Raw genomic sequence first — 57,260 nt, 5'->3', positions numbered from 1 at the left:
CGGGCCGCCGGGCACCGCGCCGTGGACACCGGGCAGAGCCGGTACGGCGCGAACAGGGCGCCGGTCGAGCCGAGCCATCCCGTCTCCCCCACCCCGCGGCAGCCGGCCGGTCTCGTCGGCGGCGTCTCCTGGGGGCCGGTGTCCTGGACGACCGTGACACATGACTGACAAGAAGCTGTCACACGTGGACCGGAATGCGGCCTCGTCGGCCCCTGTTCTGACTGGCACGGCTGTTGCAGGGCCTGGCACGACGAAAGAGGACGCATGACGACTGAGGCCACCACGACGGATCTCCAGGCCTTCACCGAGAGCTGGCGGGACTGGCACCGTGCCCGGGAGGCCCGGCTCTCCGCCCCGCACGGGTTCCTGGCCGTCACCGGGCTGCACTGGCTCGACGACCGCCCGCAGCGCTTCCCCGACGCCCCCGGCAGCTGGCGCACCGGCCCGGACGGGGTCGTCGTCGCGCTGGACGACACCGAGGAACTGGTCGTCGGCGGGACGCCGGTGCGGGGCGAGCACCGTTTCGGCGTGCTGCCCGAGCGCGGCAGTGTCGAGGCGGTCTGGGGCGACGCGGTCATCGAGGTCGCCAGGCGCGGCGGGCACGACATCGTGCGGCCCCGGCACCCGGACGCCCCGCTGCGCACCGCCTTCACCGGAACACCTGCCTACGACCCCGACCCACGCTGGGCCGTGCCGGGCCGGTACGTTCCCTTCGACGAGCCGCGGCCGACCACGGTGGGCGCCGCGGTGGAGGGCCTGGAGCACGTCTACGACGCCCCGGGCCGGATCGAGTTCGAGCTCGCGGGGCGGCACCTGTCCCTGACCGCGTTCCCCGGGCACGGTCCCGGCGGCCTGATGGTGTTGTTCACCGACGCCACCTCAGGGGTCACCACCTATGCCGCCAACCGGTCCCTGGCCGTCGGACCGCCCGCCGCCGACGGCACGGTGGTCCTGGACTTCAACCGCGCCGTGAACCTGCCCTGCGCCTACACGGACCTGGCCACCTGCCCGCTGCCGCCGGCCGGGAACCGGCTGCCGGTGGCGGTCGAGGCCGGGGAGAGGATCCCGCGCGAGCGCGGCGGATCCTGACCCGGGCGGGCATGCTCCCCTACCTGGAGGCGCTGATCCGGCGGGCCCAGGACAGCGGGCAGCTGCGGGCGGAGGTGACCGCCTCAGACATCCCCGTCATGCAGCAGATGCTCGTCGCCGCCCAGTCCACCCAGGGCCGGCGCCCCGACATCTGGCGCCGCTGCATCGAGATCCTCCTGAACGGCCTGCGGCGGCGCCCCGACGACCTTCCGCTGACGACGCCCGGCCTGAGCGACGAACTGGTGGAACAGGTGATGGGCCTGGTGCGGCCCGCGCCGGCGCGGGACTAGCTCCGGCCGGCCTGCCACAGGTCGCGGAGCAGGGCGATCTCGGCCATGTGGTGGATGAGTTCGAGGTTGGTGCCCCACAGGACGTCGACGAAGGGGTCGTCGGGATCGGAGCCGTACGGGTACTGGGAGAAGCCGACGGTGTCGAGCTGTTCGTCGGTGACCCCGGCGACGCTGTCGCGCCAGCGGTCCACGTCCGCCCAGAACCGGTCGAGGGCCAGGGCGGCGCTGGGGGTGAAGTCGACCATCTCCTTCGGATCCCGGCGGCGTTCGCCGAAGGTCCACTCCCATCCGCCCGCGAACTGCGAGTGCAAATGCCCCAGCCGCCACGCGATCGTCGTCACAGCGGTCCGGTCGGGCTCCGGCGGGGCGGTGCGGTCGAGGATCTGCTGGACCCGTTCGACACTCACGCTCCAGTCGGCGGCGATCTTGGCGACGGTCATGCCCGCGGCGACCTGCCGGGCCACCTCGGCGTACTCGCCGGCCGGGATGTCCGGTGCGCCCAGGTCGAGCACCCAGTCACCGGGACCGTACGCCCTGGGTGTGGTCGCCTCCGCCCGGCGCCGGATCGACCAGGAGCCGGGGGCCGGCTCCCACAGGTACTCCTCGTCGCCGAGTCCGGTCAGCCGCACCTGGGCCCGCTCTCTGGCGATGTCGAACTGGTCCAGCAGCAGGCCCAGTCGTCCGGTCCCCATGCCTGGCTCCCTTCGCGGGCAGCCGTCCGGCCGCGCCCAGGCGGAGGCTAGCGGCCCGCCCGCGCGGGGCGCGACGGATTTCCGTCCCCTCGCGGCCGGGGCGCCGGGACCGGTCAGCTGTCGTAGTCGACCGTCAACGACTCGGAGACGGGGTAGGACTGGCAGGTCAGCACGTAGCCGGCATCCACCTCGGCGGGTTCCAGGGCGTAGTTGCGGCGCATGTCCGCCTCGCCGTCCGTGATGCGGGCGCGGCAGGTCCCGCAGACGCCTCCCTTGCAGGCGAAGGGGAGGTCCGGGCGGATGCGGGCGGCGGAGTCGAGGATGGTCCGCCCGCGCGGGAGGCGCGCGGTGGTGGAGCGGCCGTCCAGGGTGACGGTGACCTCGCTGGCCGGGCCCGTCGCCGCCGCCTCCTCGTGGCGGACGGGCTCGATCGGCTCGTCGGCGAAGAAGAGTTCCTGGTGGATCCGCCCGGCGGGCACGCCGAGTCCGGCGAGCACCTTCTGCGCGTCGAGGACCATGCCGTGCGGGCCGCACAGCCACCAGTGGTCGGCGCCCTCGACGTCGACCAGGCCGTCGACGAGCGCGCCGAGGCGGTCGCCGTCCAGGCGGCCGGAGAGGAGTTCGGCCTCGCGGGGTTCCCGGGAGAGGACGTGGGCGAGGTGGAAGCGGGTGCGGTACTCGTCCTTCAGGTCGGCGAGTTCGTCGGCGAACATCACGGTGTCGGTGCGGCGGTTGCCGTAGAACAGCGTGACCTTCGAGCGGTCGTCGGCGGCGAGGACGGACTCGGCGATCGACATCATGGGGGTGATGCCCGAGCCGGCCGCGATGAGCACGTGGTGGCCGGGGACCGAGAGGTCGGGGGTGAAGGCTCCGGTGGGGGCCATCACCTCGACGGTGTCGCCCGGGCGCACCTCGTGGACCAGCCAGGAGGAGAAGAGGCCGCCGGGCACCTCGCGGACGCCGATGCGGGGCGCGGCGCCGGCCGGCGAGCAGATCGAGTAGGAGCGCCGCTCGTCGCGCCCGTCGACCTCGCGGCGGAGGGTGAGCGACTGGCCGGGGCCGAAGGCGAACTCCGCCGCCAGGGCGGCGGGGATGTCGAAGGTGACCGCCACCGCGTCCTCGCACAGGGACTGGACGGCGGCCACGCGCAGGGTATGGAAGGCAGGGCGGCGCCGGCGTGCTGTCGTCGCGGGGGCACCGGCGGTCGGTGCCGTCAGCTCTGCCATCAGATCTCCTTGACGTACTCGAACGGCTCCCGGCAGCTGAGGCAGCGCCACAGTGCCTTGCAGGAGGTGGCCGCGAACCGGGAGGTCTCCTCGGTGGCGGCCGATCCGCAGCGGGGACACACGACCGTGCGCCGGGTCGGCGACAGGTCCAGCGGGACGGGGCCCGCGGGGCGCCGCGGTGCCCTGTGGGGCGGTGCGATGCCGTGGTCGGCGAGTTTGCGGCGGCCCTCGGGGGTGATCCAGTCGCTGGTCCACGGCGGGTCGAGGACCGTGCGGATCTCCACGCGGCCGAAGCCGGCGTCGCGCAGGCGGGCGGCGACCCCGGCGCGCATCTCGGCCATGGCGGGGCAGCCCGAGTAGGTCGGGGTGAGGTCGGCGACCACCGTGCCGTCCGGTTCGACGGTGACGTCCCGCAGCACGCCGAGGTCGGCGAGGGTGAGCATGGGAAGTTCCGGGTCGGGGACCTGTTCGGCGATGTGCCGGGCCCGCCGGGCGTCGGCCAGGACGGTCACCATGTCGCCTCCGGGTGGGCGCGGGCCACGCTCTGCAGCTCGGCGAGGAGCGGGGCCAGGTGGCCGGTGTGCCCGCCGTCGCGGCCCTGGCCGGACAACGGCGGGACGGCCGGCACGGGGAGGCCGGCCGCGTCGAGGACCTGGTGGAGGTCGGCCAGCACCGCGTCGCGCACGTCGTGTGCGGCGAACAGCTCCTCCCAGTACGGGGCCTGCTCCCGCAGGGCCGTCAGCATCCGCGCGTGCGACTCCTCCGTGCCGTCTCCCAGGCGTACGACCCACTCGGCGGCGTACTGCCGGTGGTAGGCGAGTTCCTTGACGCCCTTGGCGGCGATCGCCGCGAGCACCGGGTCGGGCGCGGCGGCCAGTTCGGTGAAGTGGGCGAGCCGCCAGCTGGCGAACACCAGGAGCCGCAGCACGGAGAAGGCGAAGTCGCCGTTGGGGAGTTCGACGAGGCGTACGTTGCGGAAGTCGGCGGCGTCCCGGAAGTAGGCGTAGGCGTCCTCCGTGCGGCCGGTGCCGTCGGTCTGGCCGGCCCGGGAGTAGAGCAGGCGGGCCTGGCCGAGCAGGTCGAGCCCGATGTTGGCCAGCGCCACCTCCTCCTCCAGTTCGGGGGCGCGGGTGACCCATTCGGCGAGCCGCTGGGCCAGCACCAGGGCGTCGTCGCCGAGTGCCAGACAGCCGGCGGCCAGTGCGGCGGCGTCGACGCCCTCGGGGACGGCGGTGTCGACGCCGTGCAGCGGGTCCTCGAAGCCGGTGCCGAACGCCCAGCGCGCGTCGCTGTCGTCGTGGCCCTCGGCCAGGCTCAGGTAGACGTGGTCGTCGCTCATCACCGGCTCCTAGATGTGCGGGACATCGTCGGGGATGTCGTAGAAGGTCGGGTGGCGGTAGACCTTGTCGGCGCTCGGGTCGAAGAAGGGGTCCTTCTCGTCCCGGGTGGAGGCGGCGATGTGCTCGGAGCGCACGGCCCAGATGCTGACGCCCTCGTTGCGCCGGGTGTACAGGTCGCGGGCGTGGGTGAGGGCCATCTGGTCGTCCGCCGCGTGCAGCGAGCCGACGTGGACGTGGTTGAGGCCGCGCTTGCCGCGGATGAAGATCTCGTACAGGGGCCAGTTCCCGGCGTCGCTCATGCCGCCGCCTCCTCGCGGGCTCGGGCGGCCTGCTTTGCGGCGTGGGCGCCGGCGGCCGCACGCACCCAGGCACCTTCCTCGTGGGCGGCCCGGCGTCGCTCGACGCGCTCCGCGTTGCACGGGCCGTTGCCGCTGATGACCGCCTTCAGCTCGGACCAGTCGGGGGTGCCGAAGTCGTGCCGGCCGCGCTCCTCGTCGAAGCGCAGCTCGGGGTCGGGCAGGGTCACGCCGAGCCTGGCCGCCTGGGGGACGGTCATGTCGACGAACCGCCGGCGGAGTTCGTCGTTGCTGTGCCGCTTGATCTTCCAGGCCATCGACTGGGCGGAGTTGGGCGAGTCGTCGTCGGGCGGGCCGAACATCATCAGGGAGGGCCACCACCAGCGGTCCACGGCGTCCTGCACCATCTCCCGCTGGGCGTCGGTGCCGCGCATCATGGTCATCAGCAGTTCGTAGCCCTGCCGCTGGTGGAAGGACTCCTCCTTGCAGATCCGCACCATCGCGCGGGCGTAGGGGCCGTAGGAACTGCGGCACAGCGGCACCTGGTTGCAGATGGCCGCGCCGTCCACGAACCAGCCGATGACGCCGACGTCCGCGTAGCTGAGCGTCGGGTAGTTGAAGATCGACGAGTACTTCTGCCGGCCCTCGATCAGTCGCTCGGTGAGGTCCGCGCGGTCGGCGCCCAGGGTCTCGGCGGCGGAGTACAGGTACAGGCCGTGTCCGGCCTCGTCCTGGACCTTGGCGAACAGGATCGCCTTGCGGCGCAGCGAGGGCGCCCTGGTGATCCACTCGCCTTCCGGCTGCATGCCGATGATCTCCGAGTGCGCGTGCTGGGCGATCTGCCGGATCAGCGTCCTGCGGTAGCCCTCCGGCATCCAGTCACGCGGCTCGATCCGCTGGTCACGCGAGATCGTCGCCTCGAAGTGGGACTCCAGATCGGGCCCGGCGTCCCTTCCGGCCGCTTCAGTCATCTCCACCATCTCCCAACCGACCATTCGTTCGGTTCATGATAAGGTGCGCCCTCCCCGGTCTGGCAAGGGTCTACGCCGATCAGTGCGGTGAGCAACGCGGCTGCAGCAGGCAATGCGGCCGCGGTGCGCAATGCGGCGGACGTGCGTCCGGGAGCGGTACCGCGGCCCGTCACGGTCACCACGTGTAGAAGCCCTGACCCGTCTTGTGCCCGAGTTCGCCGCGGGCCACCTTGTCGCGCAGCAGCCGGGGCGGGGCGAAGCGGTCGCCGAGGGTCGCGTGCAGGTACTCGGCGATGGCGAGCCGTACGTCGAGCCCGACCAGGTCGGTCAGGCGCAGCGGGCCCATGGGGTGCTTGTAGCCGAGCCGCATGGCGTCGTCGATGGCCTCGGGCGCGGCGACCCCCTCCTCGACCATCCGGATCGCCTCCAGCCCCAGGGCCAGCCCGAGCCGGCTGCTGGCGAAGCCGGGCGAGTCCCTGACGACCACGTCCTGCTTGCCCAGCGCCCTGGTCCATTCCAGGGCGGCCTCGACGGTGCCCGGGGCGGTCTCGGGGGCGACGACGATCTCGACGAGCGCGGAGGCGGGCACCGGGTTGAAGAAGTGCATGCCGAGGAAGCGGTCCGGGCGCCGGAGCACCGCGGCGAGGTCGGTCACCGACAGGGAGCTGGTGTTGGTGGCGAGGACGGCGGTGTCGGCCACGGCCTCCTCCGCGGCCTTCAGGAGGCGGGCCTTGAGCGCCGCGTCCTCGGGTACGGCCTCCACGACCAGCTCGGCCTCCGCCGGCAGCGCGGCCGGCGTGGGCACGGCGGTCACCCGTCCGGCCACCTGTTCCGGGTCCTGCGTGAGGTGACCGCGCTCCGCGGCCCGCCGCAGGCTGCCGGCGATCCGCTCCAGCGCCGCGTCCGCGGCCTCCGAACCGCTCTCCACCACGGTGACGGCCGAGCCGGCGGTGGCGAAGGACTGGGCGATCCCCGCGCCCATGCGGCCGCCGCCGATGACCGCGACGGTCTTGGGTGCCGATGTCATGCGCGGCTCCTCTTCTCCAGGAAACGTGTCATGCGGTCCTTCTTGTCCTGCCCCTCGAAGAGCACGGCCTGCGCGAGGTCGTCGGCGACCGGGTGGGCGCCGGGCGAGTCGACGACGAGCTTCGTCAGCCGCAGGGCGGCGGCCGAGGACCGTGCCATCCGGTCGAGCAGCGCGTGGGCCGCCGTCAGGAGTTCCCCGGCGGGGACGACGTCGATGACCAGGCCCGCGGCGAGCGCGGCCGGCGCGTCCAGGTTGCGGCCGGCGAGGAGGATCTGCTTGGCGACCGACTCGCCGACCAGTTCGGGCAGCCGCCAGCAGGCGCCGGCCGCCGCGAGGATGCCGAGGCCGGGCTCGGGGTTGCCGAAGACGGCGCCGGGACCCGCGATCCGCAGGTCGCAGGCGTAGGCCAGCTCGGCGCCGCCGCCCAGGGCCCAGCCCTCGACGGCGGCCAGAGTGGGCATGGGCAGCCGCCGGACCCGCTCGAAGAGGCGGCTGTTGATGCCCTGGAGCGCCTCGTCACGGCCGCGCTTGAGGAGTTCGGCGATGTCGGCGCCGCCCGCGAAGACCCCGCCGTGGCCGGTCAGGAGCAGCAGCCGGGGATCCCGCTCCAGCTGTTCGCAGACCTGGTGCAGTTCGCCGATCATGCGGCCGCTGATGGCGTTGCGGGCTTCGGGCCGGTGCAGGGTGACGACGACCCGGTCGGCGCGCTCCTCGACGAGGAGGGTGTCGTACCGCACGGACGTGGTCACACCCGCTCCACGAGGAGTGCGACGCCCTGGCCGACTCCTACGCAGAGCGTGGCCAGGCCGCGGCGGCCGTTCTCCCGTTCCAGGCGGCCGAGCAGGGTGAGCAGGATGCGGGCGCCGGAGCAGCCGAGCGGATGGCCGAGGGCGATGGCCCCGCCGTCGGCGTTGACCTTGTCCCCGTCGAGCTTGAGGCGGCGGGTCACCGCCAGCGCCTGGGCGGCGAACGCCTCGTTGAGCTCCACCGCGTCCAGGTCGCCGGTCTGCCAGCCGGCGCGGGCCAGGGCCTTCTCGGTGGCGGGGACCGGGCCCAGACCCATCAGGTCGGGCTGCACACCCGCGGAGGCCGAGGCGACGATCCGGGCCCGCGGGGTGAGGCCGTACCGCTCGACGGCCGCTGCGCTCGCGACCACCAGGGCGGCCGCGCCGTCGGACAGCGGTGAGGAGGAGCCGGCCGTGACGATGCCGTCCGCGCGGAAGACGGTGCGCAGGGAGCCCAGCTTCTCCAGGGTGGTCGAGGGGCGGGGGCCCTCGTCCCGGGTGACCTCGCCGTCGCGCACCGGTACGGGCACGATCTCGCGGTCGAAGCGGCCCGCCTGCTGGGCGGCCACGGCCCGCTGGTGGCTGCGCAGCGCGAAGGCGTCGGAGTCGGCGCGGGTGATGCCGTCCAGGGCGGCGACCTCTTCCGCGGTCTCCCCCATGGAGAGCGTGATCCTGACCGCCTCGGGTCCGGCGCCCGCGGGCACCTCGCGGTCGGCGGCGGTGAAGCGCGGGTTGGTGAACCGCCAGCCCAGCGCGGTGTCGTGGACCTGCCCGGGCTTGGCCCACGGGGTGCCGGGCTTCTCCATCACCCAGGGCGCCCGGGTCATGGACTCCACTCCCCCGGCGACCACGAGGTCCGCCTCGCCGGCACGGATCGTCTGGGCTGCCGAGGCGACGGCCGTGAGGCCCGAGGCGCACAGTCGGTTGACGGTGTAGCCGGGCACGGTGTGCGGCAGGCCGGCGAGCAGCACCGCCATCCGGGCCACGTCCCGGTTGTCCTCGCCCGCCTGGTTGGCGGCTCCCAGGACGACCTCGTCCACGGCTTCGCCGGGGGCGCCGGAGCGCCGTACGGCCTCGCCGACGACGAGGGCGGCGAGGTCGTCGGGCCGTACGGCGGCCAGGGCGCCGCCGTAGCGGCCCTGCGGGGTGCGGGCCCCGTCGATCAGGTAGACGTCGGGCATCGGGCGGTCTCCTCGGCTTCGGGGTGCGCGGTCCGCCGCGGCCGCGGGACGGCGCTGCGACCGCCGGCGAAGGGGTGCCGGACAGGGTGGCGCGGGCACTTCCGCGGCCCGCGTTCCACCTCTTGACATGCAGGTGTGTTGCTGGATTACTTGACCACGCCGCACGCTAACCGAATGTTCGGTCGGTTCACAAGGTGGTGGAAATGACGACCCAGGTACCCGGGACGACACCTGGCCCCGTCGAGACGATGTTCGCCGCGGACGAGGCGTCCAGGCGGCTCGGGATCGAGTTGCTGGAGCACGGCGAGGGGACCGCCGTGCTGCGGATGACCGTGACCGCATCGCAGGTCAACGGACACCGGATCGCCCACGGCGGCCATGTCTTCCTGCTCGCCGACACGGCGTTCGCCTGCGCCTGCAACAGCCACGGGCCGGTGACCGTCGCCGCCGGAGCCGACATCGACTTCGTCGCGCCCGCCTACGAGGGCGACGTGCTGGTCGCCACCGCGCGGGAGCGCGTCCGGTTCGGCCGCAGCGGTGTCTACGACGTGAGCGTCGTGCGCGGCGACAAGGTGATCGCGGAGTTCCGCGGCCGCAGTCGCATCCTGCGCACGCAGAATGAGGAGCCGCAATGAGCAGCGAAGTGACCGCGCCCGGATCCAGGGGCACCCGCCGGGGGGAGCCGCTTCCCGAGGCACTCCTCGACGAGGCCGAGCGGATGTCCCGCGAGGAGGTCCGGGCGCTCCAGCTCACCAGGCTGCGCACGACGCTGCGGCACGCGTACGACAACGTGGAGCTGTACCGCAAGAAGTTCGACGCGGCCGGCGTCGGCCCCGACGACTGCCGCACCCTCGCGGACCTCGCCCGCTTCCCCTTCACGACCAAGGCGGACCTGCGGGACACCTACCCCTTCGGGATGTTCGCCGTACCGATGTCCGAGGTGCGGCGCGTGCACGCCTCCAGCGGTACCACCGGCCGGCCCACCGTGGTCGGTTACACGGAGAACGACCTGTCCATGTGGGCGGACGTCGTCGCCCGTTCCATCCGGGCCGCCGGCGGCCGCCCGGGGCACAAGGTCCATGTCTCCTACGGCTACGGCCTGTTCACCGGCGGCCTGGGCGCCCACTACGGCGCCGAACGCGCCGGCTGCACGGTGATCCCCGCCTCCGGCGGCATGACCGCGCGCCAGGTGCAGATCATCCAGGACTTCCGGCCCGAGATCATCATGGTCACGCCCTCCTACATGCTGACCCTGCTCGACGAGTTCGAGCGCCAGGGCGTCGACCCGCGCTCCACCTCCCTCAAGGTCGGCATCTTCGGCGCGGAGCCGTGGACGGAGGAGATGCGCCGCGAGATCGAGGAGCGGCTGGACATCCACGCGGTCGACATATACGGCCTGTCCGAGGTCATCGGCCCCGGGGTCGCGCAGGAGTGCGTGGAGACCAAGGACGGGCTGCACGTCTGGGAGGACCACTTCTACCCGGAGGTCGTGGACCCGCTGGGCGACGAGGTGCAGGCCGACGGCGAGAGCGGCGAACTCGTCTTCACCTCGCTGACGAAGGAGGCGCTGCCGATCATCCGGTACCGCACCAGGGACCTGACCCGGCTGCTGCCGGGCACGGCGCGTCCCGGGTTCCGCCGGATCGAGAAGATCACCGGCCGGTCCGACGACATGATCATCCTTCGGGGGGTCAACGTCTTCCCCAGCCAGGTGGAGGAGATCGTGCTGCGGACGCCGGGGGTGGCCCCGCACTTCCAGATCCAGATCAGCCGGCGCGGACGGATGGACCACATGACGGTCCGGGTCGAGGCCCGTCCCGACGCCGGCCCCGCCGACCGCGAGGCCGCCGTGCGGACCATCGCCCAGGGCATCAAGGACGGCGTCGGCGTCACCGTGGAGGTCGCGGTCGTCGAGCCCGAGACGCTGGAGCGCTCGCTCGGCAAACTCCGCCGAGTGAAGGACCTGCGCAAGCCGTAATCCGCTGGCGGGCCTGCAGTGGGGGTGCCTACCGTCCCCCCATGCCCGAACTCCAGTTGCTCCGCCCGGACCACGCCCCGGCAGTGCTCGCCTTCGAGTTGGAGAACCGCGCCTATTTCGCGGCGGCCATCCCCGACCGGGGCGACGAGTACTTCGCCCGGTTCGACGAGCGGCACCGGGATCTGCTGGCCGAGCAGGAGGCCGGGATCTGCTACTTCCATGTGCTGGTCGACGCGGCGGGCGAGGTGCTGGGGCGGGTCAACCTGATCGACGTCGGGGACGGCGGCGCCGACCTGGGGTACCGGATCGCGGAGCGGGCCGCCGGGCGGGGGCTGGCCACCTGGGGTGTCGGGGAGGTGTGCCGACGGGCCCTCGACACCTACGGACTGACGACCCTGCGGGCCGCCGCCGCCCTCCGCAACGCGGCGTCGCGGGCGGTCCTGGCCCGGACCGGGTTCACGGTGACCGGTGAGACACGGCTGAACGGTCTGCCGGCGGTGACGTACGTGCGGCGTCTTCAGCCGGAGGCGTGCGCACGGGAGCGTTGAGCGATTCACCTTCCTTGCCCCCGAAGCGCCGACTCTCGACTGCGGCGCCGTCGTGGCTGGTCGCGCAGTTCCTCCCCCAGCCTTCGGCCGGGGGTACCCCCAGCGCCCCTTTCGGGGCGCGGGAGCCCCCACGTCGGTCAGCCGTTGACCGGCCTGCCGCGGCCCCAGGCCCAGGCGAGGCGGTCGGCGCCGGACTGGTTGGTGGTGGCCAGCCAGGGGCGGGACGCGTCGCCGATCAGCTTCTGGACGGAGTACGTGTCGTCGGTGCGCAGGCCCGGCCAGTACACCGAGCCCATGCCGAGCTTGCGGAACGTGTCGGTGTCGGCCTGGATGAAGTTGACGGAGTTGTCGTCGGGAGCGGGTTTGTCGTAGTCGAGGCCTGTCGTCATGGGGGCACCGAACTCGTCGGCGACCGTGCGGTTCGCGCAGTCGCCGAGGCGCTCCTTCAGGTCGGCCACCCACTGGTCGTAGGTGGCGTAGCTCTTCCAGAAGCCGTAGTGGTGGAGGGAGAGGTAGGTGCCCTTCAGGCGCGGGTCGGCGCAGACGGTGGTGACGTGGTCGTTGTAGCCGGCGCCGCTGACGAAGACGCGGTCGTGCGGGACGGACGGGTAGGTCGCCAGCCACTTCGCCGCCAGGTCGGCCCACTCGGCGTCGGTGTAGCCGTGCGGCTCGTTCATCGGCTCGAAGTAGACGTGCGGGTCGTGCCGGTAGGCCTTCACGACGGTGTCCCACATGGGCCAGTAGGTGGCCTCGTCGTCGATGAAGCCGTCCTTGTTGGCGCCGGTGCCCTCCCAGTAGGAGACGATCACCTTGAAGCCCTGCGCCGAGGCCGCGTCGATGACCCCGCGGTACGACTTCCAGTAGGAGCCGTTCACCGTGTACGGGTTGATGGGCAGCCGTACGGTGTTGGCCCCGAGGTTGGCGCGGAAGGCCGCGATCACCCGGGTCGCCTTGGCGTAGGTCTGGGCGTAGGTGTCCGAGAGGGACAGGCCGGACAGGACCACGGGGTCGTCGGCGTAGTTGTCGCGCGGGTCCGCCCAGTTGACGCCCTTGAACTGGCTGGTGCCGTGGCCCGGTGCGGCGGCGGAGGCCGAGGCGGGGCTGCCGGTGAGGGTGGTCGCGCAGACCGCGGCGATCGCGACCGCGGCGAGGGCGGCTCGGGTGCGGGGGGCGATCCGGGTTCTGGCGGGGGTCTTGCGCATCAACGTGCCCTTTCGGAAGACGGCGGCTCGACGCAGGGGCCCGCGGGCCCGACCGCGTGTTTACGTAAACATCGACGCGGCATGTTCACGTGAACATCGTCTCGGCGACCGTGCCGACGGGATCTCCGTCGGGGCTGGTTACGCGGCGATGTTTACGTAAACTCGAAAGCGTCGGAATCGTGGCACCCGCTCCTGCGGCCGTCAAGGTTCCCGGTCCCGACTTCCCGTGCATGAAGGAGATTTGAGGGGTGGGGCGATGGGCCTGAACGAGCCGGAGCAATCGGCCGCGCCGGCCGCGGGCGGTGCGCGGCGGGGCGGTTCCGGGATACCCGGGGGACGCCGCAAGCAGCGCGTCTCCATGGCGGACGTCGCCCAACTCGCCGGGGTCTCCTCACAGACGGTCTCCCGGGTCTCCAACGGGCATCCCGGGGTGATCGCTTCGACCCGGGAACAGGTGCTGGCCGCGATGCGGGAACTCGGCTACCGCCCCAACAGCGCGGCCCGCGCCCTGCGTTACGGCCGGTTCAACACCATCGGCGTGATCCTGTTCAGCCTCTCCTCCACGGGCAGCAGCCGCACCGTGGAGGCGATCGCCACGCATGCCGCGGCCGAGGGCTACGCGATCACCCTCATCCCCATCGACGTGGCCACGCAGGACAACGTGCTGGGCGCCTTCACGCGGATGGGCGAGCTGGCGGTGGACGCCGTGATCGTCATCATGGAGATCCATCTGCTCGACACCGCCACCGTGCAACTGCCGCCCGGCGTCCATGTGGTGGTCGTCGACTCCGACGCCGGGGACCGCTACGGCGTGGTCGACACCGACCAGGCCGACGGCGCGCGCCGGGCCGTACGGCACCTGCTGGACCTGGGCCACCGCACGGTGTGGCACGTGGCCGGTCCCGAGTCCTCGTACGCGGCCCAGCGCCGAGCCCAGGCGTGGCGGGCGGTGCTGACGGAGGCCGAGTGCCCGGTTCCGGCGCCGCTGCGCGGCGACTGGTCGGCCGAGTCCGGGTACGCGGCGGGCCTCGCGCTCGCCGACGAACCGGGCTGTACGGCCGTGTTCGCGGCCAACGACCAGATGGCCCTGGGGCTGCTGCGCGCCTTCCACGAACGGGGCAGGTCCGTCCCGGCGGAGGTCAGCGTGGTCGGCTTCGACGACACCCCGGACGCGGCCTTCTTCATCCCGCCCCTCACCACCGTCCACCAGGACTTCGCCGAGGTCGGCCGCCGCTGTGTGGAGGGCGTCCTGCGCCAGATCCGCACCGGCGACGACTCCCGCCCCGGCACCGACCTCGTCCCGGCCCGTCTGGTGGTCAGGGAGAGCACCGCCCCGCCGCGCACGTCGTGACGGCGCTCAGGGCGTCGTGCAGGGCCGAACCGGCCGACGGCGGTTCGTCCCAGCGGGCGGCGATGTGGCCGTCGGGACGGACGAGGACCGCGCCGCCGTGCGGGCTCAGGCCGTGGGCCCGGGCGTGTTCGCCGGGCAGTGGTTCGATGCGCAACGGCCATGGCCCGGTGTCCTGTTGCTGCCAGCGGCCGGGGTCCGGGGTGAGCACGGTGAACCACTCGCCGCACGCGTCGAGGGTGGAGCGGCCGGGGGTGAGCCAGTGGTGGGGCATGCGGTGGCCCGGCGCCGCGGTGGGCACGTACTCGGTGCCGGCGGCCCCGGCCGGGCCGCCGTCGGGGCCGAGGACGGCGGCGGAGTCGTACGCCGTGCCGAGCACCAGGCCGAGCTGAGCGAAGTACCGTTCCGTCCACGGTAGTTCGACCTGCGCCGACGAGCCGCCGCGGAGCTGCTCCTTGCGCAGGTCCTGCACCTGGAGCAGGAGGTGGGTGTTGGCGACCGCCTGGCGGAGGGTCTCCTGGGCCACCGGCCGCCGTTCGGTCTCGTACGTCTCCAACAGGGCGGGGTCGGCCCAGCCCCGGAGCACGCCGGCCAGTTTCCAGGACAGGTTGTGCGCGTCCGCGACGCCGGCGTTCATACCGAGGCCGCCGATCGGCGGGACGGCGTGCGCGGCGTCGCCGGCCAGCAGCACCCGGCCCCGGCCGAAGCGCTCGGCGACGTACGCGGTCATCGACCAGTGCTGGACCCGCACCACGTCGGCCTGTACCTCGGCACCGGGGCCGAGCGCGTGCGAGACGCGGCCGGACCAGTCGGTCTGCCCGTTGCCCTCGGGCGTGGCGCCGAACCAGGCCCAGCCGCCCTCCGGGTAGAGCGGGGTGAAGGTGCCGAACGCGGTGAAGTAGACCCCGGCCGGCTGGTCCGCGCACCAGCGGGTCAGGTCGGCGTCGAACACGACGGTGGTGTAGTCGCCGAGCGCTCCGGGGCCGGTGGTGGCGATGCCCAGCCGCTCGCGGACGGAGGAGTTCGCGCCGTCGGCGGCGACCACGTACCGGGCCCGGACGCGGGTCTCCTCGCCGTCCGCGCCGTCGGCGAGCACGGCGAGGACGCCCTCCGCGTCCTCCTCCAGGCCGACCAGCTCGGTCCCGAACCGCACCTCTCCCCCGGCGGCGGCGAGCAGGGTGGGCTCCAGCCGGTCCTGCGAGGTGACCACGCCGACGACCGGGCTCTCGGCGACCGGGGCGCGCACCCCGACCATCGCGGCGCTGGCGAAGTCGGGGTCGTACAGGGTGTCCCGGAAGCGCACCCGGCCGTACTCGGGTGCGAACGCGTCCGCCGCCACCCCGGCGGCGATCCCGAGCTGCCGGAAGATCTCCATGGACCGCACGTTGACCAGGCGGGACCGTGGGAACGGGGACAGCTCCCGGTGCTTCTCGACCAGCAGGGCCGGCACGCCCCAGCGCGCCAGCAGTGCCCGCGCGGTGAGCCCGACCGGTCCTCCGCCGACGATCAGTACCGGCACCTCTGCGTCCGCTCCAGACATGGCTCCATCATCCGGTGCCGGCGGCCGGCCGCAATCGTCCCCCGCGGGCCGCCACCCGAACGGGTGCCGAGGCCTGCGGGCGGTGCGCGCCGGGCGCGGGGCCGGTGCTCGTACCCTGTTCCCTGTGCCTCCCGTCCGCCTGCATCGCGTCGCCGTCCTGGTGCTGGAGGGGGCGAAGCCCCTCGACGTCGGGATTCCGGCGCAGGTGTTCACGACCCGGGCGAGCATGCCGTACGAGGTACGGGTGTGCGGTGCGGCGCCCGGTCTGGTCGCCGGCGGCGACGGGCTGTCGTACCACGTCGCCCACGGCCTCGACGCGCTGGAGTGGGCGGAGATCGTGTTCGTGCCCGGGTACCGGTTCCCGGACCGGGAGGATCCGCCGCCGGCGGTCGTGGCCGCGCTGCTCGCCGCGCACGGGCGGGGCGCCCGGCTGGCCGCCATCTCGACCGGGGCCTTCGCGCTCGCCGCGACCGGGCTGCTCGACGGCCGGCGCGCCACCACGCACTGGCACTACACCCGGGCCCTCGCGGAGCGGCATCCGCTGGTCCAGGTGGACGAGAACGTGCTGTTCGTCGACGAGGGCAGCGTGCTGACGTCGGCCGGCGCGGCCTCGGGGATCGACCTGTGCCTGCACATCCTGCGCGGCGACCTGGGCGTGGCCGCCTCCAACCACGCGGCGCGGCGGCTGGTGGCGGCCCCCTACCGCAGCGGGGGCCAGGCGCAGTACGTGCCGCGCAGTGTGCCCGAGCCGCTCGGGGAGCGGTTCGCCGCGACCCGCGAATGGGCACTGCACCGGCTCGGCGAGCCGCTCACCCTGGACGCGCTCGCCCGGCACGCGGGGGTGTCGGCGCGGACCTTCTCGCGGCGGTTCGTGGAGGACACCGGGTACACGCCGATGCAGTGGGTGATGCGCGCCCGGATCGACCTGGCCCGGGAGCTCCTGGAACGGTCCGAGCGAAGCATCGAGCAGATCGCCGACGACGTCGGCCTCGGCACCGGGGCGAACCTGCGGCTGCACTTCCAGCGGATTCTCGGCACGACGCCGAGCGACTACCGGCGCACCTTCACCAAGGGCGAGTAGGGCCGTCCGGGTGAGGCCGGCGGGTTCCTGGCGGGATCCTTTCGAACCGTGGCGTTCTCGCCGCTGTCACGACCGCGGGCAGGCCGCGAGTCTGGTGGCGTAGCGAAGGGACACCATTCATGACTCGTATCGCCGTCAACGGATTCGGCCGCATCGGACGCAACGTGCTGCGGGCCCTGCTGGAGCGGGACAGCAGCCTGGAGATCGTCGCCGTCAACGACCTCACGGAACCGGCCGCCCTCGCGCGGCTTCTCGCCTTCGACTCCACGGCCGGCCGCCTCGGGCGCCCGGTGAGCGTCGACGGGGACACCCTCGTCGTCGACGGGCGGCGCATCAAGGTGCTCGCCGAGCGCGAGCCGGCGCAGCTGCCGTGGGCCGACCTCGGCGTGGACATCGTGCTGGAGTCGACCGGCCGCTTCACCTCGGCGAAGGCGGCCCGCGCCCACCTCGACGCGGGCGCCCGCAAGGTGCTGGTCAGCGCGCCGTCGGACGGTGCGGACGTGACGCTGGCGTACGGCGTGAACACCGACGCGTACGACGCGGAGCTGCACACGATCGTCTCCAACGCCTCGTGCACGACCAACGCGCTCGCGCCGCTGGCCGCCGTCCTCGACGAACTCGCCGGTATCGAGCACGGGTTCATGACCACGGTGCACGCCTACACGCAGGAGCAGAACCTGCAGGACGGCCCGCACCGCGACCCCCGGCGCGCCCGTGCCGCCGGGGTCAACATCGTGCCGACCACGACGGGCGCCGCCAAGGCGATCGGCCTGGTGCTGCCGAACCTCGAAGGCAAGCTGTCGGGCGACTCGATCCGGGTGCCGGTGCCGGTGGGCTCGATCGTCGAGCTCAACACGACCGTGTCCCGTGACGTGACGCGCGAGGACGTGCTGGCCGCGTACCGCACCGCGGCAGAGGGGCCGCTCGCGGGTGTCCTGGAGTACTCGGACGACCCGCTGGTGTCGTCGGACATCACCGGCAACCCGGCCTCGTCGATCTTCGACTCCGCCCTCACCCGTGTCGACGGCCGCCACGTCAAGGTGGTCGCCTGGTACGACAACGAGTGGGGCTTCTCGAACCGCGTGATCGACACGCTCGAACTGCTCGCGCGCTAAAGGCTCTTGGACCGGCGGGGACCGGTCGGCCACCGGACGGTGGCCGACCGGTCCCCGCCGTACGTCAGGACGCCGGTACGTCAGCTCGCGGCCCCGGCGGGGTGTGCCGCCGCCTCCGGTGCCGTCTGCGCGGCCCGCGCCGGGCGGATCCCGATGAGCGCCACCGCGATGACCGCGGCCACCAGCATCCCGATGCCGCCGACGAGGGCGCAGGTGTGCAGGGCGTCGGTGAAGCTCGCGCCGTAGGCGCCCAGGGCCTGTCCGGTGCTCTCGGGTGTCTTCAGGTGCAGGAAGGCACCGGCCTGGATGCCGACGCTGGACACCATGCCGTTGACCTGCCCCTGGTCGGCGGGGCTCAGCCCGGACGCGGCGAGGTGGCCGGGCAGGGCGGCCAGGGTGCGGTGGGTGAGGATGACACCGAAGACGGCGGGGCCGAGGGCGCTGCCGATCTGGCGGAGCGCGCTGTTGGCCGCGGCGGCGGTGCCCCCGAGCCGGTGCGGCAGGGCGTCCATGGCGATGGTGGTGATGGGCGCCATGGCGAGCGCGATGCCGATCCCGAACACGCCGATGACCAGGGCGGCCTCGCCGGTGCCCGTGTCGGCCTGGAAGACGTTCATGACGAGGGCTCCGATGCCGCCGACCACGAGACCCGTGACCAGCAGCAGCCCGGGGGTCACCCGGTGCATCAGCCGTCCGACCAGCGGGCTGAGCACCACCGTGAAGCCGTTGATGGCCATGAGGCGGATGCCGATGTCCAGGGTCGAGGCGTGGTGGACGAGCCCGAAGTACTCGCTGAGCGCGAAGACGAGGCCGACCTGGGCGAACAGGGTGACGGCCATGACGAGCGCCGCGCCGGAGAACGCCGAGGACCTGAACAGGCGCATGTCCAGCATCGGGCAGGCGGAGCGGAGTTCCACGAGGACGAAGCCGGCCGCGCCGAGGGCGGCGGCCACGAAGGCGATCACGACCTGGGCCGAGGACCAGCCGGCGCTGCCGCCCTCGATGACGCCGTAGACCAGGCCGGTGATGGCGACGATGGCCAGGAGCTGACCGGGGACGTCCAGATGGCGTTCGCGCTCGGCGCGGGAGTCGGTCAGCAGGACGGCGCCGGCCACGGCCGTGAGCACGGCGAGGACGAGCGCGGGCAGGAAGATCCACCGCCAGCTCGTGTGCTCCACGATCACGCCGTTGACCACCGGGCCGAGGGTCAGTCCGAGGCCGAGGGCAGCCGTCCACAGGGCTATCGCCCGGGCCCGTTTGCGGGGGTCGGGGCAGACATGGCCGATCAGGGCGAGGGTGGACGGCAGCAGTGCGGCCGTGCCGATGCCGGTGAGGGCCTGGCCGACGCAGACCTGCACGACGCTGCCGCCGGTCAGGCAGACCAGGCAGCCGAGCGCGAACAGGGTCAGCCCGGCCAGGTAGGTCTTCTTGCGGCCGTACAGGTCACCCACCATGCCGAAGGTCAGCAGCAGGGCCGCGGTCGGCAGGATGAAGGCGTCGGTGATCCACTGCAGGCCCTCGGTGGAGGCGTCGAGTGCCTGCTGCAGGACCGGGAGCGCGACGGAGACGCCGACGACCGGCAGGTAGGAGACGAACACGCCGAGGCAGGCCAGCACGATGGTGGCCGTGATGTGCCGGTTGCCGGTGTCGGGCGGCGCGGACGGGGACGAGGCAGGAGAAGGCATGGCCACAGGGCACCTCGGAGCAGTGGAGTGACAGGGCGACGTACGGGGGGCGGCGCTGGATGACCTGTCGACTCCCGATCGACGGGTTCACCGCGGCTCTACCGCCGGGCCGACAGCGGGAGCCGTGTCAGGGCGGTCCCGGCTGCCGTCCGCGCGGCGCCTGCGCGGCGGGTTCGACCGGAATCTCCGTTGACGCGAGCCACTTCTGTCGGGGCCAGCGCTTCGGACCGTATACCGACGTGCGGCCTGCGGAGATGCCCTTGGACCTGCAACCTAAGGTGAACGTCGCTGAAGCCTGCCCCTTCCTCGGGTCATGCGCGGGACGCGGGCATGCCGTGTGCTGCCGGCGGCATGCCCGCGTCTCAGGGAACTGCCGGGTGGCTCAGGAAGGGAGCGTCCAGTTCTGGTTGGCGGCTCCCGAGCAGGACCAGATCTGGAGCCGGGTGCCGTTGGCCGAGCTCGGGCCGGTGGCGTCGAGGCACTTGCCCGACTGCGGGTTGACCAGGGAGCCGTTGGCGCCGGCCTGCCACACCTGCGATCCGGTGCCGTTGCAGTCGTAAAGCTGCACCTTGGTGCCGTCGGCGGTGCCGGCCCCGGTGACGTCCATGCACTTGCCGAGCGCGGTGAGCGTGCCGGAGCTGCCGACCGTCCAGTTCTGGGCGGTGGTGCCGTTGCAGTCGTAGAGCTGCACGGCGGTGCCGTTGGTGCTGCTCGCGCCCGCGACGTCCACGCACTTGCCGCCGTACCCGTGGATCGGGCCGGTGGCGTTCGTGGGCGGGGTGACCGGGCCGGACTGGCCGGACGCCCACTTGATCTCCTGGAGCAGGAGCTGGTTCTGCTGGGCGCTGGCGAACGTCGACGACAGCGTGGTGTTGGTCGAGTAGTCCATCGCGTTGTGGCCGAAGTTGTTGTAGACCATCTTGTAGTTGCGGTTGGACCAGACGATCGGGTAATAGCCGCTGTACCAGGTCTGGTTGGGGTCGGTACCGATCGGGAAGGTGGACGGGGCCATCGAGGCGAGGATGTCGATGGCCGGGTTCTGCCGCAGGTCGTTCTGCCAGCTGTACCACTCGCTCACCGAGGAGGTGGTGGTGGACGGCAGGTTCGCGGTCGCCGGGTGGGAGGGGTCGTCGATCTGCAGGGTCTCCTGCGTCGGTCCCCAGGTGTTGCTCCTGAAGGTGCCGGTGCCGAGGAACGTGTTGTGGTACCAGGGCCAGTCGCTGGTGTTGTCGTTGTACGCCGAGACGTGGAAGCCGATGAAGCCGCCGCCGGCCGCCATGTAGTTCTGGAAAGCGGTCTGCTGCGCGGCGGTGTGCGGGTAGTTGTCGAGGAACATGACGACCTGGTAGTTGGCCAGGGTCGACGCGTTGAGGCGGCTCCAGTCCGTGGTCGCGGTGTACGTGAAGCCGTAGGCCGCGCCGGCCTGCGGGAACCAGGTGTTGGCCTCGTGGTCGAAGCTGATGTGCGCCGCGTCGTAGGTGCCGTCGTAGAAGGCGATCACGTTGACGGTGGTGGCGGCGCGGGCGTCGTGGGCGGGGCCGGCCTGGACGCCGAGCACGACCGCGACCAGGGCGAGGAGTCTTAACAGGGTGCGGGGCCAGGCGAGGTGCGGGTGGGGGGTGTTCATGCGGGGGCCTTCCTCATACGTGACCGTGGGATACATATGCGGGTGTGCCGCATTGAAGGCCCCGGCGCGCGTACATGTCAATGGTGCAGACCAAGTGCGTTCCGGCAGGTGGCCGGCGCCGGGTGGCGGCGGTCAGCCGCCCGCGGGCCGCTCTCCCGGCCGGGTGTCCGTGCCCGGGACCGGCTCCGGCAGCCGGCACAGCAACGCGGTGGGGTCGAGCGGCCGGCCGCGGTGTGCGTGTGCGAACGTCCGGCGGGCTCGTGGGCGCCGGGCGCACGACGAGCGTCGACCGCTGCTCACCGTGGTGGCGGCACCGGATCGGCGGACCGGCCGCGCTGCGCAGTCCGGTCCGCCCCTGCTGTCGCGGTCCGGGACCCGCGGGCCCGCCCCGCCGACCACGTGCCGCACGTGATGCCTCCGGCGGCGCTCGGGTGACACCCTGAAGATCGGGGCCGAGAGCGAGAGGTGTGCGGATGAGGATCGCGATCCTGGACGACTACCAGGGTGTGGCACTGGGGCTTGCGGACTGGGAGTCGCTCCGCGCCGACGTGCAGGTCTTTTCGGATGCCTTCGACGGCGAAGGCGAGGTCGTGGCCGCGCTCGCCGATTTCGAGGTGGTCGTGGCCATGCGCGAGCGGACTCCTTTCCCCGCGTCGACTTTGGGCCGACTGCCGCGCCTGAAACTGCTGGTCACGACCGGGCCGGTCAACGCGGCGATCGACGTGGCAGCCGCCCGCCGGCTGGGGATCACGGTCTGCGGGACCGGATACTTCTCGCACCCGACGACCGAACTCACCTGGGGGCTGATCCTGTCCGCGGCGCGGCTGATCCCGCAGCAGGTGGAGTCGGTGCGGCGGGGCGGCTGGCAGGAGGGTCTGGGGACGAGTCTGCGGGGCGCCACGCTGGGGGTGCTGGGCCTCGGCCGGCTGGGGACGGCGGTGACGGAGGTGGGGCACGCCTTCGGCATGCGGTGCATCGCCTGGAGCCAGCACCTGACGCCGGCGGACGCGGAGGCGAAAGGGGTGACCTACGTGGCACGGGACGAGTTGTTCGAACGCTCCGACGTGCTGAGCGTCCACGTCGTGCTCAGCGAGCGCACCCGGGGTGTCGTCGGGGCGCGCGAGCTGGGCCTCATGAAGCCGACGGCGATCCTGGTGAACACCTCACGCGGGCCGGTGGTCGAGGAGGCGGCGCTGATCAGGGCCCTCACCGAGGGCAGCATCGCCTGCGCGGCACTGGACGTCTTCGACCGCGAACCCCTGCCGTCCGACCACCCGCTGCGTTCCCTGCCGAACGCCGTGGTGACCCCGCACATCGGCTACGTCAGCCGGGATCTGTACGAGGTGTTCTACCGGGACGCGGTCGAGGACATCGCGGCGTGGCAGGCCGGAAAGCCGGTGCGGACGCTCACGGGGTGAGTCCACCGCGTCCCCGTCCACCGCGTCCGTCCACCGGGATCCGCTCAGCCGTCGTACGGCATCACCTTGACGACCTTGCCCAGCTTGTCCGTCTGGAAGTATCCCGTCTGGCTGTACTTGTTGCTGAGGTAGACGGACATCCCGGCGGGGTCGCCGAAGGCGTTGCCCGGCAGGACGACGAGGAGGTAGCGGCTGGTCGGGTGGGGGACCTTGAGCTGCTTGCGGGCCTCGGTCAGCAGTGCGGGGACCTTGTCCCAGGCGAAGCCGTCGAGGCGGACGGGTGTCTCGTCGCTGAGCAGGTCGCCCGAGATGATGTCCTTCTGCACGCCCTGGCCGGGGCGGTAGGTGTACATGTCGTACGCGGTGTCGCTGCCCTTCACCATCAGGTAGGCGATGACGTAGTCCGGGTACACCGCGAGCTTTCCGAAGCGGTCCCGGCCGGTCTGCTTCTCGAAGGCCGCGACGGCGGTGCGGATGCCCTGCGGGGTCAGCAGGTCGGTCGTGATGGTCTGCCGCGCGGCCGTGGGTGAGGAGGTGCTCCCGGCCGGGGACGATGCCGAGGGCACCGTGGTCCCCCGGTCCGTGGGCCCGGAGCCGTCGCCGCCCGTGCCCGGCAGCAGCGTCCACGCGAGCACGCCGGCGACGGCCACCGCGGCCGCGGGCAGGAGGAGCAGGGTCCGGCGGCGGCGCGCGGCGGGCGCGGGGGACGTCGGCGTCGTGTCCTGCGGGGGCGCGTCCTGCGGGGGCACATCCTGCGGTGGTGCGGACGGCGGTTGCAGGGGGAACGACGTGGGGGACCCGGTCTGCCGGGCGGCGTGGGCCAGCATCCGCTCCAGTGCGGCGGCGTCGGGGCGGGCCGCCGGGTCGCGGACGAGGACGCGGGTGAGGACGTCGGTGAGCGGCCCGGCCTGCACCGGTGGCGGTACGTCCTCGGCGAGGACCGCGGCGAGCGTGGCGAGGGTCGTGCCCCGGCGCAGCGGATGGTGGCCCTCGACGGCGACGTACAGCATCATCGCGAGCGACCACAGGTCCGCGGCCGGCCCGCCGTCCTTGCCGGAGACGCGTTCCGGCGCCATGTAGTCGGGGGTGCCGATGACCGACCCGGTGGCGGTGAGGGCGGTCGACTCGCGGACGGCGGCGATGCCGAAGTCGGTGAGCACGGGGCGCCCGTCGGGGCGCAGCAGGACGTTGGCCGGCTTGACGTCGCGGTGTTCGATGCCCGCCTCGTGGGCGGCGCGGAGCGCGGCCAGCACCTCGCGGCCGATGCGCGCGGCCTCGACCGGGTTCATCGGGCCGGCGGCGAGGCGGTCGGCGAGCGAACCGCCGGTGACGAGTTCCATGACGATCCACGGGTAGGTCCCCGGGCCGCCGTCGACTATGTGATGGATCGTCACCACGTTGGGGTGGTCGACCCGGGCCAGCGCGCGGGCCTCCCGCAGCACCCGCTCGCGCAGCAGCCGCGCGGCCTCGGGGTCCCATTCGGCGAGCCCGGGGTCGGACGGCCGCACCTCCTTCACGGCCACGCTGCGCCGGAGCACCAGGTCGGTGGCCCGCCACACCGTGCCCATGCCGCCGCCACCGAGCCGTGCAACCAGCTCGAACCGCCCGTCGACGACCCGTCTCGCGGGGTCGTCCCTGCCCTCGTCGTTCATGCGCGGGAGCTTAGTTGGCGCCGCCGACAGCCTCCGGCGCCGCTCAGTAGGTGGACCCCAGCGTCTGCGTCGTGTAGGCGCACTCCGTGTAGATGTAGCCGTAGCGGAGCTTGGCGGTGTCGGAGCCCGGGGTGGCGGTGCTGTCGTTCTTCGGCTTGTGCACGAAGTACGTGGTGCCGGGCGGCAGACTGATCGTGCGCTGCGGGTAGTTCTTGCCGCTGTCGCTGCACGGCTCCCAGCCGCTGATGAGCGGGCTGGCGAACGAGTACGCCTTGCAGCTCCCGCACGCCTTCAGGGTGAAGCTGCCGGTGACCGGGCCCGTGTACAGGACGGTGATGTCGTCGGGGCTGTCGTTCTTGACGGTCACGGAGATGCCGCCGCCGGAGGCGGTGGTGGGCAGCTTCTTGCCGGCGGCCGGGAGGGTCTGGGCAACCTCGGCGCCGATGGCGATCTTGCGGGCGCGGTCGCGGTTGCCGTCGTGCGGGTTGTCGGTGACGAACTGCTGCATGGTCTGCTGCGCCTGGGCGTAGTCACCGTCCCGGTACTGCTTGACGCCGCACTGGTACTCCCCCGCGTCCCGGCTGCGGTCGGCCCGGCCGGCGACCTTGACGAGGCCGTCGGCCTCGGCGCTCGACCCGTTCGACAGCTGGACGATCTGCGTGTTCAGAGTGCCCAACTGCTTGACGGCGCCGCAGGGATCCTTCCCGGAGACCGCCTTCGCCGCCTTCTTCTCCGCGGCGTCCACGGCAGGTACGACCTTGGCGGCCTGGCCGGAGTCGGGGAAGGTGCCCAGCAGGTCGCCGAACCGGGTGACCCAGTCGGTCCCGCCGGCGGCGAGGCCCTGCGCGCCGCACTCGTACAGCGAGGTGGCCAGCCGGTCGTCGGGCCAGTGGGCGAGCGTGCCGAGCTGGTCCTTCGGCATGGAGTCGGGCACCGTCCGCAGGAACTGGAGCGGTTCGACGGCCGAGCAGTAGTCGCGGTGGCTGTAGGCCGCCGCGACCGTCGTGTAGTAGGTCTTCAGGCGGTCGGGGACCTGGGCGGCGGCGCGCGAGCCGGAGTGGTGGACGGCGAGGTCGCGATAGACGGCCAGGGCGGCCCGGTAGCCCGGCCTGGCGGTGCCGAAGTCCTGTCCGGAGGCCGCGTCGACCTGCCGGTCGGCACGGTCGAGACGGTCGAGGAGGGCGCGTTCGACGGCTTCGTTCTGCGCGCTGTCGTACCAGAGCGCGCCGCCCACGGGGACGGCGAGCAGGACGATGCCGAGGACGAGGGCGACGGGCCGCCGTCCCGGCCACGCCAGGCGGGTGCGCAGGCCGGCGAACCAGCCGTGGACGGCGGCCAGCAGGAGGAGAACGGCGTACAGGACGAGCGCGGTGCCGGGCACGCCGTCGGCGTCCGCCGGCAGCGCCACCAGCAGCAGCACGACGGTGGCCGCCAGACATGCGGCCGTCGGGAGCCATCTTCGCAGGAGCAGGTAGCCGAGGCCGAGGCCGGTCAGGTTGAGCAGGGCGACGGCGGTGGCGCGCAGGGGGTCCGGCGGAGCGGGCGGCGGAGCCGACGGCATCGGCGGCAGGAAGGAGCCGGGAGGCGGGAAACCCGGGCCCGGGGCGGCCGGGCCGGGGAAGCCCTGGCCCGGTAAGCCCTGGCCCGGTAAGCCCTGGCTCGGGAAGCCGTGGTTCTGCGGTTCGTGCTGCGGTGGTTCCTGGTGCGGACCGTACACGCCGTCCCCGGACATGGCGGCTCCCCCAATTGCTGCCTAATCCTTATGAATTGACAGCGTACGGCCATACGTGCGAATTTGACAGGGGCACGAGGACGGTCGGTATCCGACCGGTCACGCGCCGGGGATCTCCTGCTCGGCCCAGATGATCTTTCCCTCTCCGGTGTACCTGGCTCCCCAGCGGTGGGCGAGCTGGGCCACCAGGAAGAGGCCGCGGCCGCCCTCGTCGGTGCTGCGGGCGTGCCGCAGCCGGGGCGCGGTGCTGCTGGCGTCGGCGACCTCGACGGTCAGCCAGGCGTCCCGCAACAGCCGTAGCCGGATGGGCGGTTCGGCGTAGCGGATGGCGTTGGTGACCAGTTCGCTGACGATGAGTTCGGTGGTCGTCGCCAGTTCGTCGTAGCCCCACGCGACCACCTGGCGGACCGCCTCGGCGCGGACGGCGGCGACGGCGGCCGGGTCGACGGGCACGTCCCAGGAGACGACGTGGTCGGTACCCAGGGCGTGGGTGCGGGCCAGCAGCAGGGCGATGTCGTCGGGCTGGGGAACGGGGACCAGTTGCTGCACGGCCGTCGTGCACAGCGTGTCGAGATCGGCGCCGGGGCCGGCCAGCGCACCGCGGAGGCGGGCCATGCCCAGTTCGACGTCCTGGTCGGCGCCCTCGATGAGACCGTCGGTGTAGAGGCCGAACAGGCTGCCCTCGGCCAGCTCGATCTCGGTGGCCTCGAAGGCCATGCCGCCGAGCCCGAGCGGGGGTCCGGCGGGGATCTCGGGGAAGTGGACGTGCCCGTCGGGCGAGACGACCACCGGTGGCGGATGTCCGGCGCGGGCCATCGCGCACCGCCGGGTCACCGGGTCGTACACGGCGTACAGGCAGGTCGCGCCGACGAACGTGTCCGCGCTGCCCTCCACCACCGCACCCGCGTTCCCCTCCTCCCCCAGCCGCAGCACGAGGTCGTCGAGGTGGGCGAGGAGTTCGTCGGGAGGCATGTCCATGTCGGCGAGGGTCTGCACGGCGGTGCGCAGCCGGCCCATGCTCGCCGCCGCGGTGAGACCGTGCCCGACCACGTCGCCGACGACCAGCCCGACCCGGGCACCGGACAGCGGGATCACGTCGAACCAGTCGCCGCCGACGCCGTCCGTCGCGTCGGCCGGCAGGTAGGAGGAGGCCACGTCCAGGGCCGTGCCGCCGGTCAGGGCCTGGGGCAGCAGGCTGCGCTGGAGGGTGACGGCGGCCGTGTGCTCCCTGGTGTAGCGGCGGGCGTTGTCGACGCAGACGGCGGCACGCGCGACCAGTTCCTGCGCGAGCAGGACGTCGTCGGGTCCGAAGGAGAGCGGGTTGAGCGAGCGGGCGAACGTGGTCAGGCCCAGGACGGTGTTGCGCGCCCGCATCGGCACCGAGATCAGGGTGTGCAGTCCGAACTCCCGGATGCGGGCGGCCCGCGCGGGCTGTTCGGTGATCCAGAGACGGTCGTCGGGGTCGAGTTCGGGGATGAGGACCGGCTCGCCGCTGATGAGCAGGTCGACGCCGTGCGGCGGGGGTACGAAGTCGACCCGGTCGCCGATCCGCGCCACGACCTCGGGGCTGCCCTCGCGGACCGTCCGCAGCGCGGCGCGCCGCATCACCGCCCGGGCCGGGGCCGGGCCCGCGTCGGGCAGCCAGGTGCCGTGCCCCTCGTTGCTGAGGACGGGCTCCAGGAGGTCGACGATGACGAAGTCGGCGAAGCGCGGGACGGCGAAGTCGGCGAGTTCCTGAGCGGTGCGCAGCACGTCGAGGGTGGTGCCGATGCGGGTGCCCGCCTCGTTGACCATCGACAGGAGCTGCCGCGCGTTCCAGCGTTCGGTGACGTCGGAGACCATGTAGCAGACGCCGGTCACCGCGTCGTCGGGGTCGACGAGGGGGAAGAACGACGTCGAGTAGGCGCGCTGGCGGTGCGGATCCGACCAGCTCCAGCCGAGGTACTCGTAGTCGGTGACCGGCTCCCGGGTCGTCAGCACCTTGCGCATCAGGCCCTCGATGGTGGTCCCCTGCAGACCGGGCAGCAGTTCGCTCAGCCGGCGGCCCAGGCGCTGCTCGCGGGGCACCCCGCCGAACTGCTCCAGGGTGTCGTTCAGCCAGACGTACCGCAGGTCCAGGTCCATCACGGCCATGCCGATCGGCGACCGGGTCAGGAATCCGTCGAGAACGGACTGGCCCACCGTCCACTGCGGGCGCTGCTCCCGCGCCGAGAGCAGGAAGCACTCGGCGCCGTCGATCCGGAAGGACGCGGAGACCCGCAGGTCGACGACGACACTGCGGCCGTCGAGGTGCCGTACCGGGACGAGGCCGCTCCAGCCCATGCCGGACCGGCAGCGCTCCGCGACGCCGGCGGCCCGGGCCGGGTCGACGCGCATGGCGAGCAGCCGCGCCGCGGGGTGCCCGAGCACGGCGGCGGCCGGATGGCCGAGCAGGGCCTCGGCGCCACGGGTCCAGCCGATCACGTCGCCCTCTGCCGACAGCACCGCCGCAGCGTCGCTGGAGGCGTCCAGGAGGTCGTGCGGCCCCACGGTGGTCGGCACGTCGAAATCTTCTCGCGGAGAATCCATTGGCTACATCCTGTACGTACCCCAATGTTCCTGCTTGTCCACCCGTTGTGCAGGCCCCTGACGGGCGCGGGACGGGCGGCCGGACATGGCAGGTGAGACCGGGCGCGGACCGGGGTACCCGGCCTGGAGTTGGGGCGAGACGCCGGCCGGGGGCAGCATGGAAGGGCCGTAGCAGCGGCATCGGCATCGGCCCGGCGGCCGGTGGAGGTGGTTGAGGGATGGCTGTGGGTTCCCTGCGGGCCGGTGACGCGGACGGCTCCCGCGATGAGGGGTACGGCTCCGGCGGACCGCGTCCGACCAGTCTGCTGGACCTGCTGAGCGTGGCCGCGGTGGCGCTGGACTCGCAGGGCCGGATCGTGTTCTGGACCCCGCAGGCCGAGGAACTCTTCGGCTACACGTCCGAGGAGGCCCTCACCAGGAACGCGGCGCGGCTGCTCGTTCAGCCGGAGCATCTGAAGGCCGCGGTGAAGGTCTTCACGGACGTGCTGGAGACCGGGCACAGCTGGGCCGGTGCCTTCCCGGTGCGGCACAAGGACGGCAGCAGCCGGCTGATGGAGTTCCGCACCATGCGGCTGCTGGACGACCTCGGCGACGTCTACGCCCTGGGCATCGTCGCCGACCACAACCTGCTCCAGCGGCTGGAGACCGACCTGGCGCTGTGCGAGCGGCTGATCAACCAGTCCCCGATCGGCCTGGCCCTGATGGATCCCGATCTGCGCTATCTCCTGGTCAACCCGGCGCTGGAGCGGATCGACGGCGTGCCCGCCGAGGAGCACATCGGCCGCCATCTGCGGGAGACGCTGCCGCTGCCCGACATCGACACCGTGGAGTCGGCGCTGCGCCAGGTGCTCACCACCGGCACGCCGCTGCTCGACCAGTACCACGTGGGCCGTACGCCGGCCGACCCGGAGCACGAGCACGCCTGGTCCCTGTCGTTCTACCGGCTGGAGGACCCCGGTGGCCGGGTCCTGGGTGCCGCCACCTCGGTCGTCGACGTGACGGAACGGCACCGCGCGGCGGCCGAGGCCGACCGGGCCCGGCGCCGCCTCGCCCTGATCGCCGACGCCTCGGCCCGGGTGGGCACCTCGCTGGAGGTGGAGCGCACGGCGCACGAGCTGGCCGAGATCGCCACCCCGGTGCTCGCGGACGTGGTCGCGGTGGACGTGCTGGACGCGGCACTGGCCCTGCGCCGTTCGCGCCGCCCCGACAACGGCCCCGAGCTGTTCCGGGCCCTCGCCCTCAAGGCCGCCCACCCCACGGTGGCCCTGCGAGCCGCCGACACACCCGGTGACCTCGCCTCCTACGACGGCGACCGGCTGGTCACGCTGTGCGTGCACACCGCCCGCCCGGTGCTGGTGCCCCGGGTCGGCAAGCACGACCTGCCGCGCATCGCCCGCAGCCCGGAGGCCGGGGCCCTGCTGGAGGAGGCGGGCGTCCACTCGTATCTCGCGGTGCCGCTGATCGCGCACGGCGAGGTGCTCGGCGCCCTCGACCTCAAGCGGACCCGCAATCCGCTCCCCTTCGACGAGGACGATGTCGTCCTCGCCACCGAACTGGCCGGGCGGGCGGCCGTGGCCATCGACAACGCCCGCTGGTTCCAGAGCGTCCGCAACACCGCCCTCACCCTCCAGCGCAGCCTGCTGCCCGACCACCCGCCCCGGCACACCGGTCTCGAACTGGCCTCCCGCTACGAACCGGCCCAGGCGACGAGCGAGGTGGGCGGCGACTGGTACGACGTGATCCCGCTGTCGCAGGACAGGACCGCGCTGGTCGTCGGCGACGTGATGGGCAACGGCATCGACGCCGCCGCCACCATGGGCCGGCTGCGCACCGCCACCTGCGCCTACGCGGACCTGGAACTGCCCCCGGACGCGGTGCTCCGGCACCTCGACCGGATCACCTGCGATCTGGAGCACTACATCGTCACCTGCCTGTACGCGGTGTACGACCCGCACACCGGAACCTGCGAGATCGCCAACGCCGGGCACATGCCGCCCGCGCTGGTGCACTCGGACCGGCCGCCGGCCCTGCTGGAGCTGCCGACGGCCGCCCCGCTGGGCGTCGGCGGCATCCCCTTCGAGACCACGACCGTCCGTTTCGACGTGGGTGACCTGCTGGTCCTGTACACCGACGGCCTGGTCGAGACCCGCCGCCACCCCATCGACGACCGCCTCGACGTCCTCCTCGGCTTCCTGGACGAGCCCCACCGCCCCCTGGAGGAGACCTGCGACCTCCTCCTGCACGGCCTGCGCCACCCGGACGACCACGACGACGTCGCCCTGCTGGTCGCGCGAGCGCTCTAAGAACGCCGCGTCCCGAAGGGGCGCTGGGGGTACCCCCGGCCGAAGGCTGGGGGAGGAACTGCGCGACCAGCCACGACGGCGACGTAGACATCCGACGACCCGTCGCAGCGCCTCCTACGCACCGCAGCACTCCGCCCGACAGAAGCACGACGCCCTGATCGGCACGTCCGCGTTGGCAGCCGCAAGCTTCAGCTGCTGGCCCACGATCCGCGCCTCCCCCTCACGGCCAAGCCGCCGGAGGCACTCGTGGAAGCCGTGCAGGGCCCAGACGTTGCCCGGGTGCTGCAACGGCCGGGGCAGGGTGTCGTCCAGGCCGAGGTCGGCGCGGTAGACCGCCTCGGCCTCCTCGACCCGGCCGCGTTCGAGGAGCAGGGCTCCGTAGGCGTGCCGGGTGGGCTGCATCCAGCCCCAGGGTTCGTCGTACGGAAGGTTGTCGTCCAGGTCGGTCGCACGGCGCAGGGCGGCGAAGGCGCTGTCGAAGTCGCCCTTGCGGTAGGCGAGTTCGCCGTCGAGCATGGCGGAGGCGATGGCCAGGATGTCCGTGCAGGTGTTGTTGAACAGCATGCGGGTCGCCGGGACGGCGGCGACCGCGTCCCGGAAGCGGGCCCGGTCGGTCCCGGCCTCGGCGATCCGGCCGGTGGCCGCGTGTGCGACACCGCGCGCGTAGTGCAGCATCGCGGTGGTCACGCAGTACAGCCGGGGGTCGGCGGGCAGCGGCAGGCGCAGGATGTCGTCCCAGCGGCCGAAGCGGACGAGGACGTGCACCCGCATGGCCAGGAAGCCCTCCAGCCAGTCGGCCATCGGCGGGCTCTGCACCCGCAGCAGTTCCTCCGGTACGGCGGCTTCGAGCCGTTCGGCCGTGGCGAGGGCGTCCTGGAAGCGGCCCAGGAACATCGCGCCGTAGATCCCGAAGTGCAGGTTGTGGCAGCGGTAGAGGGTGTAGAAGTTCATCGCGCCGGCGCGGGCGTGGTACTTGTCGTCGGCGGCGACGGCCGCGGCGTTGTCGGAGACGACGCGCCGGTAGTCGCCGCAGAGGACTTCCAGGTGCGAGGGCATGTGCTGGAGGTGTCCGGCGTCGGGCACGAGGTCGCGCAGCCGGTCGGCGACGGGCAGGGCGGTCTCGGGTGTGGGCGACATCTCCATGAGGTGGATGTAGAGGTGCAGCAGCCCCGGGTGCCCGGCGCCGGCCCCGGTCCCGAGGGCCCGTTCCAGCACGGCTTTGGCCTCCTCCGTGCGGGCTCCGTCGGCCGGCCGGCCGCTGCGGATGTCCCAGAGCTGCCAGGGGGTGAGGTTCATCAGGGCGTCCGCGTAGAGGGTCGCGACGTCGAGGTCGTCGGGCGCCAGTTCGTAGGCGGTGCGCAGGCTGTCGGCGTAACCGGTGTTCCACACCGTGCAGGCCGCCGCGTCCGGCGCCGCGGCCTGCGGGTACCGGGCACGCAGCGCCTCGATCAGGGCGCGTTCGACGGGAGTTGCGTGCGCGGCCTTGGCGTGGGCGCGTTCCACCGCCGCGTGGGTCCGCTCCACGGTGCGTGCCAGGTCGTCGTCGTCGAAGAACTCCCAGGGCTTGTTGTAGTTGGGGCCGAGGGCGTAGGCGACGCCCCAGTCGGCCATGGCGCAGTCCGGGTCCGCCGCGCCGGCCGCCTCGAAACAGCGGACGGCCTCCTCGTGGTTGAAGGCGTAGGTCCAGTTCAGTCCCCGGTCGAACCAGGTCTGTGCGGCGGCGGACGAAGTCGTCACGCGCCGGCCGTGAGGGCCCAGGTCGTAGTAGTCCACGGTGGCGAACCTATCGACGCGAGGCGGGCGGGCGGTTTCCGTTCATCCGAAGTCATGAGGGTGGCGCGGCGGTTGACGGGCCGCCGCGCCACTCGTGCCGGCGCTCGCTCAGGGCGCGACGGCGCGACCGGTCTGCGGGGAGATCCGCCCGGAGCACAGCCCCTTGGCCGCGAGGGTCTGGGCGATGCGCGGGATCGCGGCCAGGGTGTTGGCCGGCCACTCGTGCATGAGGATGATCTGGCCGCCGGTGAGCCGGGAGACGGCCTGCACGATCGCGTCGGTGCTCGCGCCGTTCCAGTCCTGCGAGTCGACGTCCCAGATGATCTCGGTGAGCCCGTACCTGGCCTCGACCGCCCGTACGGTCGCGTTGGTCTCGCCGTAGGGGGGCCGGAACAGGACCGGTGTCCCGCCGCCGGCAGCCGCGATCGCCGACTGGGTGCGGGAGATCTCGGAGTCGATCTGCGCCTGGGTCTCCTGGGTGAGGTGCGGGTGGGTGTAGCTGTGGTCGCCGACCCACATGCCCGCGCTGACCTGGGCCTTGACCTGGGCGGGATAGGCGGCCGCGTACTGGCCCTCGTTGAACATGGTGGCCCGCAGTCCGTTCGCCCTCAGGGCGCCGAGCAGGCCCGGTGTGTGGGCGGTGGACGGTCCGTCGTCGAAGGTGAGGCCGACGTAGCCGGCGCAGGTGGCGGAGTGGGCGGGGGCGGCGCCGGCGGCGAGGGTGCCCGCGGCGGCCAGCGCGACGGCGGCGGCGGTTGCCACCAGGGGACGTGACGAGCGCTCCACGACGGCACTCATCACGCCACCGTGATGTTCGAGCTGCCGCTGCTCTGGTAGCCCTCGGTGGCGAGGATCTGGTAGTAGCTGAAGCTGCCGAGGGACATGCCGGCCCGGGCCCAGGCGTCGAAGTGGTTGCCGGTGGTGATGGTGCCGCCCGTCCGCCTGGACCGGCGGACGCTCCAGTACTGGTTGAAGGTCTTGGTGCCTTCGACCGACGGGGCGTTGTACCGCGTCGTCAGGTAGATGTCGTAGGTGCCGCCGTCGCTGGTGACGCTGCCCTTGTACGTGCCGGTGGGCCGGTAGGTGCCCCAGTTGTCGACGATGTAGTACTCGACGAGCGGGTTCGAGGTCCAGCCGTAGAGGGACAGGTAGCCGTTGCCGGAGGGGCTGAAGCTGCCCGAGTAGGTGACGTTCCGCCGGGCGCCGGTGCTCCAGCCCTTGCCGCACACGAAGTTGCCGGTGTTGCTCCAGCTGGTGCCGTAGGTGCCGCCGGAGCCAAGGGTCATGGAGACCGTGCCCTGTGCGTCGGTCCAGAACGAGTAGTAGTAGCCGTTGTTGGTGCCGGTCTGGTTCGTGGTGACGACGGTGGCGGCCCGGGCGGTGCCGGGCAGGGCCAGCCCGGCGGCGGCGCCCAGCAGCAGGGCGCCGGCACTCCTGCGGCTCAGGGCGTGGTCGAGCGGGTTCATGGGATGCCTCCTCGTGTGGCCTGTGCGGGTGTGGCCTGGTCGGGAGTGTTGGTCTGCCCATGTCACCTATCAACAGTTTCGGTAGTTATTTCGAAACCTTCGATCCATCCGGCGGGCCGTCTCCGCAGTTGGCAGACACCATTCACCCATTCGAAGATCGGATATGCCGAAGTCTGGCGAATCAAGATCAATCAAGAGGGCCCGGAATCTCCGAATGTTTCGACGCATGGCTCGAATGATGCTGCCGGTTTCGGAACATGCCGCTGAGTGGAGCAATCACCGGCGTTCCGGACGTCGGCCCGGGAGGCTGGGTGTCTTGTCTAGATTCGTATGCCAGGAGTCCCGGGTGAGGTACGACGGTCCCAACCCACCACTGCCCGCGCCCCCCGCGTGGATGCGCTGGCTACCGGTCCTGTACGTGGCCGCCGTACTGCTGATCGAACCGGTGACCCCGGTGCAGTGGCCGGTGAGTTTCGTACTGATCGCCCTGCCCCTGGTGACCGCCTTCGCGCACCCGCCCGTCGTCGTCGCCGTCGCCACCGTCTTCGCCATCGGACTCGAACTTTTACTGGCCGGAACCCCGTGCTGCGCGGGACGCTCCGTCGGCTACATCTGGGAACGGCACTATGTGGCCGCCTACGCGTGTACGGCCCTGGTGGGCGCGCTCGGCACGATTCTGGCCGCACACCGGACCCGTCGCGAACGCACCCTGGCCGACGTCCGGTTCGTGGCCGAGATCGCCCAACGCGTCCTGCTCAGACCGGTCCCGCACCGGATCGGGAACCTGCTGCTGGAGAGCTTCTACCTGTCCGCGGCCGCGGAGGCGCGCATCGGAGGCGACCTCTTCGAGGCGGTCCCCACGGCGTACGGGGTCCGGCTGCTCATCGGGGACGTGCGGGGCAAGGGGCTGCTCGCGGTGGAGACCGCGGCGGCGATGCTGGGCGCCTTCCGGGAGGCCGCGCACGACGAACCCGACCTGCATGCGCTGGTGGACCGGGTGGACACCAGCATGACCCGCCGGGCCGACCGGCTGGGCGGGACCGAGCTGGGTGAGCGGTTCGTCACCGCCCTCTTCGCCGAGATCCCCGAGGACCGGAGGATCGTCCGCATCCTCAACTGCGGCCATCCGCCGCCGCTGCTCATCCGCCCCGGCGAGGTGAGCGAGCTGGACCAGGGGCAGCCGGGTCCGCCGCTCAACCTCGGCATGCTCGTCAGGGACCCGTACCACGTCGAGACCTACGCCTTCGGCCCCGGCGACCAACTGCTCCTGTACACGGACGGGGTGACGGAGACCCGGGATCCCGCCGGCGACTTCTACCCGCTGCTCCAGCGGCTGCGTTCGTGGGGTCCGATGCCACCCCCGGAGCTGCTGGAACGGCTCCATCAGGACCTGCTGGACTACAGCCACAACCAGTTGCAGGACGACACGGCCGCGCTCACCGCCTTTCTGCTGCCCGAGGGAGCAGCCGGGACGCCCGGGGGCGGTCACGACGATTCGGACGCGCAGGCGTCCGGCGACCCGCTGCCGTGAGGGACGACGCGTCGCGGACCGGCTCCCCGGCAGCAAAGGCCACCGCGGCACAACTCCGTCGCCACACGGCGGACTTCAGGCGCCCGTGCTTCACTTCCCGCATGTCGACCTCTCTCGGTGTACCGCAGCCCGACCAGGCCGCCTACATGCTGCGTGCCGCGACCAGTGCCGCCGGCCGCGGCTACAAGCAGGAGCTGATGGAACTGCTGGACGTCCAGCCGGGCCAGACCGCGCTCGACGTGGGGTGCGGACCGGGCACAGACCTTCCCGCGCTGGCAGAACGTGTCGGTGCGAGCGGCACGGTGATCGGAGTCGACAGCGACCCGGCCATGCTGGCCGAGGCCCGTCGACGCACCGGCCACCTGCCGACGGTCCGGATCCGCGAGGCGGACGCCCACGCCCTCCCCGTCGAGCGCGGCACGGTGGACCGGGCCAAGGTCGACCGGGTCCTCATGCACGTCACCGACCCGGCCGGAGTGCTGGAGCAACTCCGCCTGGTCACCCGGCCGGGGGCGCGGATCGGTCTGGCCGAGCCGGACTGGGACACCCTCGTGGTCGACGCGGAGGACCTCGACACCAGCCGCGCGTTCACGCGCTACACCACGTCGGAAGCGGTGCGCCACGCCACGATCGGCCGCAGCCTGGCCCGCCGCGCGGAGCGCGCGGGTTTCGCCGTCGAGACGGTACGGGCCACGACGCCCGTCTTCCTGGACTTCCAGGACGCGGATCACACCCTCGGGCTAGGCCGGAACATGCACCAGGCCATCCGGGACGGCCACGTCGACGCGGCACGTGGCCGCCGGTGGTTCACCTCGCTCTCCGAGGGCCCCTTCTTCGCTGCCTTCACCCTGGTCACCGTGGTCTGCTCGCGCTGACGACGTACCGGGACCCGCACGACGGCTTGTCCGTCAGCCGGCCGCCAGGTCCGAGGGGTGCTGGGCCAGGGGGGTCACCTCGATGGTCAGGTAGGGGAAGAGCGGCAGGTTCCAGAGGAGCCGGTGGAGGGCGTCGTTGTCGGCGACGTCGAAGACGCTGATGTTGGCGTACTGGCCGGCGCACCGCCAGATGTGCCGCCACTCCCCCGACTTCTGCAGGTCCTGGCAGTAGGCCTTCTCACGGGCCACCAGGTCCGCGCGGACCTCGGGGTCGAGGTCGCGCGGGATCGAGACGTCCATCCGTACCGCGAAGAGCACGGTGCATCACGCCTTGTCGAGCACGAAGTCGTAGGTCACCTCGCGGCCGGTGCCGTCCGCCGACGGGCCCGGGTCGAGGACCAGTTCGGGCTTGACCGCGGAGGCGATGTCGTCGGCGACGTGTTCGTCGCCCTTGAAGTACAGCTGGGTGGTGATCAGTCGATGGCCCGGTGCGGAGACCTTCAGGTGCAGGTGGGCGGGGCGCCAGGCGTGCCAGCCCGCGGCGGCGATGAGGCGGCCGCAGGAGCCGTCGGTGGGGATCTGGTAGGGCGCCGGCTGGACCGTGCGGATCCGGAAGCGGCCGGTGCCGTCGGCGGTGACCGCACCGCGCAGGTTCCATTCGGGCAGGCCCGGGGCGAACTGCGAGTAGTAGCCGTCGTCGTCCGCGTGCCAGATCTCCACGGACGCGCCGGGCAGCGGGGTCCCGTCCACGCCCGTCACGTGCCCCTGGAAGAGGAAGGGGGTGCCGGCCTCGTCCGCCCGCATGGGCAGGGCGGTGTCGGCGGGCAGGTCCGGGGCGCCGGGGACGTAGTACGGGCCCTCGATGGTGCCCTTGCTGCCCTCACGGCTCTCGTTGGCGACCTCCTCGACGACGTGTTCCAGCCACACGTCGAGGAAGAGCGGCCACTCGCCGTCCTCGCCGACCTGGATGAGCCAGGACTTCAGGGCGTCGTACTCGGTGTAGGTGAGCCGGTGGCGGCGGATGATGTCGTGGGCGGCGGTGAGGAGTTCGGTGACGAGGGTGTCGACGCGCCGGGTGTCGGTGCCGTCCGTGCCGGTGCGCTGCTTGTTGCGGAACTGCTCGGTGGCGGCGGCTCCGGAGGCGGCGGCGGTGGCGCTCTGCTCGGTGGCTGTGTCGGTCATGGTGTTCCCGTCCCTGGAATTGCGAGAGTCAGCGGTCCTGGCGGTAGCGCGCCAGCTTCTCGGGGTCGATGTCGATGCCGAGTCCGGCGCCCTCGCGGCTGCGCAGGGTGCCGTTCTCGATGGTCAGCGGCTCGGTGAGGAGGTCGTCGGTCATGTCGAGGAAGTTGGACAGCTCGCCGGGGTGGCGCGAGGAGGAGCGGTGCGCGGCGCCGAAGGCGACCGTGCACAACGTGCCGATCTGGCCGTCGATCTGATTGCCCATCACCACTTCCACGCCCAGGCCCTCGCACTCGTGCAGCACGCGCTGGGAGGCGGTGAAGCCGGTGCGGGCGGTCTTGACGCTGACGGCGGTGGCGGAGCCGCCGAGGAGTTCGCGGGTCACCTCGGCGGCCCGGGTGGCGCTCTCGTCGGCGATGAAGGGGACCGGGCTCTGCGCGACGAGCCAGCGGCGGCCCAGTACGTCGTCGGCGGGGCAGAGTTCCTCGGCGAAGGTGAGGTCCAGGTCGGCCATCTCGCGCAGGGCGCGCGCCGACTGGGAGGCGGTCCAGCCGCGGTTGCCGTCGATGTACAGGTCGACGTCCGGGCCGAGGGCCTCGCGCAGGGCGCGGCAGGCGGTGACGTCGTCGGTGTACGGCTGGCGGCCGACCTTCACCTTGAAGGTGGTGACGCCGTAGGTGTCCCGGACGCGTTCGGCCTCCGCGACCATCTCCGCCGCCGGGGCGAAGCCGACCATGTGGCTGACCCGCATCCGGTCGGTGTAGCCGCCGAGGAGGCCGGAGACCGGCATGCCGGCGGCCTGGCCGAGGACGTCCCACAGGGCCATGTCGAGGGCGGCCTTGGCGGTGGGGTTGCCGACGGTCCGGTCCAGGCGGGCGTGCACGGCCTCGCGTTCCAGGGCGGTCAGGCCGAGGATCTGCGGGGCGAAGATCCTGTCGATGACGGCGACGATCGACTCCTGGGTCTCGCCGTAGGTGTAGGGCCTCGGGGGTGCTTCGGCGGTGCCGGTGAGGCCGTCGTCGGTGTGCACCCGGACCAGGACGTGGTCGGCGGTGTGCACCTCGCCGCTCGCGAACCGCAGTGGCTTCGCGTAGGGGATGGCGAAGGGGATGGCCTCCACCCGGACGATCTTCATGCCGCTCCTTCGCGTCCGTCGCCCCGGTCGTCCCGCTCGCCTTGGTCGTCCCGCTCGCCCCGGTCGAGGAACATCTCGTTCCGCTCCAGCACCGTGAGGAGGTTGCGCAGCAGCGGGGACTCGTCGTCCTCCCGCCAGGCGAGCACGAGCGGTACGGACAGGGCGTCCTCGATGTCCTTGCACAGGACGCCCTCGCGGGGCGCCGAGCGGACCGAGTCGGGCAGGACGGCGACGCCGAGCCCGGCGGCGACCAGGGCGAGGGCGGCCGAGGTCTCGGTGACCTCGTAGGCGCAGTGCGGGTAGTAGCCGGAGGCGAGGCAGCTGCGCACGACGGCGTCGTTGACGACGGAGCCGAGCGTGGCGCCGTACATGATGAAGTCCTCGTGGCGGAGCTGCTCGATGCGGACCAGGTCGGCCTCGGCGAGCCGGTGCCCGGCCGGTACGGCGGCCACCAGCGGTTCGTCGGCGAGGGCGCGCTGGGCGATGCCCTCCTGCCGGACGGGCGGCCGCAGCAGGCCGACGTCGAGGCGGCGCTCGGTCAGCCCGGCCTCCTGGGCGGGGGTCAGCATCTCGGTGTGCACCTCCATTCTCACGTGCGGCAACTCCCTTTTCAGCAGCCGTGCCAGGGCGGGCAGCTGGCGGTACGAGGCGGAGCCGGTCAGGCCGACCCGGAGCACCCCGTCGACGCCCGCGGAGAAACGGCCCACCCGGGCCACCGCCTCGTCGACGGCCTTGAGGATGTGCTCCGCGTCCCTGCGGAACACCTCGCCGGCGCCGGTCAGGGCGACCTGCCGGGTGGTGCGGGTGAACAGCTCCACGCCCAGTTCCGATTCCAGGCGGCGGATCGCCTGGGAGAGCGGCGGCTGGGCCATGTGCAGGCGTTCCGCGGCCTTTCCGAAATGCCGGGTCTCGGCGACGACCACGAAATACCGGAGGTGCCTGAGCTCCATCGGGCTGCCCCTCTCCTTTTCGGGGCCCTCGAATGCGCTCAGCGTAGAGAGCCGGTCCCATACCACACAAATACTTGATTGGATCGTATTGAGACGCGCGAGATATCAGTATCCCCCTGGGCCAACCCTGGGGGAATGTCCGGGGCCGGCCCTTCACCGCGCTGACATGGTGCTGAAGAGGAACGGCGACAGGCGGCTGAAGACCGGGCGGCCTGTGCGGAGCAAAAGGGACGGGATCATGGCCGAGGACTTCAGCCGGGCGCGGACCATCGTCGACGACGCTCTCGTGGAGGACCCGGACAGCGGTGTGCACCGCATCCGGCGCAGTGTCTTCACCGACGAGGAGTTCTTCGAACCGGAGATGCGGCACATCTTCGAGCGGAACTGGGTCCATCTCGCGCACGAGAGCCAGATCCCGGCGACCGGGGACTGCTTCACGACGTACATCGGCCGCCGGCCCGTCGTCGTCTCCCGGGACAGGCAGGGCGAGTTGCGCTGCCTGATCAACGCGGGCAGGCTGCTGAAGGTGAGCGAACTGGCCACCCGCTTCCGGGAGGACGTCTGACGGGTGGTCAGAGGAAGCTGACGCCCTGGGCCAGGGTGAGTTCGCCGGAGTAGTTGACCGTGTTGGTGGCCGAGCGCATGTACGCCTTCCAGGCGTCGGAGCCGGACTCGCGGCCGCCGCCGGTGTCCTTCTCGCCGCCGAAGGCGCCGCCGATCTCGGCTCCGGAGGTGCCGATGTTGACGTTGGCGATGCCGCAGTCCGACCCGGCGGCGGAGAGGAAGAGCTCGGCCTCGCGCTGGTCGCGGGTGAAGATGCTGGACGACAGGCCCTGCGGGACGTCGTTGTGGAGCGCGATCGCCTCGTCGAGGGTGTCGTAGCCGAGGACGTACAGGATCGGTGCGAAGGTCTCCTCCCGTACGACGTCGGTCTGTTCGTGGACGCGGACCAGGGCGGGCTCGGTGTAGGCCGCCGCGGGGGCCGCCTCGGCCAGCCGGCGGTTGCCGCCGGCCAGGAGTTTGCCGCCCTCGGCCTGGACGCGGGTGAGGGCGTGCCGCATGCGGTCGAGGGCGCCGGTGGTGACGAGCGGGCCGACCAGGGTCGTGGCGTCGAACGGGTTGCCGACGGGGAGCCTGCCGTAGACGGTCGTCAGGCGCTCGGCGAGGGTGTCGGCGAGGTCGCGGTGGACGATGAGCCGGCGGAGTGTGGTGCAGCGCTGGCCCGCCGTGCCGGCCGCGGCGAAGACGATGCTCTGGACGGCGAGGTCGAGGTCGGCGGAGGGGGCGACGATCGCGGCGTTGTTGCCGCCGAGCTCCAGCAGGCTGCGGCCGAAGCGGGCGGCGACGCGGGGACCGACCTCGCGGCCCATGCGGGTGGAGCCGGTGGCACTGACCAGGGCCACCCGCGGGTCGTCGACGAGCCGCTCGCCGACGGTGCGGTCGCCGAGCAGGAGGCGGTGCACGTCGCGTGGGGCGCCGGTCTCCTCGGCGGCCCGGGCCAGCAGGCGGTGACAGGCCAGGGCGGTCAGCGGGGTGAGTTCCGAGGGCTTCCAGACCACGGTGTCGCCGCAGACCAGGGCGACGGCGGTGTTCCAGGACCACACGGCCACCGGGAAGTTGAAGGCGGAGACGACACCGACCACGCCGAGCGGGTGCCAGGTCTCGGCCAGCCGGTGGCCGGGGCGTTCGGAGGCGATCGTACGGCCGTACAGCTGCCGGGAGAGGCCGACCGCGAAGTCGCAGATGTCGATCATCTCCTGGACCTCGCCGAGCGCCTCGGAGCGGATCTTGCCCGCCTCGACGGTGACCAGGTCGGCCAGGTCGCTCTTGTGCTCGCGCAGCAGCTCCCCGAGGCGGCGGACCAGGTCGCCGCGGCGCGGGGCGGGGGTGGTGCGCCAGGTCAGGAAGGCGGCGCGGGCGGCCGCGAGGGCCTCTTCGACGTCGGTGGCGGTGGCCGCCCGCAGCCCGAAGAGGTGTTCGCCGGTGACGGGGGTGCGGGCCGGGAGGTCGTCGCCCTCGGCGGGTTCCGCGCCGAGGTTGCGCAGGCAGGTCCGGGCGCGGGTGCGCAGTTCGTCCGTGGTGGGCAGCGCGGTGCTGGTCATCCTGGTCCTCCGGGGGTGTGAGGGGTCAGCGGATGGGGCCGGTGAGGCCCAGGGCCCGGGCGGTCCGGGCGAGGGAACGGTTCTGCTGCTGCTCGTAGAGGGCGAAGGGGTCGAGGACCTCGCGGCCGATGGCGCCGGAGAGCCAGTCTGCGTCGTGGGCGGCGCCCTGCCGGCTGTTGTCGCGGGTGCCCTCGCCGCCGAGGTTGGACTGGAAGATGCCGGCGGCGGAGCGGGGCAGGAAGTCCTCGTAGACGATCGGTTCGGCGCGTACCCAGCCCTGCCGGACCAGTTCGGCGATGCCGGTGGGCGGGGTGCGGCCGTCGAGCGGCCGGTCGTCGGCGGCCCGGTAGGTGAAGTACGCCAGTCCCCGGGCCGCCAGTTCCGCCTCGCTGCCGGGCAGGTGGCGCTCCCACACGGCGCGTGCGATGTCGTCGCGGGCTGTCGTCGGGTGCCGGGCCGCCTGCTCGTCGACGAGGCCGAGGAGCTCGTCGTAGAGGGCGCGTCCCGCCCGGGTGAGGGCGATGCCGCGGGCCTCGACCTCGCCGAAGCGCACCCGCAGGGCGCCGCCGACGACACTGCCGTCCTCGGTGCGCATCGCGCGGGGTTCGGCCAGGGCGCGGAAGGAGGTCTGGCGCAGCAGGACGTCGGGGCCCTGCCAGGCGGGCGGGCCCTGGATGGTGTCGATCATCTCGATGCCGCGGTCGGTCATCCGGCGGTACAGCTCGTCGATGTCCAGGACGCGCGGGGTGAGGTGGTTGATGTGGGTGCTGCGGACGCCGCCGATGTCGGCGGCGACGGCGGAGACCTTCTCCAGGGTGCGGTACCAGGCCCGGTCCACCGGCTCGGCCGACAACTCGAAGGCCTGCACGGCCAGTCGGAGGAAGCGCTCGGCGTCGTCCGGCGGCAGTTCGCCGTCGGCGGCGGCGCGGTCGGCCAGCGTGAGCAGCTCCGGCGGGAAGAGTTCGCGGGCGGCGAGGAAGGTCTCCAGGCGGGCGCGCAGGTCCGCGTCGAAGAAGCGCGGGTCGGCGGGTGTGAGCAGGGAGGTGAACACCCGGAAGGGGTTGCGGGCGAGTTCCCCGCCGTCGACCGGGCGGAAGGCGGTGGAGACGACGGGGACGGCGCTGGCCGCGGCCTCCCGCAGGTCGTAGAAGCCGACCGGGTGCATGCCGAGGGCACCGAAGACCCGGGCGACCTGGTGCAGTTCGCGCGGTGTGCCGACGCGGATGGCGCCGTGCCGCTCGGCGGTGACCCTGCCGATGGAGCCGAGGCGCTCGGCGTCGGCTCCGCGGGCGCGCAGCACGTCCTCGTTGACCTCGCGGGAGACGTCCACCAGCGTCGTGTAGGCGGGCACCTCCCGGCCGTACATCTCCGAGAGCCGCTCCGCGAACGCGGCGCGCAGCTGCCATTGACCGGTCGTTGACATGGTTCGGCCCTTTCGGGGACGGGCGACGGTGCCGCGATCACGTCTTCGATGGTCGCCGACCGGGCCGCCGCCGTACAGATGACAGGGCCGCCGGCGGGCGCCGGGAAAGGCGCAGGAACACGCCGTGCCGAAAACCCACTGGACCGATCTTCACAGCTGATCCCTAACATATGGCGTCAAGACAACCATGCGACCGGCCCGTTGGAACGCGCGCCGGTCGGGGTCGCCGATGCCAGGGTCCGCTCCCCGGGCTGCGGTGATCTTCCTAACCAGGAGGACCTTCCGCATGTTCCGACGAATTGGCAGTGCCGTCGTCCGACATCCAGTCTGGACGATCGTGGCATGGCTGATCGCGGCGGTGGCGATCGTCGCCACCGCCCCGAGCCTGCCCTCGAACAGCGACGAGAGCAGCTTCCTGCCCAAGAGTTACGAGTCCATCAAAGCGGCCGAACTGCAGGTGAAGGCGTTCCCCAGCACCTTCACCCCGTCCGCGATAGCGCTCTACCAGCGCACCGACGGCGGCAAGCTCACCGCCGACGACAAGAAGGACGTCGCCCGGTTCGCCACCGAGCTGAGCGGCAAGCACATCGACCAGGTCCAGAAGGTCGTCCCCAGCCAGCCGTCGAAGGACGGCAGGTACGACCTGATCCTGGTGCAGATGGACAGCAAGAACGCCGGACAGCCGGTGCAGGCGGACGCGGCCAAGGTGCTGCGCGACGACGTCAAACAACTGGCCAGGGGCACGAACCTGGAGGTCAAGCTGGGCGGTTCGGCCGCGCAGGCCCTCGACCAGCAGGACTCGTCCAAGCGCGGCGAGGCGCTGATCGGCATCGGCACCTTCGTGATCATCCTGGTGACTCTGCTGATCATCTTCCGGGCGCCGATCCTGGCGTTCCTGCCCCTGGTGGTGATCGGCGTGGTGTCGGCCATCGCCAACGGGCTGATCGCGTACGCCACCAAGCTGTTCGACCTGCAGGCCAACAGTTCCGTGTCGTCGATCCTGATCGTCGTGCTGTTCGGCGTGGGCACGGACTACTTCCTGTTCCTGATGTTCCGCTACCGCGAACGCCTGCGCGCGGGTGACGAACCCAAGGAGGCCATGGTCAACGCGGTCGGCCGGGTCGGTGAGGCGATCGCCTCGGCGGCCGGCGCGGTCATCATCGCCTTCCTGGCGCTGGTGCTCTCCACGCTGGGCTTCCTGAAGCAGATGGGCCCGGCGCTGGCCATCGCGGTCTCCGTCACGCTGATCGCGGGACTGACGCTGATCCCGGCCGTGGTCTCGCTCATCGGCCCGAAGGTGTTCTGGCCGTCGAAGTCCTGGCAGCGGGAGCCGGCGAACGCCCGTTTCGCGGCCCTGGGCCGTGGTGTGCAGCGCCGCCCCGGACTGACCGCGGCGGCCTCCGGCCTGGTCCTGCTCGTGCTGTCGCTGGGCACACTGGGCTACCACGCCACGTTCGACCTGGCTTCGGGCTCGATGCCCAAGACCAAGGAGTCCATGGTCGTCCAGGACCAGATGCAGAAGGCGTACTCGGCCGGTGCCGCCGCGCCCACCGACGTCTACCTCTCCAGCACCGACGGCAAGCCGCTGGACACGTCCTCCTTCGACGCGTACGCGCAGAAGCTCGGGGCCGTGGACGGCGTCGCGAGCGCCCGGATGGCCCAGGTGAACAAGGCCGGGACCACGGCCGACTTCACCGTCACCCTCAAGTACGAGGCGTCCACGGACAAGGCGATAGACGCCGTGGGCCGGGTGCGGGACGTCGCGCACGCCGACGCCCCCGCGGGGACCGAGGCGCTCGTCGGCGGCATGTCCTCGATCTACAAGGACATCGACTCGGCGGTCAACCACGACTACCGCACGGTGTTCCCCGTCGCCGCCCTGCTGATCATGGTGATCCTGGGGCTGCTGCTGCGCAGCGTGGTCGCCCCCTGGTACCTGATGGCCTCGGTCGGGCTCGGCTTCGGCGCCACGCTCGGCGCCACGGTCTGGATCTTCCAGGACGCGCAGAACAAGCCGGGTCTGATGTTCATGCTCCCGGTGATCATGTATCTCTTCGTGGTCGCCATCGGCACGGACTACAACATCCTCATGATCGCCCGGCTCCGTGAGGAGGCCCGCGAGGGCCGGGAGCCGCGCGAGGCGGCCGGCATGGCACTGCGGCATGCCGGGCCGACGGTGGCCGCGGCGGGCTTCATCCTGGCGGCGACCTTCGCCACGATGATGCTGGCGGGCAACGCGCTGCTCACGGAGATGGGTTTCGCCGTCTCCTTCGGCATCGCGGTGGCCGCCTTCGTCATGGCGATGTTCTTCACCCCGAGCCTCACGGCGCTGATCGGCCACGCGGCCTGGTGGCCGGGCCAAGCCGACCGGGCGGCACCGGCGCCGGCCACGGGCCCGGAACCCGGCGGTGCCGCGCCGGTGGCCGGGGAGGACCGGAACACTCCCGCGGGACGCCCGAGCTAACGGCGCGATTCCGGTCGCGTACGGGGCGGGGGCCGGGGGAAGCCGCAGGGCTGACCCCGGTTCCCGTCCCCGGTCCGCCGGGTGGATCACCGGACGCACGCCGGCTCCCCGCCGACGTGACCGGCCCGCCGCGCTGTGCCGTCGCCGCCGCTACGCCGCGAGAGCGTGCCCCGGGTGCAGGACGACCTTGGTGTAGCCCTCGATCCGCTGGTCGAACTTCTCGTAGGCGCTCGGTGCGTCCTCCAGCGGCAGCTCGTGGGAGACCACGAAGCTGGGCTTGGCCCGCCCCGCGATGATCAGGTCACGCAACTGGCGGTTGTACTGCTTGACGTTGCACTGTCCGGTGCCCATCTGCTGGCCCTTCTCGAACATCCTGCCGATGGACACCAGCAGCAGACCGTGCTTCGCGTGCTCGTCGGGTCCGCCCGGGTCGGACGGGACGTACAGGCCCGGAACGCCGAGCATGCCCGTCGGCCGTACCGTGTCGACGAGGGCGTTCAGGACGACGGCGGGTTCCTCGTGGCTCGCGTCGTGTGCCTGGGCCTGGTAGCCGACGGCGTCGACGCCCTTGTCCGTGCCCTCGCCCCGGGTGTGTTCCTTGATCTGCTCGGCCGGGTCGCCCTGGGTGAAGTCGATCGGTATCGCTCCGATCTGCTCGGCCTTGGCGAGCCGCTCGGGCACGCGGTCGACCGAGAACACCTTGGCCGCACCGCGCAGCAGCGCGGAGTACGCGGCCATCAGCCCGACGGGGCCGGCTCCGAAAACGGCGACGCTCTCACCCGGGGACACCCGGGCCAGCTCACAGCCGTGGTAGCCGGTCGGGAAGATGTCCGCGAGCAGCACGAAGTCGGTCTCGAACTCGTTGCCCGGCGGCAGCTTCAGGCAGTTGAAGTCGGCGAACGGCACGCGCAGCAGCTCGGCCTGGCCGCCCTTGTAGGGGCCCATGGCCACATAGCCGTAGGCCCCGCCGGCGAAGCCCGGATTGACCGTGAGGCAGAAGCCGGTCTTGCCGGCCAGGCAGTTCTTGCAGAAACCGCAGGCGACGTTGAAGGGCATGACCACCCGGTCGCCCTCGGACAGCGAGGTCACGCCGGAGCCGGTCTCCTCGACGATGCCGAGGTTCTCGTGCCCGAAGACGATGCCGGCCTCGGCGGCCGTGCGCCCCTCGTACATGTGCAGGTCGGATCCGCAGATGGCCGTCGATGTGACCCGTACCAGCACGTCGTTCGGGTGCTGTATCCGCGGATCGTCGACGTCTCTGATCGTGACGCTGAAGGGCTTCTCGTAGACGACGGCTTTCACCTGGCTCACCTCCGCGTCGAACGCCGGGCTACGGCGTGTCGCGCGGGCCGAGGCCTGGCCGGGAGAAACGGCCGGGACAGCGCCCCGGTCCGTGCCGCAACTCCGGGCGCTCTGGTTTCACCATCGGATACTTCCAGAAAACGCCGCTCGCGCACGCGGTGCAACCCCGGCCCCGGCGGCGCCCTCCTACCGGGAGAGTGCCCGGCCCAGCGCGCCGCGTACGGCCCCGGTGCGGTCGTCCGTACGCTCGCCAACAGGGATGGCCGGCAACGTCGTTGCACCAAGGGGGGCCTGGTGGGAGTGGAGCGCGCGGTGACCGTGCGGCCGGTTGCGGAGTTGCTCGTCGAGAACTCCGTGCGGTACGGCGGGAAGGTCGCCTTCGCCGATGACCGGCGGTCGGTGGACTGGGCCGGGCTGGAGCGCAGGACCGCCCGGCTGGCCGCCGGCCTGGGGGTGGGCCGCACGGCCCGGGTGGCCTTCTGCCTGGCCGACGGCGTGGAGCTGGTCGAGGGGCTGCTGGCCACGGTACGGGCCGGTGCGGTCGGGGTGCCGCTGGGTTCGCGCGCCACGGACGCCGAACTCGCCGAGCTGCTGGCCGACTGCGCTCCGGCGGTGCTGGTCACCGACCGGCACAACCTGCCACGGATCACGCGGCTGACGGCAGGGCGGCCCGTCCGGCTGCTGGTCACCGGCGAGGGGCCGGTGCCCCACGGGGTGGCCGGCTGGGAGGCGCTGGCCACGCGACCGTCGTCCGCTCCGCCCGACGACCTCGGCCTGGACGAGCCGGCCTGGCTGCTCTACACGTCCGGAACCTCGGGTACCGGCAGGGCGGCGGTCTCCAGCCAGCGGTCGGCCCTGTGGTCCTCGGCCGCCTGCTATCTGCCCCGGCTCGGGCTGTCGGCGGCGGACCGCGTCCTGTGGCCGCTGCCCCTCTCGCACACCTACGCCCACTCGCTCTGCGTCCTCGGCACCACCATGGCCGGGGCGAGCGCCCGGATCACCGCGGTCCAGGAACCGGCGGCCCTGGTCCGGCTGGTCGACGGGTACGCGCCGACCGTCCTGGCCGGGGTACCCCTCACCTACCGGCAGCTGCTGGACGCCGGACTGGGTGCCGTGCCCTCGCTGCGGCTGTGCGTCACGGCCGGCGCGCCGAGCGACCCGGAACTGCGCGCGGAGGCCGAGGCACGGTTCGGTGCCCCGCTGCTGGACGGCTACGGCAGCACCGAGACCTGCGGCAAGATCGCCGTGGAGTCGCCCGCCGGGCCACGGGTGCGGGGCAGCAGCGGGACGCCGCTGCCCGGCATGGAGGTACGGATCGCCCCGGCAGACGGTGCCGGCGGGGACGGCGCGGACGGCGAGATCTGGGTCCGCGGCCCCGGCGTCATGCTCGGCTACCACAACCGGCCCGCGGAGACCGCGGCCGCCCTGCGCGACGGCTGGTACCGCACGGGTGACCTGGGCCGGCTCGACGAGCAGGGATTCCTGACCGTCACCGGCCGGGCGGGCGACCGCATCGTGCGCGGCGGCGAGAACGTCGACCCGGCCGAGGTGGAGCGGGCGCTGTGCGGTCTGCCCGGGGTGCGGGACGCGGCCGTGGTGGGGCGGGCCCATCCGCTGCTCGGTGAGGTTCCGGTGGCGTTCGTGGTGCCGGACCGGCCGGACCTCGATCCGGTGCCGTTGCTGCGCGCCTGCGCCGCGCTGCTCTCCGCGCACAAGGTGCCCGAGGAGGTGCTGCTGGCCCCGGCGGTACCCCGCACCTCCGGCGGCAAGCCGCGCCGGGCCCTGCTGCGTCGGGCGCTCGCCGACCGCCCGGCGGATCCGGGGCTCGCCGCACTGGCCGGGCGGACGCCCGGTGAGCGGCGGGCCGCGCTGACCGACCTGGTGTGCGCGGAGACGGCGGCGATCCGGGGCGGGGCCGCCGATCCGGGCACGGCGTTCGCCGACCTCGGCCTGGCGTCGATGGACGCCATGACCCTGTGGCACCGGCTCACCGTCCACACCGGGCTGCGGCTGCCGGCCACGCTGGTGTGGGACCACCCGAACCCGGCCGCGGTCGCCGCCCACCTGGACGCGCTGCTGCACGGTGTGGCGGGGTCCTCGCCGGACGGGACAACGGGACCCGAGCCGGACGGGACGAACGGATCCGCGCCGGACGGAACGGCCGGAGCCGAGCCGGACGCGACAGCAGGCACCGCACCGAACGGAACAGCGAGGACCGCACCGCACGCGACAGCAGGCACCGCACCGAACGGAACAGCGAGGACCGCACCGCACGCGACAGCAGGCACCGCACCGAACGGGACAGCGGAGACCGCGCCCGGCGGGACGGCAGGCACGGCGCCGGACGGGAGGCCGGGGTCCGGGCCCGGGCCCCGGCGTGGTCCGGAGGCCGAGCCGGTGGCGGTCGTGGCGGCCGGCTGCCGGTTTCCGGGCGGCGTGAACTCCCCCGCGGACCTGTGGCGTCTGGTGGCGGAAGGGCGCGACGCCACCGGTGACTTCCCGGCCGACCGGGGCTGGGACCTCGCCTCGCTGCACCATCCCGACCCCGACCGGCCCGGGACGACGTACACCCGCCGCGGCGGGTTCCTCGACGGGGTCGCGGACTTCGACCCGCTGTTCTTCGGCATGTCGCCCCGCGAGGCGCTGGCCACCGATCCCCAGCAGCGGCTGCTCCTGGAGGTCGCCTGGGAGACCTTCGAACGGGCGGGTGTCCCGGCGCCGGAGCTGCACGGAACCGACACCGGCGTGTTCGTCGGCCTGATGCACGCCGGCGGGTACGGCCGCGGCGGGGCGCCCGGCGAACTGGAGGCCCACCTCGGCGTCGGCTCGTCGCCGAGCGTGGCGTCCGGCCGGATCGCGTACACGCTGGGGCTGCGCGGCCCGGCGCTGACGCTGGACACGGCGTGTTCGTCCTCGCTGGTGGCGCTGGACCTGGCGGCCCGGTCGCTGCGGGCCGGGGAGTGTTCGCTGGCGCTGGCGGGCGGGGTGACGGTGCTCTCCGATCCGCTGCCGTTCGTCGTGTTCAGCCGGCTGCGCGGGCTGTCGCCGGACGGGCGCTGCCGGTCGTTCGCCGCGGGCGCGGACGGCACCGCCTGGGCCGAGGGCGTCGGTCTGGTGCTGCTGGAGCGGCTGTCCGACGCCCGCCGCAACGGCCATCCGGTGCTGGCGGTGCTGCGCGGCTCCGCCGTCAACTCGGACGGCGCGTCGAACGGCCTGACCGCTCCCAACGGCGCGGCGCAGCGGGACCTGATCCGACGGGCGCTGGCCGACGCGGGGCTGGACGGGTCCGGCGTCGACGCGGTCGAGGGGCACGGCACGGGCACCGCGCTCGGCGACCCGATCGAGGCGGGCGCCCTGCTCGCGACCTACGGGCAGCGCCGTGACCCGGCCGATCCGGTGTGGCTGGGCTCGGTGAAGTCGAACCTGGGGCACACCCAGGCGGCGTCGGGGATGGCGGGCCTGATCAAGATGATCGAGGCGATGCGCCACGCGGAACTGCCCGCCTCGCTGTACGCGGAGCAGCCGTCGCCGCACGTCGACTGGTCCGGCGGTGCGGTACGGCTGCTCGACCGGGCCCGCCCGTGGCCGCGCCGCGACCGTCCGCGCCGGGCGGCGGTCTCGTCGTTCGGTATCGGCGGCACCAACGCCCACGTGATCATCGAGGAGCCGCCGGACGCCGGCGCGGAGGGCGGGGCGGCGGGCGGGGCGGCGACGGCCGGTACGGACCCGGCCGCGCGACCGGCCCACCGGCTGCCGTCGATGCCCTGGCTGGTCGGCGGGGGTGACGAGGCCGGGCTGCGCGCGCACGCCGCGCGCCTGGCGGCCGACCTGGCCGGTGTACGGCAGGACGCGGACGCCCTGGACGTCGCGTTCTCGCTGGCCACGACCCGGGCGCCGCTGACGCACCGGGCGGCCGTCCTGGCCCCCGACGCCGAGGGCCTGCTCGGCGGGATGCGCGACCTGGCCGCCGGCGCGGCCGCTCCGGCGCTGCTGCGGGGCACCGCGCGTCGGCGCCCGAGGGTGGCCCTCCTGTTCCCCGGCCAGGGAGCCCAGCGCCCGGGGATGGGCCGCGACCTGCGGGCGGCTTTCCCCGCCTTCGACGCGGCGTTCACCGGTCTGTGCGAGGAGTTCACTCCCTGGCTGGACCGCCCCCTGCTGGAGGCGATCGACGACCCGGGCCTGCTGGACCGTACCGACTACGCGCAACCCGCGCTGTTCGCCTACGCGGTGGCCCTGCACACCCTCCTCACCGGCTTCGGCGTACGCCCTGACCGGCTGGCCGGGCACTCGGTCGGCGAACTGGCCGCCGCGCATGTCGCCGGGGTGTTCTCCCGGGCCGACGCGGTACGGCTGGTCGCCGCGCGCGGCCGGCTGATGGCGGCCCTGCCCGGCGGCGGCGCGATGATCGCGGTGCGGGCGCCGCTGGCCGCGGTGACGCCGCTGCTGGACGGGGTTCCCGGGCGGATCGTCGCGGTCGCGGCGGTCAACGGACCGGAGTCGGTCGTGCTCTCCGGGCCCGAGGACGCGGTGACGGCGCTGGCCACCGCCCTTGGAAGGCCGCAGCGCAGGCTGCGGGTCAGCCACGCCTTCCACTCGCCGCTCCTCGACCCGGCGCTGGCCGAGTACCGTGCGGTCGCCGAGTCGGTGACCGGGCGGCGGCCCTCCGTGCCGGTCGTGTCCACGCTCACCGGACGGGCGGAGACGGACGCGCTCACCACCGCGGAGCACTGGGTGCGGCAGGCGCGCGAGACGGTCCGGTTCGCCGACGCGGTGGGCGTGCTCGCCGACGAGGGTGTCACGGCCTTCGTGGCGGCCGGGCCGTCCGCGGCGCTCGGCGTGGCGGCCGAGGAGTGCGTCGGGCCGGACGCGGGCGCGGTGTTCGCCTCCTGCGCCGACGCCCAAACGACGGTCGAGGCGCTGGCCGCGCTGCATGTGCACGGGGCGGAGGTGGACTGGCGGACGGTGTACGCGGGCTCCGGCGCCCGGCGGCGCCGGTTGCCCACCCACCCCTTCCGGCGGCAGCGCTACTGGCTGGACGCCGTCCGGCGGCCGGCCGCGGCCGGCCATCCGCTGCTGGGCGAGCCGGTGCCCGACGCCGACGGGCCCGCGATCCGGCACACCGCGGGGCTGTCCCTCGACCGCCATCCCTGGCTGGCCGACCACGTAATCGACGGCCGGGTGGTGGTGCCCGCGACCGTCTTCGCCGAGCTGGCGGCCCGGGCCGACGGCTCGGGCGGGCCGGTCCGGCTGGCCGAACTGGCCCTGCACGCGCCGCTCGTCCTCGCTCCCGGGCAGGGGGCGCAGGTGCAGGTGGTGGCCGGGGCGCCGGACCGGTCGGGCGGGCGGCCGGTCACCGTCTGGGGCCGGCCGGCCGAAACGCCGGGACCGTGGACCCGGCACGCCACCGCCACGACCGGCCCGGCCGGGCCACCGCCCGGACACAGGCCCGGCGCCTGGCCGCCGGCGGACGCGCACCGGATCGCCGTCGACTACGACGGCCTCGCCGGGCAGGGCCATCGGTACGGGCCCGCCTTCCGCGCGGTGACCGCGCTGTGGCACCGGGACGGCGAGACGTTCGCCGAACTGGCGCTGCCGCCCGGGCAGGCGGCGGCCGCGCGGTCGTACACCCTGCACCCGGCCCTGTTCGACGCGGCACTGCACGCGGCACTGCTGGCCGAGGAGCCCGGGGAGCCGAGGGCGCCGGTCATCTGCACCGGGGTGACAGTCCACGCGACCGGTGCCGCAGCGGGGCACGCGGTGATACAGCGGCTGGGCCCGGACGAGTTCCGCGTCGCCCTCACCGACGGAGCCGGGCTGCCGCTGGCCGCCGTGGAGTCCGTGGTCACCCGGGCGATCCCGGCAGCCACGCGACCGCCGGCCGAGACCTACCGCCTCACCTGGCGACCGCTGCCGCCGTCCGACACCGTGCCGCCGACCGGCACCGCGAACCCGGCCGACAGCGCGAGCCCGACCGGCACCGCGAACCCGGCCGGCACCGTGCCACCGGCTGGCACCGCGAGCCCGGCCGACAGCGCGAGCCCGACCGGCACCGCGAACCCGGTCGGGACCGTGCCACCGGCTGGCACCGCGAACCCGACCGGCACCGCGAACCCGGTCGGCACCGTGCCACCGGCTGGCACCGCGAGCCCGGAGCACGAGTTGCTCGACGTGGCGCGGCTGGCCGCGGCCCTGCCCCCGGACACGGCCATGCCCGACCGGGTGCGCGGGCTGCTGGACGCCGTGCTGGAGCGGGTGCGCGCCTGGACCGCCGGCGCACGGCCGGGCCGGCTGCTGGTGCTCACCGGGAACGCCACCGGAGACTCCCCCGACCCGGCCGAGGCCGCCGTCGCCGGGCTGGTCCGCAGCGCCGGGTCGGAGCATCCCGGCCGGATCGTGCTGGTCGACCGGCAGGGTGCCGCCGCCACACCCGCGGCGGTCGCGGCGGCGTTGCGCACCGGCGAGCCGGAAGTGGCGCTGCGCGACGGTGTCGTCATGGCGCCCCGGCTGGTCCGCGCCGATCCGCCGACCGCGCGGCCCGTCGAACCGGATCCCGAAGGGACCGTCCTCATCACGGGCGGCACCGGCGCGCTCGCGGCGAGTCTGGCCCGCTACCTGGTCGCCGAACGCGGGGTCCGGCGTCTGCTGCTGGCCGGCCGCGACGGGAAGGTCCCGGACTGGGCGGGCGAACTGGCCGCCGACGTGGACGTGGTGGCGTGCGACGTGCGCGACCGGGCGTCCGTGGACGCGCTGGTCGCGTCCTGCCGGCCGCCGCTCACCGCGGTCTTCCATCTGGCCGGAGTGGTGGACGACGGCATGACGGACGCCATGACGCCCGAGCGGCTCGCGGCCGTGCTCGCGCCGAAGGCGGACGGCGCCTGGCATCTGCACGAGGCGACCAAGGGCCTCGGCCTGGCCGCCTTCGTGCTCTACTCCTCGGCCGCCGGTGTGCTCGGCAGGCCCGGGCAGTCGAACTACGCCGCCGCGAACGGGTTCCTCGACGCCCTCGCCCGCTACCGGGTGGCCCGCGGCCTGCCCGCGCAGTCGCTGGCCTGGGGGCCGTGGGCCACGGCGGGCGCGGCGGGCATGGCGGGCCGGGTCGCGCCGGACCGGCTGCGGGAGGGCGGTGTGCTGCCCGTCGGCGAGGCGGAGGGCATCGCCCTCCTGGACGCGGCGCTGCGCCGTCCGGAACCGGTCCTGGTGCCGGTGCCGCTGGACCTGCGGGCCGCGGCGGGACCGGGCGCGCCGTCCGTCCTCGCCGACCTGTCGGCGCGCGGCCCGGCCGCGGTCGACGCGGCACCCCCGGACGGCGCCGCACGGGCGCCCGGTGCCTGGCGGGAGCGGCTCGCCGCCGTCGCGCCACCCGAACGTCCCGCTCTGCTGGCCGAGTTGATCCGCGCCGAGATCGCGGCCGTCCTGGGCTTCACGGACCCGTCCGATCTCCCCGCCGAACGCGCCTTCACCGAGCTGGGCTTCGACTCCCTGTCCGCCGTGCAGGTCCGCAACCGGCTCAGCGCGTTCACCCGGGTCCGCCTGGCACCGACCGTCGTACTGGAGTACCCGACGCTGCCCGAGCTTGCTGCGCACGTCCACGGGGTGCTGCTCGACGCGGACGCCCTGCCGGGACCGGAGACCGACGCGCCCGCGGCCGTCCGTGCCCGTCCGGCCAAGTGACCTTCCCGGTCCGATCGGAAGAGGAGTTCCCTGATGACGTCGCGAGACGAACAGCACAAGGAGTACGGGGCGTACGGAGAGTTCGACGAGTACGGGGAGTACGGGGAGTACGACCTGATCGTCGTCGGCGGCGGGCCGGCCGGGTCGACCGCCGCGACGGCGGTGGCCCGGCGCGGGCACCGGGTGCTGCTGCTGGAGCGGGAGACCTTCCCCCGCTACCAGATCGGCGAGTCACTGCTGCCCGCCACGGTCCACGGCCTGTGCCGCCTCCTCGGTGTCGCCGACGAGGTGGCGGCGGCCGGGTTCACCCTGAAGCGGGGCGGGACCCTGCGCTGGGGCCGGGACCCGGAGCCCTGGCAGTTCTCCTTCGCGACGACACCGCGGCTCCCGGAGCCCACCGCGACCGCCTTCCAGGTGGAGCGCTCCCGGTTCGACGAGATCCTGCTGCGCAACGCCGCACGTGCCGGCGCCGAGGTACGGGAGGGCAGCCCCGTACGCCGGGTGGTCACCGAGGACGGGCGGGTGCGCGGTGTCGAGTACACCGGCCGGGACGGCGCCCCGCGCACCGCGCACGCCCGGTTCGTCATCGACGCGTCGGGCAACACCAGCCGGATCCACGGCCGGGTGGGCGGGGCCCGGGTGTACTCGGACTTCTTCCGCAACCTGGCCGTGTTCGGCTACTACGCGGGCGGCCGCAGGCTGCCCGCGCCGAACGACGGCAACATCTTCTGTGCCGCGTTCGACGCCGGCTGGCTCTGGTACATCCCGCTGCGCTCCGACCTGACCAGCGTCGGTGCCGTGATCGCACCGGAGCACTACGCGGCCGTCCGGCACGACCCGCGCGCCGCCTGGCAGGACATGATCAAGGCCTGCCCCGAGGTCGCCCGGCTGCTGGCGGACGTACCCCTCGCGACGGAGGCGCCGTACGACCGGGTCCGGGTGCGCAAGGACTACTCCTACTGGAAGACGTCGCTGTGGACCCCGGGCATGGCGCTGGTCGGCGACGCCGCCTGCTTCGTCGACCCGGTGCTCTCCTCGGGCGTCCATCTGGCCACCTACGGCGCCCTGTTGGCGGCACGCGCGGTGAACGCGGCCCTGGAGGGCAGCGTGCCGGAGGAGCGCGGCTTCGCCGAGTTCGAGGCGCGCTACCGCCGGGAGTACGGGGTGTTCTACGAGTTCCTCGTCGCGTTCTACGACATGGAGCGGGACGAGGACTCGTATTTCTGGTCGGCGAAGAAGGTCACCCGGGTGGACGTCGACGAGGCCGCCGCCTTCGCCGAACTGGCCGGGGGCCTGGCGTCGGGTGACACCGGGCTGTCCGGTGCGGGCGGGCTCGGGGTCCGGTGGAGCGCCGCGGCGGCCGAACTGGAGGGCGCGGTGGACCGGTTGGCCGCCGCCGGCGACCGTACGAACCCGCTCCTCACCACCCGGGTCGTCACCGAGACCTTCCGTACCGGCAACGACCTTCAGGAGCAGGCCCTGTACGGCGCCCCGCTGGACGGCCCGGCCGCGCCGCCGTCCGGCGCCGGGCGGCTCGGGGTCACCGGGGACGGTCTGTGCTGGCTCCCGGCGTGAGCCCGAGGGCCGGTACGGCAAGGGAAGGCAGGCGGCCGTTCACCGGGTGAAGGGCCGCACCTCCGGGGCGCGGCCCGGCCGGCCTTCCGCCTTCCGGCCGCGCAGCCGGCGGTCGAAGAAGGAGGCGAGGCAGGCCCGTTCGGCGGGGATCGCGCGGGCCGGGGCGATGGTGCCGATGTTCTTCACGACCGTCTCCCGGGGCAGCCCGAGCCGGCGCGCGATCTGCGGGACCACCGCCTCCTCGTCGGTGAACGTGGCGTGTTCGGCGCCGCACAGGGTCAGGCCCTCGCGCGGGCCGCGGCTGTGCCGCCACAGGGAGTTCCAGGACGGGACCGTGCCCAGGTCGTTGCCGTCCTTGCCGACCAGCAGGAAGGGCCGGTCGAGCCCCTCGGCGGCGACGGTGGAGAGGTTGCCGGACTCGTAGTCCTCCTGGACGTACGCGACCACGCCGTCCAGGTCGGCGCCGGCCGCGATGCGCCGGTCGTCGTGCATCGCCTGGAGGGCGGTGAAGCCTCCTGCCGAGTGGCCGAACATGCCGAGGCGGTCCAGGTCGAGCATGCCGCGCAGTCCACGGGGCAGCGCTCGCGGCAGTTCGCCGAGCAGGAAACGGGTGTCGGCCACCCGTACGTCGATCGTCTTCTTCAGGAGGGCGGTGATGCGCTTCCTGTCCGGGGACGCCTTGGCGTACTCCGCGGGCAGCACGGTGTGTTCGACGCGGCCGCCGGGGAACTGGACGGCCGTGGCGTCGTAGGTGTGGTCGAGCATCACGACGACGTAGCCGCGGGAGGCGAGGTCGTCGCAGAGGGTGGTGCCGAGGGAGCGCGGGTCGCCGGTGCCGGGTGAGTAGCAGACGACCGGGTACGGGCCGCCGTCCCGGTCGATCGGGGCGCCTTCGTGCGCGTGGGTGCGGGTGGCCGCCCAGTCGACCTTGTCGGCGGGCACGCCGTCGAGGTTGTTGACGGCGACGAACCCGGCGGCCTCCCCGGGCAGCATCTGCGGTGCCCGGGGACGGCCGTCGACGTCCCGCGCCGGGTACCGGATGCTGATCATCAGCTCCCGGTACGGCTGTGCGGTGATCCAGGGATCGGCGCGTGCGGTGTCGACGAGGCGCAGGGAGACC

General features: G+C 73.0%; 42 protein-coding genes and 1 pseudogene (1 of these 43 cut by a window edge). 16 read left to right on the top strand and 27 right to left on the bottom strand.

What is annotated here, in order from left to right:
• Positions 1–264: 264 nt before the first annotated feature.
• Positions 265–1,089 carry a DUF1684 domain-containing protein gene (locus tag ACFZB3_RS07925; protein WP_391371400.1) on the top strand — a complete coding sequence of 275 codons (825 nt, stop codon included), beginning with the start codon at positions 265–267 and terminating at the stop codon, positions 1,087–1,089.
• A gap of 11 nt (positions 1,090–1,100) precedes the next feature.
• Complete coding sequence (locus ACFZB3_RS07920) at positions 1,101–1,379, top strand: hypothetical protein (protein ID WP_391371398.1); 279 nt, start codon at positions 1,101–1,103, stop codon at positions 1,377–1,379.
• On the opposite strand, the gene ACFZB3_RS07915 is transcribed toward ACFZB3_RS07920, so the two are convergent.
• The 9 genes from ACFZB3_RS07915 to ACFZB3_RS07875 form a co-directional block, all read right to left on the bottom strand.
• Complete coding sequence (locus tag ACFZB3_RS07915) at positions 1,376–2,071, bottom strand: DinB family protein (protein ID WP_391371395.1); 696 nt, start codon at positions 2,069–2,071, stop codon at positions 1,376–1,378. The two genes, ACFZB3_RS07920 and ACFZB3_RS07915, sit on opposite strands and share 4 nt — an antisense overlap.
• 113 nt (positions 2,072–2,184) lie before the next feature.
• A complete protein-coding gene (paaE, locus tag ACFZB3_RS07910; RefSeq protein WP_391371392.1) occupies positions 2,185–3,297 on the bottom strand; it encodes a 1,2-phenylacetyl-CoA epoxidase subunit PaaE in 1,113 nt (370 codons plus the stop codon).
• The gene (gene paaD, locus ACFZB3_RS07905) at positions 3,297–3,812 is read right to left on the bottom strand and encodes a 1,2-phenylacetyl-CoA epoxidase subunit PaaD (protein ID WP_391371389.1); all 516 of its coding nucleotides are present in this window, start codon (positions 3,810–3,812) and stop codon (positions 3,297–3,299) included. Before paaD ends, paaE begins: the two co-directional genes overlap by 1 nt.
• Positions 3,806–4,636, bottom strand: coding sequence for a 1,2-phenylacetyl-CoA epoxidase subunit PaaC (paaC, locus tag ACFZB3_RS07900; protein ID WP_391371386.1), 831 nt, complete (start codon positions 4,634–4,636; stop codon positions 3,806–3,808). Before paaC ends, paaD begins: the two co-directional genes overlap by 7 nt.
• A 9-nt stretch (positions 4,637–4,645) precedes the next feature.
• Positions 4,646–4,936, bottom strand: a complete 291-nt coding sequence (paaB, locus tag ACFZB3_RS07895; RefSeq protein WP_391371383.1) for a 1,2-phenylacetyl-CoA epoxidase subunit PaaB — start codon at positions 4,934–4,936, stop codon at positions 4,646–4,648.
• Entirely contained in the window at positions 4,933–5,904 is a 972-nt protein-coding gene (gene paaA / locus ACFZB3_RS07890; protein WP_391371381.1) for a 1,2-phenylacetyl-CoA epoxidase subunit PaaA, read from the bottom strand. Before paaA ends, paaB begins: the two co-directional genes overlap by 4 nt.
• Positions 5,905–6,079: 175 nt before the next feature.
• Positions 6,080–6,931 (bottom strand): 3-hydroxyacyl-CoA dehydrogenase NAD-binding domain-containing protein, encoded by an 852-nt coding sequence (locus ACFZB3_RS07885; protein ID WP_391371377.1) that lies wholly within the window; start codon positions 6,929–6,931, stop codon positions 6,080–6,082.
• Positions 6,928–7,680 (bottom strand): enoyl-CoA hydratase-related protein, encoded by a 753-nt coding sequence (locus ACFZB3_RS07880; protein WP_391371374.1) that lies wholly within the window; start codon positions 7,678–7,680, stop codon positions 6,928–6,930. Before ACFZB3_RS07880 ends, ACFZB3_RS07885 begins: the two co-directional genes overlap by 4 nt.
• Positions 7,677–8,897 carry an acetyl-CoA C-acyltransferase gene (locus tag ACFZB3_RS07875; RefSeq protein WP_391371372.1) on the bottom strand — a complete coding sequence of 407 codons (1,221 nt, stop codon included), beginning with the start codon at positions 8,895–8,897 and terminating at the stop codon, positions 7,677–7,679. Before ACFZB3_RS07875 ends, ACFZB3_RS07880 begins: the two co-directional genes overlap by 4 nt.
• 203 nt (positions 8,898–9,100) lie before the next feature.
• On the opposite strand from ACFZB3_RS07875, the gene paaI reads away from it, so the two are divergent.
• From paaI to ACFZB3_RS07860, 3 genes are read left to right on the top strand one after another with little or no spacing between them, the layout of a single operon-like run.
• A complete protein-coding gene (gene paaI, locus ACFZB3_RS07870; protein WP_391371370.1) occupies positions 9,101–9,532 on the top strand; it encodes a hydroxyphenylacetyl-CoA thioesterase PaaI in 432 nt (143 codons plus the stop codon).
• Entirely contained in the window at positions 9,529–10,875 is a 1,347-nt protein-coding gene (gene paaK / locus ACFZB3_RS07865; protein ID WP_391371367.1) for a phenylacetate--CoA ligase PaaK, read from the top strand. The genes paaI and paaK overlap by 4 nt, the downstream gene beginning before the upstream one ends.
• 41 nt (positions 10,876–10,916) lie before the next feature.
• Complete coding sequence (locus tag ACFZB3_RS07860; protein ID WP_391371364.1) at positions 10,917–11,423, top strand: GNAT family N-acetyltransferase; 507 nt, start codon at positions 10,917–10,919, stop codon at positions 11,421–11,423.
• Between the two features lie 137 nt (positions 11,424–11,560).
• On the opposite strand, the gene ACFZB3_RS07855 is transcribed toward ACFZB3_RS07860, so the two are convergent.
• Positions 11,561–12,625, bottom strand: coding sequence for a cellulase family glycosylhydrolase (locus ACFZB3_RS07855; protein ID WP_391371361.1), 1,065 nt, complete (start codon positions 12,623–12,625; stop codon positions 11,561–11,563).
• 256 nt (positions 12,626–12,881) lie between these two features.
• Here ACFZB3_RS07855 and ACFZB3_RS07850 point away from each other — a divergent pair, with 256 nt between their 5' ends.
• Positions 12,882–13,976, top strand: a complete 1,095-nt coding sequence (locus ACFZB3_RS07850; RefSeq protein ID WP_391371358.1) for a substrate-binding domain-containing protein — start codon at positions 12,882–12,884, stop codon at positions 13,974–13,976.
• On the opposite strand, the gene ACFZB3_RS07845 is transcribed toward ACFZB3_RS07850, so the two are convergent.
• On the bottom strand, positions 13,942–15,513 hold the full coding sequence (locus ACFZB3_RS07845) for an FAD-dependent monooxygenase (protein WP_391371354.1): 1,572 nt from the start codon (positions 15,511–15,513) through the stop codon (positions 13,942–13,944). The genes ACFZB3_RS07850 and ACFZB3_RS07845 overlap by 35 nt on opposite strands.
• A 124-nt stretch (positions 15,514–15,637) precedes the next feature.
• On the opposite strand from ACFZB3_RS07845, the gene ACFZB3_RS07840 reads away from it, so the two are divergent.
• Together ACFZB3_RS07840 and gap are read left to right on the top strand one after the other, a co-directional pair.
• Positions 15,638–16,594 carry a helix-turn-helix domain-containing protein gene (locus tag ACFZB3_RS07840; protein ID WP_391371351.1) on the top strand — a complete coding sequence of 319 codons (957 nt, stop codon included), beginning with the start codon at positions 15,638–15,640 and terminating at the stop codon, positions 16,592–16,594.
• 119 nt (positions 16,595–16,713) lie between these two features.
• Positions 16,714–17,709 carry a type I glyceraldehyde-3-phosphate dehydrogenase gene (gap, locus tag ACFZB3_RS07835; RefSeq protein ID WP_391371348.1) on the top strand — a complete coding sequence of 332 codons (996 nt, stop codon included), beginning with the start codon at positions 16,714–16,716 and terminating at the stop codon, positions 17,707–17,709.
• 80 nt (positions 17,710–17,789) lie between these two features.
• On the opposite strand, the gene ACFZB3_RS07830 is transcribed toward gap, so the two are convergent.
• Together ACFZB3_RS07830 and ACFZB3_RS07825 are read right to left on the bottom strand one after the other, a co-directional pair.
• On the bottom strand, positions 17,790–19,394 hold the full coding sequence (locus ACFZB3_RS07830; protein WP_391371346.1) for an MFS transporter: 1,605 nt from the start codon (positions 19,392–19,394) through the stop codon (positions 17,790–17,792).
• A gap of 382 nt (positions 19,395–19,776) precedes the next feature.
• The gene (locus ACFZB3_RS07825) at positions 19,777–21,021 is read right to left on the bottom strand and encodes a ThuA domain-containing protein (protein WP_391371343.1); all 1,245 of its coding nucleotides are present in this window, start codon (positions 21,019–21,021) and stop codon (positions 19,777–19,779) included.
• A 473-nt stretch (positions 21,022–21,494) separates the two neighbouring features.
• On the opposite strand from ACFZB3_RS07825, the gene ACFZB3_RS07820 reads away from it, so the two are divergent.
• Complete coding sequence (locus ACFZB3_RS07820) at positions 21,495–22,439, top strand: NAD(P)-dependent oxidoreductase (RefSeq protein ID WP_391371341.1); 945 nt, start codon at positions 21,495–21,497, stop codon at positions 22,437–22,439.
• A 44-nt stretch (positions 22,440–22,483) separates the two neighbouring features.
• Here ACFZB3_RS07820 and ACFZB3_RS07815 read toward each other — a convergent pair whose 3' ends face one another.
• The 3 genes from ACFZB3_RS07815 to ACFZB3_RS07805 all read right to left on the bottom strand — a co-directional run bounded on the left by ACFZB3_RS07815 (position 22,484) and on the right by ACFZB3_RS07805 (position 28,391).
• Positions 22,484–24,091 carry a protein kinase gene (locus ACFZB3_RS07815; protein WP_391371338.1) on the bottom strand — a complete coding sequence of 536 codons (1,608 nt, stop codon included), beginning with the start codon at positions 24,089–24,091 and terminating at the stop codon, positions 22,484–22,486.
• A 43-nt stretch (positions 24,092–24,134) separates the two neighbouring features.
• Positions 24,135–25,652, bottom strand: coding sequence for a hypothetical protein (locus ACFZB3_RS07810; protein WP_391372064.1), 1,518 nt, complete (start codon positions 25,650–25,652; stop codon positions 24,135–24,137).
• Between the two features lie 270 nt (positions 25,653–25,922).
• On the bottom strand, positions 25,923–28,391 hold the full coding sequence (locus ACFZB3_RS07805) for a SpoIIE family protein phosphatase (RefSeq protein WP_391371335.1): 2,469 nt from the start codon (positions 28,389–28,391) through the stop codon (positions 25,923–25,925).
• A gap of 218 nt (positions 28,392–28,609) precedes the next feature.
• On the opposite strand from ACFZB3_RS07805, the gene ACFZB3_RS07800 reads away from it, so the two are divergent.
• Positions 28,610–30,694, top strand: a complete 2,085-nt coding sequence (locus ACFZB3_RS07800; protein ID WP_391371332.1) for a SpoIIE family protein phosphatase — start codon at positions 28,610–28,612, stop codon at positions 30,692–30,694.
• Between the two features lie 114 nt (positions 30,695–30,808).
• Here the strand turns inward: ACFZB3_RS07800 and ACFZB3_RS07795 are convergent, their stop codons facing one another.
• From ACFZB3_RS07795 to ACFZB3_RS07785, 3 genes and pseudogenes are all read right to left on the bottom strand, one after another.
• Positions 30,809–32,467: a tetratricopeptide repeat protein gene (locus ACFZB3_RS07795; protein ID WP_391371329.1), complete on the bottom strand. Its 1,659-nt coding sequence runs from the start codon at positions 32,465–32,467 to the stop codon at positions 30,809–30,811.
• A gap of 111 nt (positions 32,468–32,578) precedes the next feature.
• A pseudogene (locus ACFZB3_RS07790) lies at positions 32,579–33,265 on the bottom strand (polysaccharide deacetylase family protein); the annotation flags it as partial.
• Positions 33,265–33,933, bottom strand: a complete 669-nt coding sequence (locus tag ACFZB3_RS07785; RefSeq protein WP_391371326.1) for a glycoside hydrolase family 11 protein — start codon at positions 33,931–33,933, stop codon at positions 33,265–33,267. The pseudogene ACFZB3_RS07790 and the gene ACFZB3_RS07785, both read right to left, overlap by 1 nt.
• A gap of 346 nt (positions 33,934–34,279) precedes the next feature.
• Between ACFZB3_RS07785 and ACFZB3_RS07780 the strand changes: the two genes are divergently transcribed.
• Together ACFZB3_RS07780 and ACFZB3_RS07775 are read left to right on the top strand one after the other, a co-directional pair.
• On the top strand, positions 34,280–35,464 hold the full coding sequence (locus ACFZB3_RS07780) for a SpoIIE family protein phosphatase (RefSeq protein ID WP_391371324.1): 1,185 nt from the start codon (positions 34,280–34,282) through the stop codon (positions 35,462–35,464).
• Positions 35,465–35,565: 101 nt separating this feature from the next.
• Positions 35,566–36,339 carry a methyltransferase domain-containing protein gene (locus tag ACFZB3_RS07775; protein ID WP_391371321.1) on the top strand — a complete coding sequence of 258 codons (774 nt, stop codon included), beginning with the start codon at positions 35,566–35,568 and terminating at the stop codon, positions 36,337–36,339.
• 33 nt (positions 36,340–36,372) lie between these two features.
• Here the strand turns inward: ACFZB3_RS07775 and catC are convergent, their stop codons facing one another.
• The 4 genes from catC to ACFZB3_RS07755 are packed head-to-tail and all read right to left on the bottom strand — an operon-like array spanning position 36,373 to position 39,603.
• A complete protein-coding gene (catC, locus tag ACFZB3_RS07770) occupies positions 36,373–36,657 on the bottom strand; it encodes a muconolactone Delta-isomerase (protein WP_391371319.1) in 285 nt (94 codons plus the stop codon).
• Positions 36,658–36,663: 6 nt separating this feature from the next.
• A complete protein-coding gene (gene catA, locus ACFZB3_RS07765; RefSeq protein WP_391371316.1) occupies positions 36,664–37,521 on the bottom strand; it encodes a catechol 1,2-dioxygenase in 858 nt (285 codons plus the stop codon).
• A gap of 28 nt (positions 37,522–37,549) precedes the next feature.
• The gene (locus ACFZB3_RS07760) at positions 37,550–38,653 is read right to left on the bottom strand and encodes an enolase C-terminal domain-like protein (RefSeq protein ID WP_391371313.1); all 1,104 of its coding nucleotides are present in this window, start codon (positions 38,651–38,653) and stop codon (positions 37,550–37,552) included.
• Complete coding sequence (locus ACFZB3_RS07755; RefSeq protein WP_391371310.1) at positions 38,650–39,603, bottom strand: LysR substrate-binding domain-containing protein; 954 nt, start codon at positions 39,601–39,603, stop codon at positions 38,650–38,652. The genes ACFZB3_RS07760 and ACFZB3_RS07755 overlap by 4 nt, the downstream gene beginning before the upstream one ends.
• Positions 39,604–39,841: 238 nt before the next feature.
• Here ACFZB3_RS07755 and ACFZB3_RS07750 point away from each other — a divergent pair, with 238 nt between their 5' ends.
• Positions 39,842–40,168, top strand: coding sequence for a Rieske 2Fe-2S domain-containing protein (locus ACFZB3_RS07750; protein WP_391371307.1), 327 nt, complete (start codon positions 39,842–39,844; stop codon positions 40,166–40,168).
• A 7-nt stretch (positions 40,169–40,175) separates the two neighbouring features.
• Here ACFZB3_RS07750 and ACFZB3_RS07745 read toward each other — a convergent pair whose 3' ends face one another.
• Together ACFZB3_RS07745 and ACFZB3_RS07740 are read right to left on the bottom strand one after the other, a co-directional pair.
• Positions 40,176–41,705, bottom strand: coding sequence for an aldehyde dehydrogenase family protein (locus ACFZB3_RS07745; protein WP_391371304.1), 1,530 nt, complete (start codon positions 41,703–41,705; stop codon positions 40,176–40,178).
• Positions 41,706–41,730: 25 nt separating this feature from the next.
• Positions 41,731–43,128 (bottom strand): 2-oxoadipate dioxygenase/decarboxylase family protein, encoded by a 1,398-nt coding sequence (locus tag ACFZB3_RS07740; RefSeq protein WP_391371302.1) that lies wholly within the window; start codon positions 43,126–43,128, stop codon positions 41,731–41,733.
• Between the two features lie 286 nt (positions 43,129–43,414).
• Between ACFZB3_RS07740 and ACFZB3_RS07735 the strand changes: the two genes are divergently transcribed.
• The gene (locus tag ACFZB3_RS07735) at positions 43,415–45,592 is read left to right on the top strand and encodes an MMPL family transporter (RefSeq protein WP_391371299.1); all 2,178 of its coding nucleotides are present in this window, start codon (positions 43,415–43,417) and stop codon (positions 45,590–45,592) included.
• 150 nt (positions 45,593–45,742) lie between these two features.
• Here the strand turns inward: ACFZB3_RS07735 and ACFZB3_RS07730 are convergent, their stop codons facing one another.
• Positions 45,743–46,894 carry an alcohol dehydrogenase catalytic domain-containing protein gene (locus tag ACFZB3_RS07730; protein ID WP_391371296.1) on the bottom strand — a complete coding sequence of 384 codons (1,152 nt, stop codon included), beginning with the start codon at positions 46,892–46,894 and terminating at the stop codon, positions 45,743–45,745.
• Between the two features lie 294 nt (positions 46,895–47,188).
• On the opposite strand from ACFZB3_RS07730, the gene ACFZB3_RS07725 reads away from it, so the two are divergent.
• On the top strand, positions 47,189–54,565 hold the full coding sequence (locus tag ACFZB3_RS07725; protein ID WP_391371294.1) for an SDR family NAD(P)-dependent oxidoreductase: 7,377 nt from the start codon (positions 47,189–47,191) through the stop codon (positions 54,563–54,565).
• Between the two features lie 33 nt (positions 54,566–54,598).
• Positions 54,599–56,140, top strand: coding sequence for a tryptophan 7-halogenase (locus tag ACFZB3_RS07720; protein WP_391371291.1), 1,542 nt, complete (start codon positions 54,599–54,601; stop codon positions 56,138–56,140).
• Positions 56,141–56,179: 39 nt separating this feature from the next.
• Here ACFZB3_RS07720 and ACFZB3_RS07715 read toward each other — a convergent pair whose 3' ends face one another.
• A protein-coding gene (locus ACFZB3_RS07715; protein WP_391371288.1) for an alpha/beta hydrolase family protein crosses the window boundary here: on the bottom strand, positions 56,180–57,260 show its 3' portion. The gene runs 149 nt beyond the window's last position; only the last 1,081 of its 1,230 coding nucleotides appear in the window; its start codon lies beyond the right edge, outside the window; its stop codon occupies positions 56,180–56,182.

This window comes from Streptomyces sp. NPDC008092, from assembly GCF_042957285.1.
Taxonomy (GTDB): Bacteria; Actinomycetota; Actinomycetes; order Streptomycetales; family Streptomycetaceae; genus Streptomyces.
The sequence above is the reverse complement of the archived record's forward strand: the minus strand, read 5'-3'. Positions and strand labels throughout refer to the sequence as shown.

What these genes read in the sequence shown, in the direction of transcription:
- ACFZB3_RS07800 (WP_391371332.1), top strand. Translation starts at nt 28,610, where the DNA reads ATGGCTGTGGGTTCCCTGCGGGCCGGTGACGCGGACGGCTCCCGCGAT.
- catA (WP_391371316.1), bottom strand. Translation starts at nt 37,521, where the DNA reads ATGACCGACACAGCCACCGAGCAGAGCGCCACCGCCGCCGCCTCCGGA.
- ACFZB3_RS07785 (WP_391371326.1), bottom strand. Translation starts at nt 33,933, where the DNA reads ATGAACCCGCTCGACCACGCCCTGAGCCGCAGGAGTGCCGGCGCCCTG.
- paaI (WP_391371370.1), top strand. Translation starts at nt 9,101, where the DNA reads ATGACGACCCAGGTACCCGGGACGACACCTGGCCCCGTCGAGACGATG.
- ACFZB3_RS07875 (WP_391371372.1), bottom strand. Translation starts at nt 8,897, where the DNA reads ATGCCCGACGTCTACCTGATCGACGGGGCCCGCACCCCGCAGGGCCGC.
- ACFZB3_RS07820 (WP_391371341.1), top strand. Translation starts at nt 21,495, where the DNA reads ATGAGGATCGCGATCCTGGACGACTACCAGGGTGTGGCACTGGGGCTT.
- ACFZB3_RS07855 (WP_391371361.1), bottom strand. Translation starts at nt 12,625, where the DNA reads ATGCGCAAGACCCCCGCCAGAACCCGGATCGCCCCCCGCACCCGAGCC.
- paaA (WP_391371381.1), bottom strand. Translation starts at nt 5,904, where the DNA reads ATGACTGAAGCGGCCGGAAGGGACGCCGGGCCCGATCTGGAGTCCCAC.
- ACFZB3_RS07760 (WP_391371313.1), bottom strand. Translation starts at nt 38,653, where the DNA reads ATGAAGATCGTCCGGGTGGAGGCCATCCCCTTCGCCATCCCCTACGCG.
- ACFZB3_RS07850 (WP_391371358.1), top strand. Translation starts at nt 12,882, where the DNA reads ATGGGCCTGAACGAGCCGGAGCAATCGGCCGCGCCGGCCGCGGGCGGT.
- ACFZB3_RS07805 (WP_391371335.1), bottom strand. Translation starts at nt 28,391, where the DNA reads ATGGATTCTCCGCGAGAAGATTTCGACGTGCCGACCACCGTGGGGCCG.
- ACFZB3_RS07775 (WP_391371321.1), top strand. Translation starts at nt 35,566, where the DNA reads ATGTCGACCTCTCTCGGTGTACCGCAGCCCGACCAGGCCGCCTACATG.
- ACFZB3_RS07735 (WP_391371299.1), top strand. Translation starts at nt 43,415, where the DNA reads ATGTTCCGACGAATTGGCAGTGCCGTCGTCCGACATCCAGTCTGGACG.
- ACFZB3_RS07830 (WP_391371346.1), bottom strand. Translation starts at nt 19,394, where the DNA reads ATGCCTTCTCCTGCCTCGTCCCCGTCCGCGCCGCCCGACACCGGCAAC.
- paaK (WP_391371367.1), top strand. Translation starts at nt 9,529, where the DNA reads ATGAGCAGCGAAGTGACCGCGCCCGGATCCAGGGGCACCCGCCGGGGG.
- ACFZB3_RS07920 (WP_391371398.1), top strand. Translation starts at nt 1,101, where the DNA reads ATGCTCCCCTACCTGGAGGCGCTGATCCGGCGGGCCCAGGACAGCGGG.
- gap (WP_391371348.1), top strand. Translation starts at nt 16,714, where the DNA reads ATGACTCGTATCGCCGTCAACGGATTCGGCCGCATCGGACGCAACGTG.
- ACFZB3_RS07815 (WP_391371338.1), bottom strand. Translation starts at nt 24,091, where the DNA reads ATGAACGACGAGGGCAGGGACGACCCCGCGAGACGGGTCGTCGACGGG.
- ACFZB3_RS07740 (WP_391371302.1), bottom strand. Translation starts at nt 43,128, where the DNA reads ATGTCAACGACCGGTCAATGGCAGCTGCGCGCCGCGTTCGCGGAGCGG.
- ACFZB3_RS07915 (WP_391371395.1), bottom strand. Translation starts at nt 2,071, where the DNA reads ATGGGGACCGGACGACTGGGCCTGCTGCTGGACCAGTTCGACATCGCC.
- paaC (WP_391371386.1), bottom strand. Translation starts at nt 4,636, where the DNA reads ATGAGCGACGACCACGTCTACCTGAGCCTGGCCGAGGGCCACGACGAC.
- ACFZB3_RS07860 (WP_391371364.1), top strand. Translation starts at nt 10,917, where the DNA reads ATGCCCGAACTCCAGTTGCTCCGCCCGGACCACGCCCCGGCAGTGCTC.
- paaB (WP_391371383.1), bottom strand. Translation starts at nt 4,936, where the DNA reads ATGAGCGACGCCGGGAACTGGCCCCTGTACGAGATCTTCATCCGCGGC.
- ACFZB3_RS07750 (WP_391371307.1), top strand. Translation starts at nt 39,842, where the DNA reads ATGGCCGAGGACTTCAGCCGGGCGCGGACCATCGTCGACGACGCTCTC.
- ACFZB3_RS07885 (WP_391371377.1), bottom strand. Translation starts at nt 6,931, where the DNA reads ATGACATCGGCACCCAAGACCGTCGCGGTCATCGGCGGCGGCCGCATG.
- paaD (WP_391371389.1), bottom strand. Translation starts at nt 3,812, where the DNA reads ATGGTGACCGTCCTGGCCGACGCCCGGCGGGCCCGGCACATCGCCGAA.
- ACFZB3_RS07720 (WP_391371291.1), top strand. Translation starts at nt 54,599, where the DNA reads ATGACGTCGCGAGACGAACAGCACAAGGAGTACGGGGCGTACGGAGAG.
- ACFZB3_RS07845 (WP_391371354.1), bottom strand. Translation starts at nt 15,513, where the DNA reads ATGTCTGGAGCGGACGCAGAGGTGCCGGTACTGATCGTCGGCGGAGGA.
- ACFZB3_RS07925 (WP_391371400.1), top strand. Translation starts at nt 265, where the DNA reads ATGACGACTGAGGCCACCACGACGGATCTCCAGGCCTTCACCGAGAGC.
- ACFZB3_RS07745 (WP_391371304.1), bottom strand. Translation starts at nt 41,705, where the DNA reads ATGACCAGCACCGCGCTGCCCACCACGGACGAACTGCGCACCCGCGCC.
- paaE (WP_391371392.1), bottom strand. Translation starts at nt 3,297, where the DNA reads ATGGCAGAGCTGACGGCACCGACCGCCGGTGCCCCCGCGACGACAGCA.
- ACFZB3_RS07755 (WP_391371310.1), bottom strand. Translation starts at nt 39,603, where the DNA reads ATGGAGCTCAGGCACCTCCGGTATTTCGTGGTCGTCGCCGAGACCCGG.
- ACFZB3_RS07825 (WP_391371343.1), bottom strand. Translation starts at nt 21,021, where the DNA reads ATGAACACCCCCCACCCGCACCTCGCCTGGCCCCGCACCCTGTTAAGA.
- ACFZB3_RS07810 (WP_391372064.1), bottom strand. Translation starts at nt 25,652, where the DNA reads ATGCCGTCGGCTCCGCCGCCCGCTCCGCCGGACCCCCTGCGCGCCACC.